At 70.6% G+C, this 54,833-nt stretch carries 56 protein-coding genes and 1 pseudogene (2 of these 57 cut by a window edge); 25 read left to right on the plus strand and 32 right to left on the minus strand.

Annotation, left to right across the window (positions count from 1 at the left end):
- The 9 genes in view from lepA to nagZ are tightly spaced (at most 29 nt apart) and all read left to right on the plus strand, a layout consistent with a single transcriptional unit that may run on beyond the window.
- A protein-coding gene (gene lepA, locus KAK07_RS01040) for a translation elongation factor 4 (RefSeq protein ID WP_210858494.1) crosses the window boundary here: on the plus strand, positions 1–502 show its final stretch. 1,307 nt of this gene lie to the left of the window's left edge; 502 of the gene's 1,809 nt are visible here — the last part of the coding sequence; its start codon lies beyond the left edge, outside the window; the stop codon is at positions 500–502.
- A 20-nt stretch (positions 503–522) separates the two neighbouring features.
- On the plus strand, positions 523–1,491 hold the full coding sequence (lepB, locus tag KAK07_RS01045) for a signal peptidase I (protein ID WP_210858496.1): 969 nt from the start codon (positions 523–525) through the stop codon (positions 1,489–1,491).
- Between the two features lie 23 nt (positions 1,492–1,514).
- Positions 1,515–1,880 (plus strand): DUF4845 domain-containing protein, encoded by a 366-nt coding sequence (locus KAK07_RS01050; RefSeq protein WP_210858498.1) that lies wholly within the window; start codon positions 1,515–1,517, stop codon positions 1,878–1,880.
- A 29-nt stretch (positions 1,881–1,909) separates the two neighbouring features.
- Positions 1,910–2,590: a ribonuclease III gene (rnc, locus tag KAK07_RS01055; protein ID WP_210851924.1), complete on the plus strand. Its 681-nt coding sequence runs from the start codon at positions 1,910–1,912 to the stop codon at positions 2,588–2,590.
- A gap of 5 nt (positions 2,591–2,595) precedes the next feature.
- Positions 2,596–3,501: a GTPase Era gene (gene era / locus KAK07_RS01060; protein WP_210851925.1), complete on the plus strand. Its 906-nt coding sequence runs from the start codon at positions 2,596–2,598 to the stop codon at positions 3,499–3,501.
- Positions 3,498–4,301, plus strand: a complete 804-nt coding sequence (recO, locus tag KAK07_RS01065) for a DNA repair protein RecO (RefSeq protein WP_210858500.1) — start codon at positions 3,498–3,500, stop codon at positions 4,299–4,301. The genes era and recO overlap by 4 nt, the downstream gene beginning before the upstream one ends.
- Positions 4,298–5,086 (plus strand): pyridoxine 5'-phosphate synthase, encoded by a 789-nt coding sequence (locus KAK07_RS01070; RefSeq protein WP_210858502.1) that lies wholly within the window; start codon positions 4,298–4,300, stop codon positions 5,084–5,086. Before recO ends, KAK07_RS01070 begins: the two co-directional genes overlap by 4 nt.
- A 7-nt stretch (positions 5,087–5,093) precedes the next feature.
- Positions 5,094–5,501: a holo-ACP synthase gene (gene acpS / locus KAK07_RS01075; protein ID WP_210858503.1), complete on the plus strand. Its 408-nt coding sequence runs from the start codon at positions 5,094–5,096 to the stop codon at positions 5,499–5,501.
- Entirely contained in the window at positions 5,498–6,562 is a 1,065-nt protein-coding gene (gene nagZ / locus KAK07_RS01080; RefSeq protein ID WP_210858504.1) for a beta-N-acetylhexosaminidase, read from the plus strand. Before acpS ends, nagZ begins: the two co-directional genes overlap by 4 nt.
- A gap of 75 nt (positions 6,563–6,637) precedes the next feature.
- Here nagZ and KAK07_RS01085 read toward each other — a convergent pair whose 3' ends face one another.
- Complete coding sequence (locus KAK07_RS01085; RefSeq protein WP_210858505.1) at positions 6,638–9,532, minus strand: Rne/Rng family ribonuclease; 2,895 nt, start codon at positions 9,530–9,532, stop codon at positions 6,638–6,640.
- A gap of 697 nt (positions 9,533–10,229) precedes the next feature.
- Between KAK07_RS01085 and KAK07_RS01090 the strand changes: the two genes are divergently transcribed.
- The 4 genes from KAK07_RS01090 to KAK07_RS01105 are packed head-to-tail and all read left to right on the plus strand — an operon-like array spanning position 10,230 to position 13,274.
- Complete coding sequence (locus tag KAK07_RS01090; protein ID WP_210858506.1) at positions 10,230–11,180, plus strand: RluA family pseudouridine synthase; 951 nt, start codon at positions 10,230–10,232, stop codon at positions 11,178–11,180.
- Positions 11,177–11,842 (plus strand): HAD family hydrolase, encoded by a 666-nt coding sequence (locus tag KAK07_RS01095; protein WP_210851932.1) that lies wholly within the window; start codon positions 11,177–11,179, stop codon positions 11,840–11,842. The genes KAK07_RS01090 and KAK07_RS01095 overlap by 4 nt, the downstream gene beginning before the upstream one ends.
- Positions 11,839–12,246, plus strand: a complete 408-nt coding sequence (locus tag KAK07_RS01100; RefSeq protein ID WP_210858507.1) for a Rieske (2Fe-2S) protein — start codon at positions 11,839–11,841, stop codon at positions 12,244–12,246. The genes KAK07_RS01095 and KAK07_RS01100 overlap by 4 nt, the downstream gene beginning before the upstream one ends.
- Positions 12,243–13,274 (plus strand): S49 family peptidase, encoded by a 1,032-nt coding sequence (locus KAK07_RS01105; RefSeq protein WP_210858509.1) that lies wholly within the window; start codon positions 12,243–12,245, stop codon positions 13,272–13,274. The genes KAK07_RS01100 and KAK07_RS01105 overlap by 4 nt, the downstream gene beginning before the upstream one ends.
- A gap of 10 nt (positions 13,275–13,284) precedes the next feature.
- On the opposite strand, the gene KAK07_RS01110 is transcribed toward KAK07_RS01105, so the two are convergent.
- Positions 13,285–13,578, minus strand: coding sequence for a c-type cytochrome (locus KAK07_RS01110; protein ID WP_210858511.1), 294 nt, complete (start codon positions 13,576–13,578; stop codon positions 13,285–13,287).
- A 224-nt stretch (positions 13,579–13,802) separates the two neighbouring features.
- Between KAK07_RS01110 and KAK07_RS01115 the strand changes: the two genes are divergently transcribed.
- The gene (locus KAK07_RS01115; protein WP_210858513.1) at positions 13,803–14,204 is read left to right on the plus strand and encodes a YkvA family protein; all 402 of its coding nucleotides are present in this window, start codon (positions 13,803–13,805) and stop codon (positions 14,202–14,204) included.
- Between the two features lie 6 nt (positions 14,205–14,210).
- On the opposite strand, the gene rocF is transcribed toward KAK07_RS01115, so the two are convergent.
- On the minus strand, positions 14,211–15,125 hold the full coding sequence (gene rocF / locus KAK07_RS01120) for an arginase (protein WP_210858515.1): 915 nt from the start codon (positions 15,123–15,125) through the stop codon (positions 14,211–14,213).
- Positions 15,126–15,236: 111 nt separating this feature from the next.
- Between rocF and KAK07_RS01125 the strand changes: the two genes are divergently transcribed.
- Positions 15,237–15,857 carry a nucleotide-binding protein gene (locus KAK07_RS01125; RefSeq protein WP_210851938.1) on the plus strand — a complete coding sequence of 207 codons (621 nt, stop codon included), beginning with the start codon at positions 15,237–15,239 and terminating at the stop codon, positions 15,855–15,857.
- Positions 15,858–15,905: 48 nt separating this feature from the next.
- On the plus strand, positions 15,906–16,643 hold the full coding sequence (locus KAK07_RS01130) for a response regulator (RefSeq protein WP_210858517.1): 738 nt from the start codon (positions 15,906–15,908) through the stop codon (positions 16,641–16,643).
- Positions 16,644–16,672: 29 nt separating this feature from the next.
- Here KAK07_RS01130 and KAK07_RS01135 read toward each other — a convergent pair whose 3' ends face one another.
- Together KAK07_RS01135 and KAK07_RS01140 are read right to left on the minus strand one after the other, a co-directional pair.
- Positions 16,673–17,524 carry a segregation and condensation protein A gene (locus tag KAK07_RS01135; protein ID WP_210852238.1) on the minus strand — a complete coding sequence of 284 codons (852 nt, stop codon included), beginning with the start codon at positions 17,522–17,524 and terminating at the stop codon, positions 16,673–16,675.
- A 31-nt stretch (positions 17,525–17,555) separates the two neighbouring features.
- Positions 17,556–17,759: a DUF3460 family protein gene (locus KAK07_RS01140; RefSeq protein ID WP_210851940.1), complete on the minus strand. Its 204-nt coding sequence runs from the start codon at positions 17,757–17,759 to the stop codon at positions 17,556–17,558.
- Between the two features lie 93 nt (positions 17,760–17,852).
- Between KAK07_RS01140 and KAK07_RS01145 the strand changes: the two genes are divergently transcribed.
- On the plus strand, positions 17,853–18,824 hold the full coding sequence (locus tag KAK07_RS01145; protein ID WP_210858524.1) for a CYTH domain-containing protein: 972 nt from the start codon (positions 17,853–17,855) through the stop codon (positions 18,822–18,824).
- A gap of 103 nt (positions 18,825–18,927) precedes the next feature.
- Here the strand turns inward: KAK07_RS01145 and KAK07_RS01150 are convergent, their stop codons facing one another.
- On the minus strand, positions 18,928–20,589 hold the full coding sequence (locus tag KAK07_RS01150) for a SulP family inorganic anion transporter (protein ID WP_210858526.1): 1,662 nt from the start codon (positions 20,587–20,589) through the stop codon (positions 18,928–18,930).
- A gap of 318 nt (positions 20,590–20,907) precedes the next feature.
- Between KAK07_RS01150 and KAK07_RS25660 the strand changes: the two genes are divergently transcribed.
- Entirely contained in the window at positions 20,908–22,455 is a 1,548-nt protein-coding gene (locus KAK07_RS25660) for a methyl-accepting chemotaxis protein (RefSeq protein WP_310738471.1), read from the plus strand.
- A 63-nt stretch (positions 22,456–22,518) separates the two neighbouring features.
- Here KAK07_RS25660 and metG read toward each other — a convergent pair whose 3' ends face one another.
- The gene (gene metG / locus KAK07_RS01160) at positions 22,519–24,564 is read right to left on the minus strand and encodes a methionine--tRNA ligase (RefSeq protein WP_210858534.1); all 2,046 of its coding nucleotides are present in this window, start codon (positions 24,562–24,564) and stop codon (positions 22,519–22,521) included.
- Between the two features lie 147 nt (positions 24,565–24,711).
- On the opposite strand from metG, the gene KAK07_RS01165 reads away from it, so the two are divergent.
- Together KAK07_RS01165 and KAK07_RS01170 are read left to right on the plus strand one after the other, a co-directional pair.
- Positions 24,712–25,104 carry a YciI family protein gene (locus KAK07_RS01165; RefSeq protein ID WP_210858536.1) on the plus strand — a complete coding sequence of 131 codons (393 nt, stop codon included), beginning with the start codon at positions 24,712–24,714 and terminating at the stop codon, positions 25,102–25,104.
- Between the two features lie 46 nt (positions 25,105–25,150).
- Complete coding sequence (locus tag KAK07_RS01170; protein WP_210858538.1) at positions 25,151–25,549, plus strand: hypothetical protein; 399 nt, start codon at positions 25,151–25,153, stop codon at positions 25,547–25,549.
- 1 nt (position 25,550) lies between these two features.
- On the opposite strand, the gene KAK07_RS01175 is transcribed toward KAK07_RS01170, so the two are convergent.
- The gene (locus KAK07_RS01175; protein WP_210858540.1) at positions 25,551–26,582 is read right to left on the minus strand and encodes a histone deacetylase family protein; all 1,032 of its coding nucleotides are present in this window, start codon (positions 26,580–26,582) and stop codon (positions 25,551–25,553) included.
- Positions 26,583–26,649: 67 nt separating this feature from the next.
- Positions 26,650–27,135: a RidA family protein gene (locus tag KAK07_RS01180; protein WP_210858543.1), complete on the minus strand. Its 486-nt coding sequence runs from the start codon at positions 27,133–27,135 to the stop codon at positions 26,650–26,652.
- A 47-nt stretch (positions 27,136–27,182) separates the two neighbouring features.
- On the opposite strand from KAK07_RS01180, the gene KAK07_RS01185 reads away from it, so the two are divergent.
- Positions 27,183–27,704, plus strand: coding sequence for a GyrI-like domain-containing protein (locus KAK07_RS01185; protein WP_210858545.1), 522 nt, complete (start codon positions 27,183–27,185; stop codon positions 27,702–27,704).
- 48 nt (positions 27,705–27,752) lie between these two features.
- Here the strand turns inward: KAK07_RS01185 and KAK07_RS01190 are convergent, their stop codons facing one another.
- The 9 genes and pseudogenes from KAK07_RS01190 to KAK07_RS01230 all read right to left on the minus strand — a co-directional run bounded on the left by KAK07_RS01190 (position 27,753) and on the right by KAK07_RS01230 (position 38,695).
- Positions 27,753–28,298 carry a chemotaxis protein CheW gene (locus KAK07_RS01190; protein WP_210851951.1) on the minus strand — a complete coding sequence of 182 codons (546 nt, stop codon included), beginning with the start codon at positions 28,296–28,298 and terminating at the stop codon, positions 27,753–27,755.
- A gap of 76 nt (positions 28,299–28,374) precedes the next feature.
- Positions 28,375–30,093, minus strand: coding sequence for a methyl-accepting chemotaxis protein (locus KAK07_RS25665; RefSeq protein ID WP_210858547.1), 1,719 nt, complete (start codon positions 30,091–30,093; stop codon positions 28,375–28,377).
- A gap of 58 nt (positions 30,094–30,151) precedes the next feature.
- Positions 30,152–30,604 (minus strand): cache domain-containing protein, encoded by a 453-nt coding sequence (locus tag KAK07_RS01200; protein WP_210851953.1) that lies wholly within the window; start codon positions 30,602–30,604, stop codon positions 30,152–30,154.
- A gap of 37 nt (positions 30,605–30,641) precedes the next feature.
- Complete coding sequence (locus KAK07_RS01205; protein ID WP_210851954.1) at positions 30,642–32,231, minus strand: methyl-accepting chemotaxis protein; 1,590 nt, start codon at positions 32,229–32,231, stop codon at positions 30,642–30,644.
- 13 nt (positions 32,232–32,244) lie between these two features.
- Positions 32,245–33,981 carry a methyl-accepting chemotaxis protein gene (locus KAK07_RS01210; protein ID WP_210858549.1) on the minus strand — a complete coding sequence of 579 codons (1,737 nt, stop codon included), beginning with the start codon at positions 33,979–33,981 and terminating at the stop codon, positions 32,245–32,247.
- A gap of 10 nt (positions 33,982–33,991) precedes the next feature.
- Positions 33,992–35,539 (minus strand): methyl-accepting chemotaxis protein, encoded by a 1,548-nt coding sequence (locus KAK07_RS25670; protein ID WP_210858551.1) that lies wholly within the window; start codon positions 35,537–35,539, stop codon positions 33,992–33,994.
- 76 nt (positions 35,540–35,615) lie between these two features.
- A pseudogene (locus KAK07_RS01220) lies at positions 35,616–37,769 on the minus strand (chemotaxis protein CheA).
- 52 nt (positions 37,770–37,821) lie between these two features.
- On the minus strand, positions 37,822–38,184 hold the full coding sequence (locus tag KAK07_RS01225) for a response regulator (protein ID WP_210800928.1): 363 nt from the start codon (positions 38,182–38,184) through the stop codon (positions 37,822–37,824).
- A 43-nt stretch (positions 38,185–38,227) separates the two neighbouring features.
- Positions 38,228–38,695, minus strand: a complete 468-nt coding sequence (locus tag KAK07_RS01230) for a hypothetical protein (RefSeq protein ID WP_210858554.1) — start codon at positions 38,693–38,695, stop codon at positions 38,228–38,230.
- Between the two features lie 185 nt (positions 38,696–38,880).
- Between KAK07_RS01230 and KAK07_RS01235 the strand changes: the two genes are divergently transcribed.
- Both KAK07_RS01235 and KAK07_RS01240 read left to right on the plus strand, forming a co-directional pair.
- The gene (locus tag KAK07_RS01235) at positions 38,881–40,047 is read left to right on the plus strand and encodes a hybrid sensor histidine kinase/response regulator (RefSeq protein WP_210858556.1); all 1,167 of its coding nucleotides are present in this window, start codon (positions 38,881–38,883) and stop codon (positions 40,045–40,047) included.
- Positions 40,044–40,679 (plus strand): response regulator, encoded by a 636-nt coding sequence (locus tag KAK07_RS01240; protein WP_210851959.1) that lies wholly within the window; start codon positions 40,044–40,046, stop codon positions 40,677–40,679. The genes KAK07_RS01235 and KAK07_RS01240 overlap by 4 nt, the downstream gene beginning before the upstream one ends.
- A 171-nt stretch (positions 40,680–40,850) precedes the next feature.
- On the opposite strand, the gene KAK07_RS01245 is transcribed toward KAK07_RS01240, so the two are convergent.
- From KAK07_RS01245 to flhD, 9 genes are all read right to left on the minus strand, one after another.
- Entirely contained in the window at positions 40,851–41,573 is a 723-nt protein-coding gene (locus tag KAK07_RS01245; protein WP_210858558.1) for a class I SAM-dependent methyltransferase, read from the minus strand.
- A 61-nt stretch (positions 41,574–41,634) separates the two neighbouring features.
- Positions 41,635–42,204 (minus strand): protein phosphatase CheZ, encoded by a 570-nt coding sequence (locus KAK07_RS01250; protein WP_210858560.1) that lies wholly within the window; start codon positions 42,202–42,204, stop codon positions 41,635–41,637.
- Between the two features lie 52 nt (positions 42,205–42,256).
- The gene (locus KAK07_RS01255; protein ID WP_210851962.1) at positions 42,257–42,628 is read right to left on the minus strand and encodes a hypothetical protein; all 372 of its coding nucleotides are present in this window, start codon (positions 42,626–42,628) and stop codon (positions 42,257–42,259) included.
- 7 nt (positions 42,629–42,635) lie between these two features.
- On the minus strand, positions 42,636–43,268 hold the full coding sequence (locus KAK07_RS01260) for a protein phosphatase CheZ (protein WP_210851963.1): 633 nt from the start codon (positions 43,266–43,268) through the stop codon (positions 42,636–42,638).
- A 28-nt stretch (positions 43,269–43,296) separates the two neighbouring features.
- Complete coding sequence (cheY, locus tag KAK07_RS01265; RefSeq protein ID WP_210851964.1) at positions 43,297–43,695, minus strand: chemotaxis response regulator CheY; 399 nt, start codon at positions 43,693–43,695, stop codon at positions 43,297–43,299.
- A gap of 31 nt (positions 43,696–43,726) precedes the next feature.
- A complete protein-coding gene (motB, locus tag KAK07_RS01270; RefSeq protein ID WP_210851965.1) occupies positions 43,727–44,662 on the minus strand; it encodes a flagellar motor protein MotB in 936 nt (311 codons plus the stop codon).
- A 10-nt stretch (positions 44,663–44,672) separates the two neighbouring features.
- Positions 44,673–45,530, minus strand: a complete 858-nt coding sequence (gene motA, locus KAK07_RS01275; RefSeq protein ID WP_210851966.1) for a flagellar motor stator protein MotA — start codon at positions 45,528–45,530, stop codon at positions 44,673–44,675.
- Between the two features lie 318 nt (positions 45,531–45,848).
- Positions 45,849–46,421, minus strand: a complete 573-nt coding sequence (gene flhC, locus KAK07_RS01280) for a flagellar transcriptional regulator FlhC (protein ID WP_210851967.1) — start codon at positions 46,419–46,421, stop codon at positions 45,849–45,851.
- A gap of 79 nt (positions 46,422–46,500) precedes the next feature.
- On the minus strand, positions 46,501–46,824 hold the full coding sequence (flhD, locus tag KAK07_RS01285; protein WP_210851968.1) for a flagellar transcriptional regulator FlhD: 324 nt from the start codon (positions 46,822–46,824) through the stop codon (positions 46,501–46,503).
- Between the two features lie 346 nt (positions 46,825–47,170).
- On the opposite strand from flhD, the gene KAK07_RS01290 reads away from it, so the two are divergent.
- Both KAK07_RS01290 and KAK07_RS01295 read left to right on the plus strand, forming a co-directional pair.
- Complete coding sequence (locus tag KAK07_RS01290; protein ID WP_210851969.1) at positions 47,171–47,956, plus strand: glycosyltransferase family 2 protein; 786 nt, start codon at positions 47,171–47,173, stop codon at positions 47,954–47,956.
- Positions 47,943–48,833, plus strand: a complete 891-nt coding sequence (locus KAK07_RS01295) for a DUF707 domain-containing protein (protein ID WP_210851970.1) — start codon at positions 47,943–47,945, stop codon at positions 48,831–48,833. Before KAK07_RS01290 ends, KAK07_RS01295 begins: the two co-directional genes overlap by 14 nt.
- Positions 48,834–48,915: 82 nt before the next feature.
- Here the strand turns inward: KAK07_RS01295 and KAK07_RS01300 are convergent, their stop codons facing one another.
- The 5 genes from KAK07_RS01300 to KAK07_RS01320 all read right to left on the minus strand — a co-directional run.
- Entirely contained in the window at positions 48,916–49,605 is a 690-nt protein-coding gene (locus KAK07_RS01300; protein WP_210851971.1) for a class I SAM-dependent methyltransferase, read from the minus strand.
- Between the two features lie 19 nt (positions 49,606–49,624).
- A complete protein-coding gene (locus KAK07_RS01305; RefSeq protein ID WP_210858562.1) occupies positions 49,625–52,030 on the minus strand; it encodes a sulfotransferase in 2,406 nt (801 codons plus the stop codon).
- A 19-nt stretch (positions 52,031–52,049) separates the two neighbouring features.
- Positions 52,050–52,934, minus strand: a complete 885-nt coding sequence (locus tag KAK07_RS01310; RefSeq protein WP_210858564.1) for a hypothetical protein — start codon at positions 52,932–52,934, stop codon at positions 52,050–52,052.
- Between the two features lie 58 nt (positions 52,935–52,992).
- Positions 52,993–53,757, minus strand: a complete 765-nt coding sequence (locus tag KAK07_RS01315; RefSeq protein ID WP_210851974.1) for a glycosyltransferase — start codon at positions 53,755–53,757, stop codon at positions 52,993–52,995.
- Positions 53,758–53,857: 100 nt separating this feature from the next.
- On the minus strand, positions 53,858–54,833 hold the 3' portion of the coding sequence (locus KAK07_RS01320) for an O-linked N-acetylglucosamine transferase, SPINDLY family protein (RefSeq protein WP_210858566.1). 935 nt of this gene lie beyond the right edge of the window; only the last 976 of its 1,911 coding nucleotides appear in the window; its start codon lies off the right edge, out of view; its stop codon occupies positions 53,858–53,860.

Here is a 54,833-nt window from a genome sequence, read left to right on the forward strand (position 1 = left end):
CAACATGGCCTACCACGGCAAGCAGGTCATGCTGACCTATGAGCTGCCGCTGGCCGAGATCGTGCTGGACTTCTTCGACAAGCTCAAGTCGGCCAGCCGCGGCTACGCCAGCATGGACTACGAGTTCAAGGAGTACCGCTCGGCCGACGTGGTCAAGGTGGACATCCTGATCAACGGCGACAAGGTCGACCCGCTGGCCATGATCGTCCACCGCAGCCAGAGCCAGTACCGCGGCCGCGCCGTGGCGGCCAAGATGCGTGAGCAGATCCCGCGCCAGATGTACGACGTGGCCATCCAGGCCGCCATCGGCGCCAACATCATCGCCCGCGAGAACATCAAGGCCCTGCGCAAGAACGTGCTGGCAAAATGCTACGGCGGTGACATCACCCGCAAGCGCAAGCTCCTCGAGAAGCAGAAGGCCGGCAAGAAACGGATGAAGCAGATCGGCTCGGTCGAGGTGCCCCAGGAAGCCTTTCTCGCGATCCTCCAGGTGGACGACTGACCACCCCGACACTGCCCTTCATGAGCCAACTCACCGCTGCGCTGTTTGCCCTGCTGGCCGCCTACCTGGCGGGCTGGTACCTCGATGCCTGGCACGGCAACTTCGCCCTGCTGCTGTTCGTGCTGACCGCGGTCACCTTCGTCTACTGGCTGGCCGAGCGGCTGCGCTTCAAGCCCGCGCGTGAAGCCGCGGTGCAGCAACTCGAGAGCCAGGACAGCGCCCGACGGGCCGAGCTGGCCCGGCTGGGCATCGACAAGGTCGACGGCAACCTCGACGAGGCCCGCGCCAAGCTGCTGGCCCAGCCCTGGTGGCTGGACTGGACCGCCGGGCTGTTCCCGGTGATCCTGGTGGTCTTCGTGCTGCGCTCGTTCCTTTTCGAGCCCTTCAAGATCCCGTCGGGCTCGATGATTCCCACGCTGGTGGTGGGCGACCTGATCCTGGTGAACAAGTTCCACTACGGCGTGCGACTGCCGGTGATCAACAAGAAGATCATCGCCAACCACGAGCCGCAGCGCGGCGACGTGATGGTCTTCCGCTACCCGGTGGACACGCGCATCGACTTCATCAAGCGTGTGGTGGGCGTTCCCGGCGACGAGGTCTCCTACCTGAACGCCGAGCTGCGGATCAACGGCCAGCTGGTGCCCAGCGCCGCGCAGCCCGACGCCTACGACGACGAATCGATGCGCTACATGGCGCGCTTCAGCGAAAAGCTGGGCGACGTCGAGCACCGCATCCAGCGCTTCAAGCAGGTGCTGCCCTTCAACCCGATGCAGGTGCGCGACTTCCCAGGCAAGGACCAGTGCCGCTACAGTGCCGAGGGCTTCGTCTGCAAGGTGCCGCCGGGCCACTACTTCATGATGGGCGACAACCGGGACAACTCCGAGGATTCGCGCTACTGGGGCTTCGTGCCCGACGAGAACATCGTCGGCCGTGCCTTCTTCGTCTGGATGAACTTCTCCAGCCTGGGGCGCATCGGCGCCTTCCGCTGAGCTCACTGCAGGAGCACGACACGATGCGACATTCCCGCCGTTGTGGACAACTGGGCATGGGCCTGTTCGGGATGCTGTTCCTGGCGATCCTGATCGCCTTCATCGGCCTGGTGGCGGTGCGCGTGCTGCCGACGATCAACGAATACCTGACGATCGAAAAGGCGGTGAAGAAGGTGCTCGACGAGAACCCGGGCTCGGTGCCGGCGATCCGCACCGCCTTTGACCGCCAGAAGGACATCGAGTACTCGATCTCCTCGATCTCGGGCTCTGACCTCGAGGTCAGCCAGCAGGGCGACAAGACCACCGTCAGCTACGCCTACGAGCGCGAGGTGCCGGTGATCGAGCCGGTCTTCCTGCTGATCAAGTACAAGGGCAGCCACACGAAGTGAGCGGCCCCACCCGCCCGCGCGAACCCGGCATGGACACGCCCCTCGAGCTGCTGCAGCAACGGCTGGACTACCGGTTCAGGGACCCCGCACTGCTGCAGCGGGCGCTGACCCACCGCAGCTTCGGCAGCGGCCACAACGAGCGCCTGGAATTCCTGGGCGACGCGGTGCTGAACCTCACCGTCTCGCACCTGCTGTTCGAGCGCTTTGGCGAATCGGCCGAGGGCGACCTCACCCGCGTGCGCGCCCACCTGGTGCGCGAGGACAGCCTGCACCGCGCCGCGCTGCAGCTGGGCCTGCCGCAGGTGCTGCGCCTGTCCGAGGGCGAGGCCCGTGGCGGCGGCGCCCAGCGCCCCTCGATCCTGGCCGATGCCGCCGAAGCGGTGATCGGTGCGGTCTACCTGGATGGCGGCTTCGACGCCGCCCGCGCCCTGGTGGCGGCGCTGTTCGGCGAGCTGATCCTGGGCACCAGCGTCGACGCCTGGCGCAAGGACGCCAAGACCGAATTGCAGGAATGGCTGCAGGCCCGCCGCCATCCCGTGCCCGAATACCACATCACCGCCACCCGCGGCCAGGCCCATGCCCAGATCTTCGAGGTCGAGTGCCGGGTGCCGGCGCTGGGCCGGCATGCGGTGGGCGAGGGCCGCTCGCGCCGCGCTGCCGAGCAGGAAGCGGCGCGCCAGATGCTCGAGCTGCTGCTCGCCCAAGGCTGAAGTCCATGTCCGACCACCCTGATCCCGCGCAGCGCTGCGGTCTGATCGCCATCATCGGCCGACCCAATGTGGGCAAGTCCACGCTGATGAATGCGCTGGTCGGCCAGAAGATCAGCATCACCTCCAAGAAGGCCCAGACCACGCGCCACCGCATCACCGGTGTGCGCACCGTGGGCGCGGCGCAGTTCGTCTTCGTCGACACGCCCGGCTTCCAGATGAAGCACGCCACGGCGCTGAACCGCACGCTCAACCGCACCGTGCAGTCCACCCTGGCCGATGTCGATGTGGTGCTGTTCCTGGTCGAGGCCGGGCGCTTTGGCATGGACGACGCCAAGGTGCTGTCGCTGGTGCCCGAGGGCAAGCCCTGCGTGCTGCTGGCCAACAAGCTCGACGAGGTCAAGCGCCGCGCCGACCTGCTGCCCTGGCTCAAGAGCATGCAGGAGCGCCACGCGTTTGCCGAGTTCGTGCCGATGTCGGCGCAGAAGAAGGCCGATGTCGACCGCCTCTTCGGCATCCTCGAGCCCTACCTGCCCGAGCAGGACTGGTACTACGACGAGGACATGCTGACCGACCGCAGCGAGAAGTTCCTCGCCAGCGAGATCATCCGCGAGAAGCTCTTTCGTCTGACCGGCGACGAGCTGCCCTACACCTCCACCGTGGTCATCGACCAGTGGCTGGAGGAAGAGGGCGGGGCCAAGCGCCGCATCGGCGCGAGCATCATCGTCGAGCGCGACGCCCACAAGGGCATGATCATCGGCGCCGGCGGCGAGCGGCTCAAGCGCATCGGCTCGGAGGCGCGCCAGGAGATGGAGCACCTGATGGAGGCCCATGTCTTCCTGGAGCTGTGGGTCAAGGTGCGCTCAGGCTGGGCCGACAGCGAGGAACACCTGCGCTCCTACGGCTACGAATGAAGCCGCGCTCGGCGCCCACGCCGGCCTTCGTGCTGCACCGCTACGACTGGAGCGAAACCAGCCTGATCCTGGACCTGTTCACGCGCGAGCGCGGCCGGGTCACCGTGGCCGCCAAGGGGGCCAAGCGGCCGTATTCGCAGCTGCGGCCGGTGCTGCTGCCCTTCCAGCGCCTGATGGCGCTGCTGAGCCAGCCCAAGGGCGAGGAGCCGGTCGACATCTTCACGCTGCGCAGCGCCGAGTGGGCGGGTGGCGCGCCGATGCTGCAGGGCGCGGCGCTGTTCAGCGGTTTCTACCTCAATGAGCTGCTGATCAAGCTGCTGCCGCGGGGCGACGCCCACCTGGTGCTCTTCGACGCCTATGCCCACACCTTGCCCGCGCTGTCGCTGGCCGACCCCACGCTGACCCCGGCCGCGCTGCGCGCCTTCGAGGTGGTGCTGCTGCGCGAGCTGGGCCTGCTGCCGCAGCTCGACCGCACCGGCACGCGCGACCAGCAGCTCGACGAGGCGGCGCTGTACATGCTGCGGCCCGAGCTGGGCGTGCTGCCCTACGCCCATGGCGACGCACCGATCCGCGGCGCCACGCTGCTGGCGATGCAGCAGGCGCTGGACCAGGGCGATCTGCCCGCGCTGCAGGCCGCGGCGGCCGAGGCCTTGCCAGCCCTCAAGCTGACCCTGCGCCAGTGGCTGCACTACCATCTGGGCTCGGCCCGGCTGCGCACCCGCGAGGTGATGCTGGCCTCCCAACAACTCGTGGAGCGGCCCGACGCACCGGCCGCCGCCCCCGAAGACTCCGTGCCATGAACCCTCTTGTCGCCCCGGATGCCGGCACCGCGCTGTCGGTCAACCTGAACAAGGTCGCGCTGCTGCGCAACACCCGCCACCTGGGCATCCCCAGCGTGCTGCGCGCGGCCGAGCTGGTCCTGCAGGCCGGTGCCGACGGCATCACCGTCCACCCGCGGCCCGACGAGCGCCACATCCGCGGCAGCGATGTGCATGAGCTGGCCGCGCTGCTGCGCCGCGACTGGCCGCACATCGAATACAACATCGAGGGCAACCCGCTGCACAACCTGATGGATTTCATCCGCAGCGTGCGCCCGCACCAGGCCACCTTCGTGCCCGACAGCGTCGGCCAGTTCACCTCCGACCACGGCTGGAATCTGCCGGCCGATGCCGACACCCTGCGCCCGCTGATCGACGAGTGCCATGCGCTGGGCGTGCGTGTCAGCCTCTTCATGGACCCGCTGCCCGAGGCCATGGCCCATGCCCGCGCGGTGGGTGCGGACCGGGTGGAGCTCTACACCGAAAGCTACGCCAGCGCCTGCGGCACGCCGCAGGAGGCCGCGGTGCGCGCGCAGTTCGCGGCCGCCGCGCAGGCGGCGCTGGCCGTCGGTCTGGGCGTCAATGCCGGCCACGACCTGAACCGCGACAACCTGGGCGCCTTCCTGCGCGAGGTGCCTGGCGTGCAGGAGGTCTCGATCGGCCATGCGCTGATCGCCGATGCGCTGGAGCTGGGCTATGGCGCCACCATCCGCGACTACCAGCGGGTGATCCGCGAGGCCCATGCGCCAGGGGCCCACGGGCGCTGAGCGGGCCATGGCGGTCTACGGCATCGGCACCGACATCTGCGACCTGCGCCGCATCGCCCGCGTGCTGGAACGCAAGGGCGACCGCTTCGCCCAGAAGACGCTGGGCCCCACCGAGTGGCTGGTGTTCCAGCATCGCCGCGCGCGCGAGGCCTCGCGCGGGCTGGCCTACCTGGGCAGCCGCTTCTCGGCCAAGGAATCCTTCTCCAAGGCGATCGGCCTGGGCATGCGCATGCCGATGACCTGGCGCGCCTGCGAGATCCTCAACCACCCCAGCGGCCAGCCCTTCATTCGCCTGCATGGCGAGCTGGCCCACTGGTTCGCCGAGCGCCAACTGCAGGCGCATGTCACCCTCAGCGACGAGAGCGACTACACGGTCAGCTTCGTCGTCGTCGACACCCTTGCCGTCACGCCATGAGCCTTCACGCCCCCGTCATCCTCGACATCGCCGGTCCCGAGCTGAGTGCCGCCGACCGCCGACGCCTGGCCCACCCGATGACCGGGGGCATGATCCTGTTCGGTCGTCACTGGACGAACCGCGCCCAGCTGACGCGGCTGGTGGCCGAGTGCAAGGCCATCCGGCCCGACCTGCTGGTCTGCGTGGACCATGAAGGCGGCCGCGTGCAGCGCTTTCGCACCGACGGCTTCACCCACCTGCCGCCGATGCGCCACTTCGGCCAGTGGTGGATGCGCGACCCGATGGCCGCCACCGATGCGGCGACCGCGGCCGGCTATGTGCTGGCCAGCGAGCTGCGCGCCTGCGGCGTGGACTTCAGCTTCACGCCGGTGCTGGACCTGGACCATGGCGGGAGCAGCGTGATCGGCGACCGCGCCTTCCACCGCGACGCGCGGGTGGTCACGATGCTGGCCAAGAGCCTGGCGCTGGGCCTGGCCCAGGCCGGCATGGCGCACTGCGGCAAGCACTTTCCCGGCCATGGTTTCGTGGCCGCCGACAGCCATCTGGCGGTGCCGTTGGACAAGCGCTCGCGCAAGGCCATCCTCACGGACGACGCCCAGCCCTACGCCTGGATGAGCAGCTCGCTCACCGCGGTGATGCCGGCGCATGTGGTCTATCCCCGGGTGGACAAGCGGCCAGCCGGTTTCTCCAGCGTCTGGCTGCAGGACATCCTGCGCGGCCAGCTGGGTTTCACCGGCGCCGTCTTTAGCGATGACCTCAGCATGGAGGGCGCGCGTTTCATCGAGGGCCGGGCGGTCAGCGCCACCGACGCCGCGCTGGCGGCGCTGGAGGCCGGTTGCGACCTGGTGCTGCTGTGCAACCAGTCGGCGGTGGACGGCGGTCGGCCTCTGGACGAACTGCTCGACGGCCTGGGCGAAGCCCTGGCGCGCGGCCGCTGGGCCGCCAACCCGCACAGCGAGCGCCGACGCGTGGCCCTGCTGCCGCAGACCGATCCGCTGCCCTGGGACGAGCTGATGCACCACGCGCCCTACCTGCGTGCGCTGGAGCGCCTGGGCAGCTGAGGCGCTGCTCGGCACGCCCCGCAAGCACAAGGGCCACCCGAGGGTGGCCCTTGTTCATGGCGGCGCTGCCGTCCGTCAGGCGGTGGTCTGCGCCTCGCGGTCGAAGGGCAGGGACACCTGCGACAAGTCCTTGCGGGTCTCGACCAGGATCAGCGGGCCCTCGTCGACCACCACCAGCGGCGGCCGCTCGCGCGGCACGTGCACCGGGCGCGGCTCGGCGGCGATGGCCGCCTGCACCGCGGCGACCTTGTCGGCGTCGGAGTTCACCCAGGCCAGGCCGGCGGCCTCGGCCACGCGCTGCAGCTCGTCCATCGCCAGCACGTAGGGCTCGACACGGGCGGGCTGGACCACGCTGGGCGCGGCCGGCGGGGTGGCGTCGGCCAGCGGGGCCGGGGTCGGCAGCTCGCGGCTGTCGGCAGACACCGGCTCGGCGCTGGGGGCGTCGGCGGACTCGGTGGCGTCAGCGTCACGGCGTTCGCCACCGCGGCTGCCACGGCGACGGCGGCTGCCGTCACGGCTGTCGCCCGCTTCGGCGCTGCGGTCGGCCGGGGTCTCGGTGGCGACGGTCTCGGTGGCGTCAGCGGCCGTCTCGGCCGGAGCATCACCGGCCTCGGGCTCCGACGTGGCCTCGTTGCCCTCGTCGCGGGCGTCGTCACGGCTGCCGTCCTCGCGGCCACGGCCACCACGGCGGCGGCGGCGGCGGCGACCTTCACCGCTGTCGCCGGCGCCGGCGTCGGCCGGCGCATCGCCGACGGCGGCCGTCGCCTCCGTGCCCACCAGCGCCTGGGCCTCGGTGGCCTCGGTCGGGGCGGTCACCTCACGCGGCGGACGCGGTGTGCGGCGCGGGCTGCCGGTCTCGGCCAGCGGCTGGGTGCTTTCGAACTCCTCGGTGCGGGCCGGGGCCGGCGTGCGGCGGCCGCTGTCGCGGCTGCCTTCACGGCCGCCATCGCGGTTGCCATCGCGGCCAGCGTCGCGTTGGCCATCCCGTTGAGCATCCCGCGGACCACGGTCACCGCGCGGTGCGTTGTCCTTGCCACCGCTGCTGCTGCGCTGGCTGTCACGGCCACCGCGCGGCGCGTCCTTGCCGCCACGGCCGCTGTCGCGCGAGCCACGGCTGCCACGGCTGCTGCTGCCGCGCTCACCCGAGCGTTCGCCGCTGCGGGCCGTCGCATCGGCAGCCGGTGCCGGCGCGGGTGCTGCCGGGGCAGCCGCGGGCGCGGGGGCATCGCCACCAAAGAGCTTCTTGAGCCAGCCGAAGAAGCCACCGCTGGCCGGCGCCGGCGCGGGGGCCGGCGCCGGGGCGGCCACCGGCGGGGCCACGGCGGCCACCGGTTCGGGGGTGGGGGCGGGCGGCGGCGCGATCGGGGCCGGCTGGTCGGGCAGCACGCCCTTGATCACCGGCTCCTGCTTGGCCTTGGCCTTCTCGCGGCGGGAGATCGCGACCTCCTCGTCCGGCTCCTCGATCATCGTGTAGCTGGCCTGCAGGTTCTCCAGGCGCGGGTCGTCGTGGCGCAGGCGCTCGAGCTTGTAGTTCGGCGTCTCGAGGTGCTTGTTGGGCACCAGCAGCACGGTGGTGCGCTGCTTCAGCTCGATCTTGGTGATTTCGGTGCGCTTCTCGTTGAGCAGGAAGGACGTGACCTCCACCGGCACCTGCACGTGCACGGCGGCGGTGTTCTCCTTCATCGCCTCTTCCTGGATGATGCGCAGGATCTGCAGCGCGGACGACTCGGTGTCGCGGATGTGGCCGGTGCCGTTGCAGCGCGGGCAGGTGATGTGGCTGCCTTCGCTCAAGGCCGGGCGCAGGCGCTGGCGGCTGAGTTCGAGCAGGCCGAACTTGGAGATCGAGCTGAACTGCACGCGGGCGCGGTCCTGGCGCAGCGCGTCGCGCAGGCGCTGTTCCACGTCACGGCGGTTCTTGCTCTCCTCCATGTCGATGAAGTCGACGACGATCAGGCCGCCCAGGTCGCGCAGGCGGCACTGGCGGGCGATTTCATCGGCCGCTTCCAGGTTGGTGCGGGTGGCGGTCTCCTCGATGTCGCCGCCCCGGGTGGCGCGCGCAGAGTTGACGTCCACGGCCACCAGCGCTTCGGTGTGGTCGATGACGATGGCGCCGCCCGAGGGCAGGTTCACCGTGCGGCTGAAGGCCGTCTCGATCTGGTGCTCGATCTGGAAGCGGCTGAACAGCGGGGCGTCGTCGCGGTAGCGCTTCACGCGATGCGCGGACTCCGGCATCACGTGGTTCATGAACTGCTGGGCCTGATCGTAGATGTCGTCGGTGTCGATCAGGATCTCGCCGATGTCGGCCGAGAAGTAGTCGCGGATCGCGCGGATGACCAGCGAGCTCTCCTGGTAGATCAGGAAGGCGCCCTTGCCCGCCTTGGAGGCGCCGTCGATGGCGTCCCAGAGCTTGAGCATGTAGTTCAGGTCCCACTGCAGCTCGGCGGCCGAGCGGCCGATGCCGGCGGTGCGGGCGATCAGGCTCATGCCCTTGGGGTAGTCGAGCTGGTCGAGGTTCTCCTTCAGCTCCTCGCGCTGCTCGCCCTCGATGCGGCGGCTGACACCACCGCCGCGCGGGTTGTTGGGCATCAGCACCAGGTAGCGGCCGGCCAGGCTGACGAAGGTGGTCAGCGCCGCGCCCTTGTTGCCGCGCTCTTCCTTCTCGACCTGGACCAGCAGTTCCTGGCCATTGGAGATGACGTCCTGGATGCGCGCGTCGCGGACGCTGGCGCCTTCCTTGAAGTACTGCTTGGAGATTTCCTTGAAGGGCAGGAAGCCGTGGCGGTCTTCGCCGTAGTCGACAAAGCAGGCTTCCAGGCTGGGCTCGACGCGGGTGACGACGGCCTTGTAGATGTTGCCCTTGCGCTGCTCGCGCCCTTCGATCTCGGTTTCAAAGTCGAGCAGCTTCTGGCCGTCGACGATCGCCAGGCGCCGCTCTTCCGGCTGCGTGGCGTTGATCAGCATGCGTTTCATGTGCACTCCTTCCCGCGCCACCGGCCCGATTCAACGGGCATCAGCGGCGCGCACTGCGCGCGAGGCAGCGCCGGGTGCCGCTGGCGGCGCCCGGTCAAGCCTCCATCGATGCACGAGGAACGCCGACGCGCCGTGGGAAGGAATCGCCCTGGACCGTGGTGGGTGCCGTGCCGCCGGGTAGGCGGCCGGCCGTCACGGCGTTGGCGCGTGCAAGTGTGTCTGACGCCGCCGCCGGTGCAGCCGCGCCGATCCGGCCACCGCGCCGCCGGGCCGCGCCGGCAAGGTGCCGGGGCCGTGGATCGGCGTTGCGAGGGAGGTGTCTGGCGACATGCGTTGGGGGGCGCCGGAGCGCGCTTGCCGGGTCCGTGATCCCTGAGGCGTGAACGCCGCAGGGGCCGCGTGCCCGTGAAAACCTTGTTGGACTTCCCTGCCGTCTTCAGGAGGGCAGGGCGGCACGTCCGATGTTTCTCTGCCGCCTGATTGGCACCGGCCGAGGGTCGCTTCGGGACGCTCATTCCGGCACGCGCTCAGGCGTTGCATCACCTGTTGGGCACACCCCAAGGATGTGCCCCACCACGATAAGCCCGCTCATGCCCGGGTAAACTCTGATAAATCAAGCACTTACGGCTCAATCGTGGTTTCGACCATTATAAAGGGGAAAACCCCGGCTGCGGCCACGTCCGATCCGGCCCCGGCGGTGCGCCTGGTGACCGTCGATGACGGCTCCGACGGCCAGCGCCTGGACAACTTCCTGCTGCGCGAACTCAAGGGTGTGCCCAAGACGCACGTCTACCGCATCATCCGCGCCGGCGAGGTGCGGGTGAACAAGGGCCGCGCCGCCGCCGACACCCGGCTGCAGTTGGGCGACGTGGTGCGCGTGCCCCCGGTGCGCCTGCCGGCGCGCAGCGCCGAGCCGGACGCTGCCCCGCCGCGCGAATTCCCGCTGCTGTTCGAGGACGACGCGCTGCTGGTGGTCGACAAGCCCGCCGGCACCGCGGTGCATGGCGGCAGCGGCGTCAGCTTCGGGGTCATCGAGCAGTTGCGCCGTGCGCGGCCGCAGGCGAAGTTCCTGGAACTGGTGCATCGGCTGGACCGCGAGACCTCGGGCGCGCTGCTGCTGGCCAAGAAGCGCAGTGCGCTGACCGCGCTGCAGGACCAGTTCCGCCAGCGCGAGACCGGCAAGACCTATGCCGCGCTGGTGGTGGGCACCTGGCCGGCCAGCAAGAAGGTCATCGACGTCGCGCTGCACAAGTTCCTGACGCCCGAGGGCGAGCGCCGCGTGCGCCCGGTGCCGGCCGAGCACCCCGAGGCGATGCGCTCGATCTCGCTGGTCAAGGTGGTGCGCGCCTTTCGCGGCTTCACGCTGCTGGACGTGACGATCAAGACCGGCCGCACGCACCAGATCCGGGTGCACCTGGCCAGCCAGGGCCACCCGATCGCCGGTGACGACAAGTACGGCGACTTCGCCCTCAACAAGGCCCTGGCCGCGGGCCGCCAGGTGCCGGGCCTGAAGTTCGAGCGCATGTTCCTGCACGCCCGCCGCCTGTCCTTCGACCACCCGGCCAGCGGCCAGCGCATCACCCTGGAGGCACCGCTGCCACCTGAATGCGCGACACTGCTGGACGCACTGCCCCCGCCCGCCGAATGACCGACAGACCCCGCCAGTTTGACCTGATCGCCTTCGACTGGGACGGCACGCTGTTCGATTCCACCGCGCTGATCGTGCGGGCGATCCAGCAGGCCTGCCGCGACATCGGCGTGGCCGTGCCCGACGACGAGCGCGCCTCGTACGTGATCGGCCTGGGCCTGCGCGATGCGCTGATGCACGCCGTGCCGGGCCTGCCTGAGGCCCGCTACCCTGAACTGGGCCAGCGCTACCGCCACCACTACTTCGCGGCCCAGCACCAGATCAGCCTGTTCGCCGGCACGCTGGAGATGCTGCATGCGCTGCGCCAGCGCCACCACTGGCTGGCGGTGGCCACCGGCAAGACCCGCCAGGGCCTGAACGAGGCGCTGGCCCACACCGAGCTGAAGGGTCTGTTCGACGCCAGCCGCACCGCCGACGAGACCCACTCCAAGCCCCATCCGCGCATGCTCGAGGAGCTGATGGCCGAGTTCGGCGTGGCGCCCGAGCGCACGCTGATGATCGGCGACACCACCCACGATCTGCAGATGGCGGCCAATGCCGGCACGGCCTCGGTGGGCGTGAGCTTCGGCGCCCACGACCACGCCGCCTTCGAGCCCCTGGGCCCGCGTTTCGTCGCGCACAGCACGCGCGAACTGCACGATTGGCTGCTGGCCCACGCATGAACAGCCCGGAGCGCATCGCCCTGTGCCCGGCCGACGCGCTGGTCGAGCGCGGCCGCGGCCATGTCTTCGGCGTGCGCCTGTGGGGCCAGCCGGCGCGCGCCTTCGCGCTGCGCTTCGATGGCCGCATCGTGGCCTACGTCAACCGCTGTGCCCATGTGCCGGCGGAGCTGGACTGGCAACCGGGCGAGTTCCTGGACCTGGAGCGGCGCTGGATCGTCTGCTCGATCCATGGCGCGGTCTATGAACCGTCCAGCGGCCACTGCGTGGCCGGGCCCTGTGTCGGCAAACGCCTGATTCCGCTGCGCGTCGACGAGGTCGAGGCGCAGGTGTATTGGTATCCTTCCCGCGACGTCGAGCCCGTGACGCTTGACGTGCCCACGCCCTCCACCGCGCCCCCGCCATGAACCCCTCCGACGATCTCAACCCCTTCTCGTCCGCCCCGCCGCCGCCCGCGCCGAGCGAGCCCGCGCCCGCCAGCGGGCCGACGAGCGTGCCGGTGCAGCCGCTGGCGCTGGAGCCGCTGCTGCGCGAATTCAAGGACGACCTGCTGCGCGAGCGCCGTTCGGCCCGCCGCTGGAACGTGGGGCTGCGCCTGGGCTGGCTGGCGCTGATCGTGTTCCTGGTGTGGAGCGTCTTCAGTGCCCAGCCAGGCGCCAAGAGCCACCCCAACGCCGGACCGCACACCGCGCTGGTGGAGGTGCGCGGCGAGATCGCGGTGGGCGCCGAGGCCAATGCCGAGAACCTGGTCGGCGCGATCAAGTCGGCGATGGAGGACAGCGGCTCCGAGGCGGTGGTGCTGCGCATCAACTCGCCCGGTGGCAGCCCGGTGCAGGCCGGTATCGTCAACGACGAGATCCGCCGCCTCAAGGCCCTGCACAAGAAGAAGGTCTACGCGGTGGTCGAGGAAATGTGCGCCTCGGGCGCCTACTACATCGCCGCGGCAGCCGACGAGATCTACGTCGACAAGGCCAGCCTGGTGGGCTCGATCGGCGTGCTGATGGACGGCTTCGGCTTCACCGGCCTGATGGACAAGCTGGGGGTCGAGCGCCGGCTGCTGACCGCCGGCGAGAACAAGGGCATGCTCGACCCGTTCTCGCCCCAGAACGACAAGCAGACCGCCTATGCCAAGGCCATGATCGGCCAGATCCACGAGCAGTTCATCCAGGTGGTGCGCGAAGGCCGCGGCGACCGCCTGAAGGAAACGCCCGAGACCTTCTCGGGCCTGTTCTGGAACGGCGAGGAGGCGGTCAAGCTGGGCCTGGCCGATGCCTACGGCAACCTCGACTTCGTGGCCCGCGAGGTGGTCAAGGCCGAACACGTGATCGACTACACCCCGCAGGAGAACGTGGCCGAGCGCCTGGCCAAGCAGTTCGGCGCCTCGATCGGCCAGGGCGCCGTGAAGGCGCTGCGTCAGCTGGCGCCGATCCGCTGACGCCCGCGGCTCAGCGCGCGGAGGCCAGCAGGTGGTCCAGCGCTGCGCCGACTTCCTCGTCCGTCAGCTTGGGGTTGCCGGCCTTGGGCGGCATCGCGCCCTTGCCCTTCAGGGCCGAGGCCAGCAGGGCGTCACGCCCGGCTTCCAGGCGCGGCGCCCAGGCGGCCTTGTCGCCGAACTTGGGCGCGTTCGCCAGACCGGGCACGTGGCACATTGCGCAGTTCTGGTTGTAGACCGTGGCACCGTCGGCGGCCGCGGCCAGCAGCGGTGCGCACAGCGCCAGGGTCAGCAGGGTCTTCGTCATCGGGGTCTCCTCGGTGGGTGTCGAATGCGGTGCCGCTTGGCGCAAGCCGTGTGCCAGGCGGGGAGCCTGACCGCGTAACCGTTTCCGCGTGCGCCAACCGGCAGCGGCCACAGGGTTCACCCGGGGATCTGACCCGCGGGGCGTGCCAGTGCGGCGCGGCCGCGCCAGATCGGGACAGCGTCCCCGCGGCCGCGCCGCGGCCCGTGATCGGTTCCAATAGGGGCATGAGCCGACCCCGCAGCTGGCTGCGCCGCTTCCAGGCGGCCCGCCTGGCCACCTACCTGATCGCCCTGTGGAAACTGGCGCGCCACCCGCGCACGCCGCGCCTGGCCCGCTGGGTGGCGCTGGCCGTGCTGGCCTACGCCGTCAGCCCGATCGACCTGATCCCCGACTTCATCCCGGTGCTGGGCCAGCTGGACGACCTGGTGCTGATCCCGGCCGGCGTGGCCCTGGTCGTGCGGCTGACGCCCAGCGAGGTCTGGCAGGACTGCCTGCGCGCCGCCGAGACCCAGGCCGAGGTCCTGCCCAGGCTGCGCGGCGGCATCTTCCTGATCGTCGCGGTGTGGCTGCTGCTGCTGATGCTCTTCGTCTGGTGGCTGGGTCGCACCGTCTGGACGGGCGCCTGAGCCGCCTCAGGCGCGCATCAGCGTGCTCTTGCCGAACAGGCTCTCGATCAGGTCCACCGCCAGCTCGGCGGTCTTGTTGCGCAGGTCCAGCGCCGGGTTCAGCTCGACCACGTCCAGGCTGCCCAGGCGGCCGGTGTCGGCGATCATCTCCATGCACAACTGCGCCTCCCGGTAGGTCGGGCCGCCGGGCACGGTGGTGCCCACACCGGGCGCGATCTCGGGGTCGAGGAAGTCGACGTCGAAGCTGACATGCAGGTGGGTGTTGGCGTCCAGCGTGGCCAGCGCCAGCTCCATCGTGTGGCGCATGCCCATCTCGTCGATGTAGCGCATGTCGAACACCTCCAGGCCCGCCTGGTGGACGAACTTCTTCTCCCCCGGGTCGACGCTGCGGATGCCGATCTGGCGGATCCACTTCGGGTTGATCGCCGGCACCTGGCCGCCGATCTCGATCAGCTCGCGCGGGCCGTGGCCGCACAGGCAGGCCACCGGCATGCCGTGGATGTTGCCGCTGGGCGTGAGCTCGTTGGTGTTGAAGTCGGCATGGGCGTCCAGCCACAGCACGCGCAGCTTCTTGCCGGCCTCGCGGCAGTGCCGCGCCACTGCGCTGATCGAACCCAGGCCCAGGCAATGGTCACCGCCCAGCAGGATGGGCAGACGGCCCAGCGCCAGTTCGGCATGCACCGCCTCGTGCACCAGGCGGTTCCAGGCCACCACCTCGGGCAGATGGCGGTAGCCATCGACCGGCGGCTGCCAGGGGTTGGCCGGCCCGGACAGGTTGCCGCGGTCGACCACGTCCACGCCATGGCTTTCCAGGATGGCGCCGATGTTGGCCACCCGCAGGGCCTCGGGGCCCATGCTGGCGCCACGCGCGCCGGCACCGATGTCGGTCGGTGCGCCGATCAGGGAGACAAGAGGGTGCATGGGGCCGCATTGTGCGCGCGCCTGCGCCGCCGATCCTTCGGTCGTTCCCCCTGCTGACCGAACATTCCTTGGGCTACCATGGCCCGGTCGACACCAAGACGGAGGCGCGCGATGCCCGTGATCGCCGTGGCCAACCCCAAGGGCGGGGTGGGCAAGAGCACCTTGGCCACCAACCTGGCCGGCTGGCTGGCCCGCCAGGGCCATGCCGTGATGCTGGGCGACCTGGACCGACAGCAGTCGTCCTGCCAGTGGCGTGCGCTGCGCCCGCCGCAGCTGCCGCCGATCGCCGGCTGGGAGCTGCGCGAGGGCGGCCTGGTGCGGCCGCCCAAGGGCACCACGCACGCGGTCATCGACACCCCGGCGGGGCTGCACGGCAAGAAGCTCGACGCGCTGCTGCGCATCGTCGACCGCCTGCTGGTGCCGCTGCAGCCCAGCCTGTTCGACATCCAGGCCACGCACGCCTTCATGCAGTCACTGCGCGAGCACCCGCGCGCCGAGCGCATCGACGTGGCGCTGGTGGGCATGCGCGTCAAGGACCACACGATCGCCCGCGAACGGCTGGAGGAGTTCGCCGCGACGCTGCAGGCGCCGATGGTGGCGATGCTGCGCGACACCCAGAACTACGTGCACCTCGCCGCCCACGGCCTGACGCTGTGGGACGTGGCGCCGGGCCGGGTCGAGCGCGACCTGGCGCAGTGGGCGCCGCTGACCGACTGGCTGTCCCGTCAATAGGGGGCCGCACGTCAGGGCCACGTGGGTTGCTGCGGCTAGCATCGGGGCATGGTCCATGCTGCTCGCCTCGCCAAAGTCCTGCTGGTCGACGATCATCCGCTGATCCTGTCCGCGCTGAAGGCCATGATCGAGCAGATGCAGCCCGGCGTCCAGGTCACCGCCCTGCCCAGTGCCGCCGCGCTGCGCGATGCCTTGCAGACCGACAGCGAGCAGGACCTGGTGCTGCTGGACCTGCAACTGGGTGACGCCCAGGGCTTTGACCTGCTCAGCACGCTGCGCAGCGGCTACCCGCAGCTGCCAGTGGTGGTGATCTCGGCCTCGGACCGCGCGGTCGATGTGCTGGCCGCGATCGACCTGGGCGCGATGGGCTACCTGCCCAAGCGCATGAGCACCGAGGCGCTGGCCGATGCGCTCAAGCTGGTCATGGAGGGCGGCATCTTCGTGCCGCCGCTGCCGCTGGCCGACCTGATGGCGGTGTCCGGGCCGGGTTCGGTGTCGGCGCCCGATGCGGTCTATGCCGGCAAGCTGTCGGTCGACGACCTGGGCATCACGCCGCGCCAGACCGACGTGCTGCACCTGCTGCTGCAGGGCCTGCCCAACAAGGACATCGCGCGCCGCCTGGGCCTGTCGGTCGAGACGGTCAAGGACCATGTGCAGGCGGTGCTGCGCTCGCTGGGCGTGTCCTCGCGCACCCAGGCGGTGCTGGCGGTCTCGCGCATGGGGGCCTCGAAGCGCCGGCTGCGCATCGGCGAGCCGCCGCCGGGCGAGGGCGAAGCGGGCGAGTGAGGCCGGCCCCGTCGCGCGCTCGGTGTGGATCAGTGCGGCGTGTAGCTCAGCCGCACATAGATCGGCGCGAAGGCCTCGGCCTGGGTCAGCTCCAGCAGGCGCTCGCGCGCCAGCTCCAGCATGGCGATGAAGGTGACCACCATCACCGCCGGTCCGCGGGTCACGTCGAACAGGTCGCGGAACTCCACGAAGCGCTCGCCCTGCAGGCGGCGCAGCACCACGCTCATGTACTCGCGCACGCTGAGCTGCTCGCGGGTGATCTTGTGGTGCTGGTGCAGCTTGGCGCGCTTCATGATGTCGGCCCAGGCGGCGCGGATGTCGTCGGCGTCCACCTCGGGAAAGCGCGGCGTGATCGCCTGCTCGATCGTCACCTGGGCGCGCAGCACATCGCGGCCCAGCTGGGGCAGGGCGTCCAGGCGCGCGGCGGCCAGCTTCATCTGCTCGTACTCCAGCAGCCGGCGCACCAGCTCGGCGCGCGGGTCTTCCACCTCCTGGCCGTCCTCGCTCTTCTTGGGCGGCAGCAGCATCCGCGACTTGATCTCGATGAGCATCGCCGCCATCAGCAGGTAGTCGGCCGCCAGCTCCAGGTTGTGGCGGCGGATCTGCTCGACGTAGGCCAGGTACTGGCGCGTGACATCCGCCATCGGGATGTCGAGGATGTTGAAGTTCTGCTTGCGGATCAGGTAGAGCAGCAGGTCCAGCGGGCCCTCGAAGGCCTCGAGGAAGACCTCCAGCGCATCGGGCGGGATGTAGAGGTCGGTGGGCAGCGCGAACAGCGGCTCGCCGTACAGGCGCGCCACGGCGATGCCGTCCACCACCTGCGGGGTGTCGGCCTCGGGCGCGGGCGGCGCGGGGGGCAGGACGTCGTCGTTCACGCGCAGCGGGGCCGGGCCGGTGTCAGCCCGGCGGGGCTCACTTCTTCTGCGCGAAGTAGACGTAGGCGGTCTGCGGCACCTTGGCGGCGCGGTAGGCCGCGGCAGCGTCGGCGTCCTGCGGGCGGTCCCACAGCAGCGATCGGCCGGCCTGCTGCTCGGATTCGAGCGTCGGCTTCTTCGCCTTCAGCTCATTGATGAACTGGGTGGCGTCGGACTGGTAGGGCTTCCAGAAGAGCGGCATGGCGTGGGGGGGTGGTTCGGCGAAACCCCTGATTTTAGGCCAGGGGCTGACACCGGGCCTTCAGGCCGTCCGCCGCACGCGGACAATCGCCCGATGACCGAGACCGAGCTGAAGTTCCAGATCCCCGTCGCCGCGCTGCCGGCCCTGCGCGAGGACCTGCTGGCCCGCGGCGCCACGCCGCAGCCGCTGCGCGCGCTCTACCTGGACACGCCCGACGGCCGGCTGTCGGCCGCCCGGGCCGCGCTGCGCCTGCGCCTGGAGGGCGACAGCGGCTGGGTGCAGACCGCCAAGGCCCTGGGCGCCAATGTCATGACCCGCCTGGAGCACGACGCCCCCATCGGACCGGCGCCGCAGCCGCCGGCCGTGGACCTGGCGCGCCACGCCGGCACGCCGGTGGCCGCAGCGCTGCAGGCCGCGCTGCAGGACGCCGTCGCCCCGCTGGCCGTGGTCTTCGAGACCGACGTGCAACGCCTGCGGCTGGACTGGCCGACCCCCTCGGGCGCCTGGGTCGAACTGGCGCTGGATGAGGGAACGGTGCGGGCCTCGGGCCGCACGCAGCCGCTGGCCGAGATCGAGTTCGAGCTGCGCAGTGGCGAGCCGGCGGCGCTGTTGCACCTGGCGGCCGAGGCGGTGGGCCGCCACGGGCTGTGGCTGGACACCCGCAGCAAGGCCGAGCGCGGCCACCTGCTGGCGCGCGACCTGCCCGCCACGCCGCCGCGCGCCGTGGCGCGACCGGCCGCCAGCCTGCCCGCGCGCGCCGCCGTGGCGGGCCTGCTGGACGGGGTGCTGGCCAGCGCCAGCGTGCTGGCCGACCCGGACATGCCCGCCGAGGCCGCTGCCCCGCACCTGAGCGCCTGGCTGCGCGGCCTGGCCGAGCTGCTGCAGGTGCTGGGTCGTGCAGCGGCCGACGAAGCCCCACCCGACCCGGCCTGGGCCGAGACCCTGGTGGCCCTGCTGGCGCCGCTGGACACCCAGCCGATGGTGGGCGCCGCCGCCCGGGTGGCCCGCGGCGAGCGCTACAACCGGCTGGTGCTGGCGCTGCTGGGCTGGTCGCAGCCGCTCTGAACCCCTGGCGGCGGCCCTGGGCCGCGCAGGCGGGCGGTCTCGGCCGACCGGCGTGCATCCATCGACCCGAGGACCTGGACGGCCCTGGCCGCGGCGCGCTGAGTCAGAGGGCCTCGACGCCCGGGATGATGGCCTCGGCGCCCAGCTCGGCGGCAAAGCCCGAGCGCTGGATCAGCCCCAGCGGCTGCGGGTTCACACTGGCCAGCACCAGGGCGATGCCTCGCCGTTTCAGCGCGGTGTGCAGTTGCTCCAGCGCGTCCAGGCCCGAGGTGTCCATCGACACCAGGCGGTGCATCTCCAGCACCACGGTGCGGGTGCCCTCGGGCACCTGCTCGGGCAGCGCCTCGATCTTGCCCACGGCGCCGAAGAACAGCGAGCCGAACAGCTCGAACACCTCGTTGCCCGGCGGCAGGCCCTCGCGCGGCACATGGGTCACGCTGAACAGCGTGCCCATGCGGTAGATGAAGAAGCCACAGGCGGCCAGCAGGCCCATCTCCACCGCCACCGTCAGGTCGAACACCACGGTCAGCACGAAGGTGCCCACCAGCACCGTGCGGTAGGGCAGCAGGAACTGGCGCAGCCGCGCGAACTCGCGCCACTCGCCCATGTTCCAGGCCACGAACAGCAGAATGCCGGCCAGCGCCGCCAGCGGCACGTGCTGGGCCAGCGGCGCCGCCACCAGCACGATCACCAGCAGCGTCAGCGCATGCAGCATGCCAGCCACCGGCGTGCGGCCGCCGGCACGCACATTGGTGACCGTGCGGGCGATCGTGCCGGTGGCCGGGATGCCGCCGAAGAAGGGCGTGACGAAGTTCGCCACGCCCTGGGCCATCAGCTCCTGGTTGGGGTCGTGGCGCGGGATCTCGGCCATGTTGTCGGCCACGCGCGCGCACAGCAGCGACTCGATCGCGCCCAGCAGCGCGATGGTGATGGTCGGGATCACCAGCTGCTTGGCCGTGGCCCAGGTGAACTCGGGCAGCTCGAAGGCGGGCAGCGACTGCGGGATGCCGCCGAACTTGCTGCCGATGGTCTCCACCGGCAGCGACAGCAGTTGCGCCACCGCCGTGGCGCCGGCCAGCGCGATCACCGTGCCCGGCACCTGGGCGGCATGGCGGCGGAACTTGTCGCGCCAGGTGAGCGGTCCGACCGGCATGGTGTAGCTCTTGGGCCAGACCACCACCAGCACCAGGCAGGCCAGGCCGATCGCCACGGCCCAGGGGTTGACGCTGTCCAGGTGGCGCGCCAGCGTGGCGATCTGCGAGAAGAAGTCCCCCGGCATCTTGGCCACCTGCAGGCCCAGCAGGTCCTTCAGCTGGCTCAGCCCGATCAGCACCGCGATGCCGTTGGTGAAGCCGATGACGATGGACACCGGGATGTAGCGCACCAGCGCGCCCAGCTTCAGCCAGCCCATCAGGAACAGCAGCAGGCCGGCCAGCGAGGTGGCGATCAGCAGATTGGCCAGCCCGTAGCGCTCGACGATGCCGTAGACGATGACGATGAAGGCGCCGGCCGGGCCGCCGATCTGCACGTTTGAGCCGCCCAGCGCCGAGATCAGGAAGCCGGCGATGATGGCGGTGAACAGGCCGGCTTCAGGCTTGACACCGGAGGCGATGGCGAAAGCCATGGCCAGCGGCAGGGCGACGATGCCAACCGTCAGGCCGGCGCCGAGATCGGCCAGGAAACGCCCGCGGTCGTAGCCCTGCAGGGCACTCAGCAGGCGGGGGCGGAACGGCTGAAGCCGGTCACGCGAGAGGAAAGACAGCATGGGGACTCCGGTGGATGAGGGGCAGGTGGCTGAGCTGCCCGCGCCGGAGGCCCGCAGTGGTGCACCCGGGCGATGAAGCGGCGCCGGCGCGTCGGCCAGCCGACGCGCGGTGCTTCACAGATGACCACGGGTTTCATGGGGGGATTGTCGCGCGTCGCGGCCCTGGCCGGCAATGCGGGCCGGCGGCGGGGTGATGGCGCTGCGTTTGCGGGGTTTCGGCCCGCCTGTTAAGGCGACTGCCCTGACACCGTCCCGGGTATGGTCAGCGGACCGTGCGGCCCGCCTCGTCGCGGCCGCTTCCTTGATCTGGAGACACGCTTGAGAACCTTCTCTTCGCTGGGTGTGATCGCCCGCCTGACGCTGGCCTTTGGTGTGCTGCTGGCGGTGCTCGCTGCCAATGCCGGCCTGAACCTGTGGCAGCAGTCGCAGACCACCGCGATGATGGCCGAACTGGCCGCGCAGTCCGACAAGCTGCGCCTGGTCGACCGCTGGGCCGCCCTGTCCGAGTCCACCTCGGTGCGCATCATGGCGGTCAACAAATCGGGCGATGAGGCCATCTCGGCCCTGTTCGGTCCGGAGATCGGCCCCAAGGTGAAGGAGGTCGGTGAGCTGTTCCGCCAGATCAAGGGCCTGGCGACCCGGCCGGAGGAGCTGGTCTGGTTCGAGCAGATGACGCCCAAGCGCGAGGCGCTGCTGCAATCGCTGAAGGACATGGCCGAGTACCGGAAGGTCGGCGACATGCCTGCCGCCAGCACCATGTTCGACACCGCCTTCATGCCGGCGCAGAAGGCCTACAACGAACACATCCAGGGCTTTGTGCGGATGCAGCGCGACTACCTGGAGCGCGAAGCCGCCGAGACCGCCGCTCGCGGCCGCCAGCAGGCCCTGCTGGCGCTGGGCGTGGTGTCGGTGCTGGCGCTGGGGGGTGTGGTGGTGGCGCTTGGCGCACTGGGGCACATCCGCCGCTCGCTGGGCGAGGCGGTGGCGGTCGCGCAATCGGTGGCCGCCGGGGACCTCAGCCGCCCGGTGCAGGTGCGTGGACAGGACGAATTCGCCACGCTGATGCGGGCGATGGCCGAGATGACCGACTCGCTCAAGCGCATCGTCCACCAGGTGCGTCAGGGCACCGACGGCATCGCCACCGCGTCGGCGGAGATGGCGCAGGGCAACAACGACCTCTCGCAGCGCACCGAGCAGCAGGCCGGCAATGTGCAGGCAGCGGCCTCGGCGATGGACCAGATCACCGTGTCGGTGCGGCAGAACGCCGAGCATGCGCGCCAGGCCAACGCCCTGGCCCAGGCCGCCAGCGAGGTGGCCCAGCGCGGCGGCGAGGCCGTGGCCCGGGTGGTCGACACCATGGGCCAGATCAACACCGCCTCGCGCCGGATCGAGGAGATCATCGGCGTGATCGACGGCATCTCGTTCCAGACCAACATCCTGGCGCTCAATGCCGCGGTCGAGGCGGCACGCGCCGGCGAGCAGGGCCGCGGCTTCGCGGTGGTGGCGGGTGAGGTGCGCAGCCTGGCGCAGCGTTCGGCCGGCGCGGCCAAGGAGATCAAGGACCTGATCGCCGACTCCACCGACAAGGTGCGTGTGGGCAGCGAGCAGGTCGAGGGCGCGGGACGCACGATGGACGAGATCGTCGCCTCGGTGCAGCGGGTCAGCACGCTGGTGTCAGAGATCACCCACGCCACCGCCGAGCAGGGCAGCGGCATCGCCAGCGTCGGCCAGTCGGTCAGCGAGATCGACCGGATGACCCAGCAGAACGCCGCGCTGGTGGAGCAGGCCGCTGCGGCGGCGGAATCCATGCGCCGCCAGGCCCAGGACCTGGAGCAGGCGGTGGCGGTGTTCCGCGTCGGCCGCTGACGGGCCGCGCGGCATGAAAAAGGGCGCCCCAGGGGCGCCCTTGTCGTTGGCGGCGGCGCCCCTTCAGCGCACCCGCATGCCCGGCTGCGCGCCGGGGAAGGGCTCGAGCACGAAGATGCCCGGGTGGGCCTTCTCGTCGGCATGGCTGGCGGCCAGCACCATGCCTTCGCTCACGCCGAACTTCATCTTGCGCGGCGCCAGGTTGGCCACCATCACGGTGAGCTTGCCCACCAGGTCCTCGGGCCGGTAGGCGCTCTTGATGCCGCTGAACACGTTGCGGGTGCGCCCCTCGCCCACGTCCAGCGTCAGACGCAGCAGCTTGTCGCTGCCCTCCACAGGCTCGGCGTTGACGATCCTGGCGATGCGCAGATCGACCTTGGTGAAGTCGTCGATCTTGATCTCGGGCGCCAGTTCCTCGCCGCCCGGGACCACCTTGGGCGCCGGCGGCGGGGCCAGCAGTTCGTCCAGCAGCTTGGCGTCCACCCGCTGCATCAGGTGCTTGTACTCGCCGATGACATGGCCGCCCAGTGAGCGCGCGGCGTCGGCAAAGCTGAAGGGCTCGACCTTCAGGAAGGCCTCGACCTGGGCCACCAGCACCGGCAGCACCGGCTTGAGGTAGATGCTCAGCAGGCGGAAGGCCTCGATGCAGGTGCTGCAGACATCGTGCAGCGCGGCGTCGGCGCCGTCCTTCCTGGCCAGCTCCCAGGGCTTGTGGGTGTCGACGTACTCGTTGACCTTGTCGGCCAGCGCCATGATCTCGCGCAGCGCCTTGCCGAACTCGCGCTCTTCGTACAGGGCCTCCACCGCGCTGCGGTGCGCGCGCAGGGTATCCAGCAGGGTGCGACCTTCGACGCCCAGGTCGGCGCTCAGGCGACCGCCGAAGCGCTTGCTGAGGAAACCCGCGGCGCGACTGGCGATGTTGATGTACTTGCCCACCAGGTCGGAATTGACGCGGGCGATGAAGTCATCGGGGTTGAAGTCGATGTCCTCGACCCGGGCGTTGAGCTTGGCGGCGATGTAGTAGCGCAGCCACTCGGGGTGCATGCCCAGCTCCAGGTACTTCAGCGGGCTGATGCCGGTGCCGCGGCTTTTGCTCATCTTCTCGCCGCCGTTGACGGTGATGAAGCCGTGCACATTGACCTTGTCGGGCGTCTTGCGGCCGCTGAAGTGCAGCATCGCCGGCCAGAACAGGGTGTGGAAGTAGGTGATGTCCTTGCCGATGAAATGCACCTGCTCCACCGCCGGGTCGCGGAAGAAGGCGTCGTAGTCCAGGCCCTTCTTGCCGAAGTAGTTCTTCAGCGAGGCCAGGTAGCCGATCGGCGCGTCCAGCCAGACATAGAAGTACTTGCCCGGCGCATCCGGGATCTCGATGCCGAAGTAGGGCGCGTCGCGGCTGATGTCCCAGTCGCCCAGGCCGCCCTGGCCCTGCTCGTCCTTGGCGAACCACTCCTTGATCTTGTTGAGCACCTCGGGTTGCAGGCGGCCCGGCTCATGGGTCCACTGCTCCAGAAAGCTCACGCAGCGCGGGTCGGACAGGCGGAAGAAGTAGTGGTCCGAGGTCTTGAGCACCGGCGTCGCGCCCGATAGTGCCGAGTACGGGTTCTTCAGCTCGGTGGGCGCGTAGACCGCGCCGCAGACCTCGCAGCTGTCGCCGTACTGGTCCTTGGCGCCGCACTTGGGGCACTCGCCCTTGATGAAGCGGTCGGGCAGGAACATGCCCTTGTCGGGGTCGAAGAACTGCTCGATCGTCTTCACGTCGATCAGGCCGTTGTCGCGCAGGCCGCGGTAGATGTCCTGCGCCAGCTGGTGGTTCTCGGGCCCGTCGGTCGAGTGCCAGTTGTCGAAGCTGATGTGAAAACCGTTGAGGTACTGCGGCCGGCCGGCAGCCACCTCGGCGACGAACTGCTGCGGCGTCTTGCCGGCCTTCTCGGCGGCGATCATGATCGGCGCGCCATGGGCATCGTCGGCGCCGACGAAGTGCACCTCGTGGCCCTTCATGCGCTGCGCCCGCACCCAGATGTCGGCCTGGATGTACTCCATCATGTGCCCGATGTGGAACGGGGCGTTGGCGTAGGGCAGGGCGGTGGTGACGAAGAGCTTGCGGGTCATGGTGCGGCCAGGGGCACCGGGCTCCACGCGGGCCGGCGGCCCGCCTGCAGGGCCCGGCGCCGCAGGAAACCGCTGATTTTACGGCGCGCAGGGGATGGACAGGGTCATCACCGCGCGGCACCCTGGCGGCCAGGAAGGACCACCGCCATGAGCACCCGCCGAACCAGCCTGCGCGCCGCCGCCGGCCTGTTGTCCGCCGCCGCCCTGTCCCCGGCCGAGGCCCAGACCGCGCCGCCCGCGCGCGACCAGCGCTGGGTGGTCGTGCACCGCCCGGGGCCGGCCTGGCAGCCCGGGGTCAGCCTGTTCGAGCAACCGGGCCTGGACACCCACATTGCCCACTACCGCCGCTGGCAACAGGAGGGCAAGCTGGCCCTGGGCGGCCCGTTCATGGACGGGTCGGCCGGCGGCATGATGATCGCGGCGGCCGGCGTGCCCGAGGCCGAGGTGCGCGCGCACGCCCAGTCTGACCCGGCGGTGCAGTCGGGGCTGCTGACGGCCGAGCTGCGGCCCTGGCTGATCGGCATGCGCGGCACGGTTTGAGCCGCGGCAAGCCGCGCGGCGGGCCGGTCGGGCACGATCACCGGCGATGCACCTGCTGATCGACACCCTGGCCCTGTGCCTGCTGCTGGCCTCGGCCGAGACCTTGCACGGCATCGCCCGCACGCTGTGGGTGGCGCCGCGCCTGGGCAAGCAGCGCGCCCAGCGCTGGAGCGTCCTGAGTGGGTCGCTGCTGGCCTTCGCGTTGTGCTGGTGGCGGGTGCCTGGTTTCGGTCTGCAGGGTGCCGCGCCGCACCTGGTGCTGGGCGCGGTGCTGGCGCTGTTCATGGCGGCCTTCGACCTGGCCTTGCTGCGCTGGGTGATGCGCCGGTCCTGGCGCGTGGCGCTGCAGGATCTGGATCCGCGCCACGGCAACCTGCTGCTGCTGGGGCTGGGCGCGCTGTTCACAACGCCGTGGCTGACCTCGGTCCTGCGGGGTGGGGCCTGATTCAGCCGCCCTCGAAGCCCTGCAGCACGCTCACCACGTTGTCGCCGATCTCGGCCACCGCGTAACCGCCTTCCAGCACGAACACCGTGGGCAGGCCCAGCGCGGTCAGGCGCGTGCCCAGGCGGGTGAACTCGGGGCCGCGCAGGTGGAAACGCGAGATCGGGTCGCCCTCGAACGTGTCCACGCCCAGTGAGACCACCAGCGCCTGGGCGCCATGGGCGGTGATGCGGCGGCAGGCCGCTTCCAGCGCCTCGAACCAGCGCGTGTTGTCGCTGCCGGCGGGCAGCGGGTAGTTGGCGTTGAAGCCCAGGCCGGCGCCCGCGCCGGTCTCGTCGGCGTGGCCCAGGTAGAACGGGTACTCGGTGCGCGGGTCGCCGTGGATGCTCTGGAACAGCACGTCCGACCGGTCGTAGAAGATCTGCTGCGTGCCGTTGCCATGGTGGTAGTCCACGTCCAGCAGCGCCACCCGGGCGGCGCCGCCATCGACAAAGGCCTGCGCCGCGATGGCGGCATGGTTCAGGAAGCAGTAGCCGCCGTAGAAGTCGGTGCCGGCATGGTGGCCGGGCGGCCGGGCCAGCGAGAACGCAGCGCGGGCGCCCTGCGCCACCGCGGCCTGGGCCGTCAGCGCGCAGTGGGCACCGGCCAGCGCCGCCGTCCAGGTGCCGGCGGTGATCGGGCTGCCGCTGTCGAAGGAGTACAGGCCCAGTTGGGCCACCAGGTTGTCAGGCTCGATGTCGTCGCGAAAGCCGCGCGTCGGCCACACGGCCGGCAGCAGGTCGCGCGTGCCGCCCTGTGCGGCCCAGGCGTCCCACACCCTTGCCAGGAAGGCCAGGTAGCGCGGCGCGTGGATGCGCTCGATCGGCGCCAGGCCGTGGTCGTCGGGCGCACGCACCTCGCCCAGCCCGGCGCGCTGGAAGGCCTGCAGCACGAAATCGGCGCGCTCGGGCTTTTCAAAGCAGGGCACCAGCTCGCCACGGTAGATTTCGTGGGTGCCGGCATGGCCACGGTGCAGGGGGGAGTGGACGCAGAGCATGCCGTGGATTCTGCCCTCGCGCCGACCATGAGCCCGCCGGGGTGGCCGGCTGTGCGGCCGATCGGGTTCAGTCCAAAGGCGCCACCAGCGCCGCCTGCAGCTCCAACTCCACCGTCGCGTTCTTCGGCAGCGAGGCCACCCCGATGGTCGTGCGGGCGTGACGGCCGGCCTGGCCCAGCACCGCCACCAACAGCTCCGAGGCGGCGTCGGCCACCTCTGAGTGCTGGCTGAAGCCTGGCCCGGCCTGCACGTAGACGCCCACCCGCAGCAGTTGCGCCACAGCGTCGAGGCTGCCCAGCTGCTGGCGCAGCAGCGCCAGCGCGCGCAGTGCGCCGATGCAGGCGGCGCGGCGGGCCTCGTCCAGCCCGACTGCCTCTGCCGGACCGGTGACCACCACCTGCTGGCCGATGCGCGGCACCTGGCCGCTCACGTGGGCGATGCCGGCATGCAGCAGCAGGGGCTGGTAGTTGCCGCCCACCAGCAGGGGGGCATCGGGGTCCAGACCCAGGGCGCGGGCCCGGTCCAGCAGACATTGGTCGCGGTCGGAGGGCATGGCCCGATTCTCGCCGTGGCTAGGGCGAGAATGTCGGGCACTTCACCATGAACGGCCCTCGATTCATCCGTTTCGCCGAGCTGCCCGCCGGCCTGGCCGCCCTCACCGCCACGGCACGCGGCATGGAGGAGGGCCGCTTCAGCCGTGCCTCGGCCGAGGCTTTTGGCGAGCTGGCCCGCGCGACCCGGCTGGCGGGCCGGATCCAGGAGGTGCGCAGCTGCATCAGCATCAGCCCCGATACGCCCGCCGGGCCGGACGACGCCGACTGCCGCTTCGTGGCGGGCTACCTCTTCGGCCATGACCTGCGCACCGGGCAGGGCGCTGGCGAGCGCCCTGCGGTGACGATGCACGGCTCGCTGGCCTGGTTGCCGCTGGCCAGCGGCCGATACGCGGTGTTCGGCCACCAGGGGCCGCAAGACACGCTGGCCCAGGCCTGGCGCGAGGTCTTCGACACGGCCTTGCCCGCCATGGGCCTGCAGGCCAGGGCGGCGCCGCTGGACCTGATGGTCGATGACCGCCGTGACACGCCGGCCCAGGCGCTGCGCACCGAGATCTGGGTGCCGGTCTGAAACGACGCGGGCCGCCCGAAGGCGGCCCGTGGCAGGGTGACGAAGGCCTCAGGCGGCCGCGTCGCTGATCAGACCCATGTCGGCCGAGGACATCAGGGCCTGGATGTCCATCAGGATCAGCATGCGCTCGCCGACGTTGGCGATGCCGGTGATGTAGGACATGTCGACCTGGGCATTCATCATCGGCGCCGGCTTGATGGCGTCGCCGCCCAGCTCCAGCACGTCCGACACCGCATCCACCACCGCCCCCACCACGCGGCCGCGGATGTTCAGCACGATCACCACGGTGAAGGCATTGAACTCGGCGCTGGGGCAGTTGAGCTTCACCCGCAGGTCGATGATCGGCACGATCACGCCGCGCAGGTTGACCACGCCCTTGATGAACTCGGGCGCATTGGCGATGCGGGTGGGCTGCTCGTAGCTGCGGATTTCCTGCACCCGCAGGATGTCGATGCCGTACTCCTCGCCGCCCAGGCGGAAGGTCAGGAACTCGCCGTGGGCAGTGGCGGCGGCGGTGGCGCCGCGGGCGTCGGCCTGGCCGCTGCGGGCGGCTTCGTGGCGGGCCACGTGGCGGGCTTCGGTGATCATGTCCATGGCGAGGTCCTTGGAGGGCGGTTCAGGGGTTCAGAAGGGTTCATCGGCCGTTGGCGGGCAGACTTGAGCGGCGGTGTCAGAAGGTTTCCCAGTCGCCGTCGCCGCCGGCGCCGGCCAGGGCGGGGACGGGCATCGCCGACGGGCGGGCGGCCGCCATCGGGGTGGCCGGGGCGGGCGCCGCCTTCGGCGCCGGCCGCGGCACGGGCCGTGACGGCGCCTGCGCCGGCGCGCTGGCGGCCAAGGTGAGCGGCGTGGCCACATGCCCCGGCAGGCGGAAGCTGCCCACCAGGTTGGCCAGGCCATTGGCCTGGGTGCGCATGCTGTCGGCAGCGGCCGCGCTTTGCTCCACCAGCGCCGCGTTCTGCTGGGTCATCTGGTCGAGCTGGCCGACGGCCAGGCTGATCTGGCCGATGCCGTCGCGCTGCTCGCCGCTGTGGGCGGTGATCTCGGCAATGATGTCGGTGACGCGCTGCGAGGAGCCGACGATCTCGGTCATCGTGGTGCCGGCCTCCTGGACCAGGCGCGAGCCGCTCTCGACCTTCTCCACCGAGGCCGCGATCAGCGCCTTGATCTCGCGCGCGGCGTCGGCCGAGCGGCCGGCCAGGCTGCGCACCTCGCCGGCCACCACCGCAAAGCCACGGCCCTGCTCACCGGCACGCGCGGCTTCCACCGCGGCGTTGAGCGCCAGGATGTTGGTCTGGAAGGCGATGCCGTCGATCACGCCGATGATGTCGGCGATCTTGCGCGAGGCCTGGTGGATCTCGTCCATCGTGCTGACCACCTGGGCCACCACCTCGCCACCGCGCTGGGCCACCGAGCTGGCCGAGCTGGCGAGCTGGTTGGCCTGGGCGGCGGCGTCGGTGCCCTGGCGCACCGACTCGGTGAGCTGGGTCATCGACGACGCGGTCTGCTGCAGCTGGCTGGCGGCGGTTTCCGTGCGCTGCGACAGGTCCTGGTTGCCGGTGGCGATCTCGCTGCTGACGCTGGCGATGCTGTCGGCCGCCTGGCGCACCTGCTGCATCGACGACTGCAGGCGCTCGACCATGCGCGCCAGGCTGCGCTGCAGTGCGCCGATCTCGTCCTGGCGGTCGGTGTCCACGCGCACCGTCAGGTCGCCTTCGGCGACCGACTCGGCGGCGTGCGAGGCGCGCGACAACGCGCGGGCCACGCTGACCAGCAGCCGGGCGCCCACGCCCACGGCCGCACCGGTCAGCAGCAGCGTGGCCACCAGCAGGGCGATGGTGATGCGGTCGTTGGCGGCCAGGTCTGCCGCCTGCTCGGTCCGGCTGGTGGCCAGGATGGCCTTCTGCATCTCGACCAGCTGCGCCGCCAGCTCCTTGTAGGCCGCGTCGGCGCCTTGCATGGCCGCGATGCCGGTGTTGGGGTCGACCGAGGCCAGGTCCAGGGCCTGCGTGGCCTGCTTGGCATAGGTGGCCAGGGCCGTCTGCACCTTGGGCACGGTGACCGGGGAGTCGCCCAGGTCGGACGGGTCAATCGTCTGCGACAGGCTGTCGTCGATCGCCTTGCTGCCGTTGGCAATGCCCTCCATCAGGGACTTGAGCCCGGCCTCGTCGATCGAGCCGATGATGCTGATGCCGCGGTACGCCGAGGAATGCAGCTGGCCCAGACGGGCCTGGGCATCGGCCAGCGCGCGGACTTCGCCCAGGCTGGTTTCATGGTTGCGGGCGGCCTTGGCCGCCTGCAGGTGGCTGCCCACGCCCACCGCGGCGGCGCCAGCCAGGGCCACCAGGGCGGTGACCAGGGCGGGGGCCAGCAGCTTGGTGCCGAGTTTCATCGCGTTCTCCAGAGTCGAATCAGGCGGACCGTGTCAGCCCACGGGCCCCGGGCCGGCATCACTTGTAGATGCCGCCGCAGACGATGGTCTCGTCCAGCCGTTCGCAGTACATGGCCTTGGGTTCGATCTTCTTGGTCTCGGGGTTGGTGAACTTGTAGTCCTGCCAGAAGCTGGGCTTGGCCTTGGCCAGCTCGACGCGCTCGCGCACGAAAGCCTTGCCGTCCACGTCCTTCAGGTCGATCAGGTTCTTGCCCACCATCTTCTCGTTGGCGCCGTGGGCATGGACCATGCCGTCCATGCCGTAGACCACCAGGTAGAGGTCCTGGTGGCGGAACTGGCCGGTCTTGCTGGTGATCTCGGCGTAGCCCTTGTCCTTGCCGTTGGCCTTGATGAAGGCCAGGCCCTTCTTGACCATGGCGGTGGCATCGGCCTCGGTGGCGCCGCCTTCGGCGGCATGGGCGCCGATCAGCGCGATCGGCAGGAGCAGGGTGGCGGCGAGGAAGCGCTTCATGGCGTGTCTCCAGGGGGATGCGGACAGGGCCGCGGGGTCAGAAGGATTCCCAGTCATCACTCGGCCCGGCGCCGGGCGCGTTGGATGGGCGGGCGGGGGCGGGTAGGGGTGCCGGCGGCACAGACTGCGCACGGCTTTGCGCCTGTGCGATCACCTCGCGCGCGGCGCGGGCGTGCGATGCCTCGGTGGCGGCAGCGGGCGCCAGGCGGGGACGATCGTCCAGGTGGAAGGAATTGGCCGCCTGGTTCAGGCGGGCGGCCTGCTGCTGCAGGCTGTCGGCGGCAGCCGCGCTCTGCTCGACCAGCGCGGCGTTCTGCTGGGTCATCTGGTCGAGTTCCTGCACGGAGGCATGCAGCTCGAGGATGCCGCTGCTCTGCTGTTCGGCATCGACAGTGATCTCGCGCACGCGCTGCGACACATGGGTCACCGCGGCCGCCAGCTCGCCGATGCGCTCGCCGGTCTCGCGCACCTGCTGGGTGCCGCTGTCGACTTTCTCGCCGGAGCTGAGGATCAGGCTGCGGATCTCGCGCGCCGCCTCGGCCGATCGTCCGGCCAGGGTGCGCACCTCGGAGGCCACGACCGCGAAGCCGCGGCCCTGCTCGCCGGCGCGTGCGGCTTCCACCGCGGCGTTCAGCGCCAGGATGTTGGTCTGGAAGGCGATGCCGTCGATCACGCCGATGATGTCGCTGATGCGCCGGCTCGACTGGTTGATCTCTTCCATCGTCGACATCAGCTGCTGCATCGACGCACCGCCGCGTTCGGCGGCGTCCGAGGCGTCGCGGGCCAGGCGGTCGGCGTCGCTGGCGGCAGCGCTGCTGTGGTGCATGGTCTCGCTCAGGCGCTGCATGCCCGACGCGGTGCGCTGCAGGTAGCCGGCGGCGCGCTCGGTGCGCTGCGACAGGTCGAGGTTGCCGCTGGCGACCTCGCGGCTGGCGGTGTGGATGCTTTCCGCGCTGTCCTGCATCTGGCCGACGGTGCGGCGCAGGCCGTCGCGCATGGCGACCACCGAGCGCATCACGTCGCCGATCTCGTCGGGGCGGGTGGTGTCGAGCTGCACGCGCAGGTCCCCCTCGCCGATCTGGCGGGCGGCCCGGGCCAGTTCGGCCAGCGGACGGCAGATGGCGCGCACCAGCAGCGTCGAGGCCACGGCCAGCGCGGCGGCCACCAGCACCGAGACACCGGCCACCAGCCAGACGGTGCGCATGCGTTCCTGGCTGGTGCGCACGTGCAGGGCCTCGGCCAGTTGTTCTTCCAGGGTCACCAGGTCGGTCAGCGCCGCGCGGTAGGGCGTCAGGCCGGCCAGGTCCGCGGGCAGTGTGGCCAGGCGGGCCAGGGTGCGGCGTTCGTCCTCACTGGTGGCCAGCGGGCTCAGGCGCTGGCGCAGGGCTTCGATGCGGGCGGGCTGTTCCGCGGCCGGCGCACCGGCCGACAGACGGGCCTCCAGGGCCGAGACCTCGCCCTGCCACTGGTGGGCCAGGGTCAGGCGGGTCTGCTGGTCACGCGAGGCTTGTCCGGCAGCCTCGATCAGGCTGCGGGTGCGCACGGCGGCGATGACACTCATCACCACGAGCATCACGATCAACACCAGGGTCGGCGTCCACAGCCGGGTCGAGAGTTTGAGCGTCATGGGTCGGCGGCGTTCAGAACGTGGTCCAGTCGTCGTCACCGGCGGTGGCGGTGGCAGTGGCGACGGGGACGGGGGCGGTCGGTGCCGGGGCCACGGCGGGCGATGCGCGACGAACGACCGCGGGCGTGACCGCGACGGCCGCGGCGGGCTTCGGGGCCGGCGGCGCTGCGTCCACGGGGGCGGCGTGGCGCGGGGCTGGCGCCGCATCGCCCAGGCGGAAGGTGGCCACCAGCGTGTTCAGGCTCTCGGCCTGCTGGCGCAGGCTGGCCGCGGCGGCGGCACCCTGCTCGACCAGCGCGGCGTTCTGCTGCGTCATCAGGTCCAGACTGCCGATGGCCTCGCTGACGTGGCCGATGCCGCTGCTCTGCTCCTGGCTGCTGGCGGCGATCTCCTGCACGATCTGGGTGACGCGCTGGACCGAGCCGACGATCTCGTCGATGGTCTGGCCGGTCTCACGCACCAGGGACGAACCGCTCTCGACACGCTCGGTCGAGCGGCCGATCAGCTGCTTGATCTGGCGCGCCGCGTCGGCACTGCGCTGGGCCAGCGTGCGCACTTCGCCGGCCACCACCGCGAAGCCGCGGCCCTGCTCGCCGGCCCGTGCTGCCTCGACGGCGGCATTGAGCGCCAGGATGTTGGTCTGGAAGGCGATGCCGTCGATCACGCTGGTGATGTCGGCGATCTGCCGGCTGGCCTGGGCGATCTCGTCCATGGTCTGCACCACCCGCCCCATGGCCTCACCGCCACGGCGGGCCACCTCGCTGGCCGAGCTGGCCAGTTCGCTGGCCTGGCGGGCCGACTCGCTGCCCGACTGCACGATGTGGGTGAGTTGCTGCATGTGCGAAGCGGTCTGCTGCAGGTCGCCCGCCGCCCGCTCGGTGCGCTGGGACAGGTCGAGGTTGCCGCTCGCCACTTCGGCGCTGGCAACGCGGATGTTGTCGGCGCTGTCGCGCACCTGGGAGACGATGGCGCGCAGCGCCTCCTGCATCGATGACAAGGTCTGCATGAAGCGGGTGACCTCGTCGGACCCCCGGCTGTCCAGGCGCCGGGTCAGGTCGCCATCGGACACCGCGGCAGCGGCGGCGGTGGCGTGGCCGAGCGGATCGGTGATCGACCGGGTGGTGGCCCACATCAGGCCGATGAAGCCGGCCAGCAGCAGCAGCACGGCGACCAGGCGCAGCATCGACAGGCGTTGCGCGGTGGTCATGGCCTCGGCCTCCTGGGCCTCCAGCGCGGTCTTTTCCGCCTGCGACCAGGCTTGCACCGCCTGCCGGGCCTGCTCCAGCGACTGGGCGGCCCGCTGCGCATAGGCGTAGCCGGCCGCCGAATCCATCTTGGCATCCACCACCTGCTGCAGCACGTCGCGGACTTCCTTGGTGTAGACCTCCAACCCTTCGCGGGCCGGTGCCAGCAGCGCCGCCCGTTCGCCCTGTGCCAGCTTGGCCAGCGCGGCGCGTGCGGTCTCGACGGCCTTGGCCCAGGCTGCCTGGGTCTCGCCAGCCTCGACGGCGTTGTTGCCGGCCAGCAGGACACCCTGCTCCAGCCGCTGGATATGCTCCAGCGCCAGGCGGATGCCGGCGTCGCCGGCGGTGAATTCGGCCTGGCGCTGCAGCAGGGCTGCGCCATGGTCCTGCTGCTGTCGCAGCGACCAGGCGGCCCACAGACCCAGCACGATGATGGCCACGGCCAGCAGCACGATGCTGCCCAGCAGACGCTGGCGAATGCTCAGGCGACGCAGCAACTCCTGCATGTCAATCCTTTCAGGCGGGCAGACGGAAGGAGCCCACCACCTCGGCCAGCGTGCTGGCCTGACCCCGCAGGTGTTCGGCGGCGGCGGTGCTCTGCTCGACCAGGGCGGCGTTCTGCTGGGTCACGCGGTCCAGGTCGGTGACGGCGGCGTTGACCTGGCCGATGCCACGGCTCTGCTCGGCGGCGGCGTGGGAGATCTCGCCGATGATGTCGTTGACGCGCTGGACCGAGGCGACGATGTCCTGCATCGTGGTGCCGGCCTCGCCCACCAGGCGCGTGCCGTTCTCGACCTGTTCGACGCTGGCGCCGATCAGGCGCTTGATCTCGCGCGCCGCGTCGGCGCTGCGCTGCGCCAGGCTGCGCACCTCACCGGCCACCACCGCGAAGCCGCGGCCCGATTCACCGGCGCGGGCGGCTTCCACCGCGGCGTTGAGCGCCAGGATGTTGGTCTGGAAGGCAATGCCGTCGATCACGCCGATGATGTCGGCGATGCGGTGCGAGGCGGCATTGATCTCGTTCATCGTCTGCACCACCTGGGCGACGACCTCGCCGCCGTGGCTGGCCACGCCGGTGGCAGCCTGTGCCAGGCCGCTGGCCTGCTGGGCGTTGTCGGCGCTGTGGCGCACGCTGCCGGTCAGCTCTTCCATCGAGCTGGCGGTCTGCTGCAGGCTGCTCGCCGCCTGTTCGGTGCGCTGGTTCAGATCGGCGTTGCCCGAGGCCACCTCGCCCGAGCCCATGCGGATGCTCTCGCTGGCTTCGCGGACGCGGCCGACGATGCGGCCCAGGCCGCCCTGCATCTGGTCCAGGGCGCGCAGCAGGTCGGCCAGTTCGTCGTGGCCGCGGGCGTCGATGCGGCGGGTCAGATCGCCGTCGGCGATGGCCAGGGCCACCTCGCGGGCCTGCACCATCGGCCGGGTGATCGAGGCCGAGTTGGCCAGCGTCAGCGGCACCACGACGAACACCGCCATCGCCAGCACGGCCAGGAAGGCGAGCGTGGTGCGCTGCATCTGTGCGTCGAAGGCGGCACGCGTCTCCTCGACCTCGGACTGCAGGATCGCATCGATCTTGGCCAGATCGGCATCGACCGATTCGATGTGCTGCTTGCCACGGGCGAACATCTTGTCAGCGGCACGGGCGTTGTCGTAGGCACCGTCCTGGATGCGCACCAGCAGCGACTCACCGAACTTGACGTAGGCATCCAGTTCCGCCAGCGCATGACGGGCCAGCGGGTTGTCCTCGTCTTCCTCGCCTTCGAGCATGGCATTGAGGAACTGGCGCAGCGAGGCCGCTTCCTTCTGCCACTTCTCGCGGTGCGCCAGAACGGCCACACCGTCCTCGTAGTCGATCAGCATGTTGCGCTCATGCAGCCGCATCTCGCCCAGGTGGGTGTGCATCGCCGAGGCGTTGTTGATCTCGGCGACCGAGTGGTGCATGAACTCCTCGCTCAGCGAGGACAGGTGCCGGCCGCCCACCAGCGCGGCCACGCCGACCAGGGCGAACAGACCGAGGACGACACCGATCGCGCCAAGCATGCGCAGGCGGATGGAGAATCGCCGCATCAGGGGCATCAGGGCGTTGAACAAGACAGACTCCAGGTAATGCGTGAGGAGCGCGGGAGGAAGCGGCGGGCGGTGCTCAGTGGCGCGAGCGGCGCACCAGGGCGCCGACGTCCAGGATCAGCGCCACGCGGCCGTCGCCCATGATGGTGGCGCCCGACACGTCGTTGACCTTGCGGTAGTTGGCTTCCAGGTTCTTGACCACCACCTGCTGCTGGCCGAGCAGTTCGTCCACCAGCAGGGCGACGCGGCCGCCTTCGGCCTCGACCACCACCATGATGTTGGAGACGTTGTCGAACTCGAAGCGCGGCACATCGAAGACCCGCTCCAGGTCGATCACCGGCATGAACTCGTCGCGCACTTCGACCACGCGGCCGGTGCCGCCGATGGTCTTGATCATTGACTTGTCGACCTGGAAGGACTCGACCACCGAGGACAGCGGCAGGATGTAGACCTCCTCGCCGACACCGATGCTCATGCCGTCCATGATGGCCAGCGTCAGCGGCAGGCGCACCCGCACGCTCATGCCGTAGCCCTCGGCCGAGTCGATCTCGACCGAGCCGCCCAGCGCGGTGATGTTCTTCTTCACCACGTCCATGCCGACACCGCGGCCGGAGACGTCGGTGACCACCTCGGCGGTGGAGAAGCCCGGCGCGAAGATCAGGCCGTAGACCTCCTGGTCGCTCAGGCTGTCGGGCGCGTCGATGCCGCGCTCGCGGGCCTTGGCCAGCAGCTTGGCGCGCGACAGGCCCTTGCCGTCGTCACGCACCTCGATGACGATCGAGCCGCCCTGGTGCGAGGCGACCAGGGTGACGGTGCCGTGTTCGGGCTTGCCCTTGGCCAGGCGTTCGGCCGGCAGCTCGATGCCGTGGTCGCAGCTGTTGCGCACCAGGTGGGTCAGCGGGTCGGTGATCTTCTCGACCAGGCCCTTGTCCAGCTCGGTGGCTTCGCCCTGGGTGACCAGCTCGACCTTCTTGCCCAGCTTGCTGGCCAGGTCGCGCAGCATGCGCGGGAAGCGGTTGAAGACCATCGACATCGGAATCATCCGGATCGACATCACTGCTTCCTGCAGGTCGCGGGTGTTGCGCTCCAGGTCGGTCAGGCCCGACAGCAGCTGCTGGCTGAGCTGCTGGTCGCTGTCGCGGCTGTTCTGGGCCAGCATGGCCTGGGTGATGACCAGCTCGCCCACCAGGTTGATCAGCTGGTCGACCTTTTCCACCGACACGCGCAGCGTGGACGAATCCAGACCCTGGCCGGCGTTCTTGGCCTCGGCCTTCGGCGCGGCGGGCTTCGGTGCGACCGGCGCGGCCACGGCGGCGGCCGGTGCTGCCGGGCTGGGCGTGGCGGCGGCAGGCGCCGGGGCGCTGGCGCCCGGCGAGCCCGGTGCATCATCGAAGAAACCATAGCCCGGATCGACCGCCGGTGCGGCGGCCTCGACGGGCGCGCCGGGGTTGCCGTCGTGGAAGCCGTAGCCGGGACCCAGGGGCTGCAGCTGCATGCGCTCGCGCGCCACATGGAAGGTGAAGAGGTCGAGCAGGTCGTCGTCGCTGCTCGCCGTGGTGATCTTGAAGCGGCGCATGCCGTCGGCGTCGCGGCCGGCGTCCAGCGGCTCGATGCTGCCCAGGTCGGTGATCTCCTTGAACAGCTCGGCCAGGTTGTCGGCCTGTGCGGGATCGTCCAGCGGGCCGACGGTCAGCTCCAGCGTGCGCACCGTGCTGCCCGAGGCAGCGGGCGGCGCCACCGGGGCCGCCGGGGCGGCGACAGGGACCACCGCCACCGGCGCGGGCGCGGCGGCGGCAGGCGCGCCGCCATCGGCCAGCGCGCGGATGTGGGCGACCAGGTCGCGGGTGTCCAGGGCCTCGCCGGCGCCTCCGGCCTGGTGGCGGGCGAGCAGGCTCTTGAGCGCGTCGCCGGCCTGCAGCAGCACGTCGACCATGGCCGTGGTGGGCGTCAGCTCGTGGCGGCGCAGCTTGTCCAGCAGCGTCTCCATCTGGTGGGTCAGCTCGGCCACGTCGTTGAAGCCGAAGGTGGCGGCGCCGCCCTTGACCGAGTGCGCGCAGCGGAAGATCGCGTTGAGTTCCTCGTCGTCGGCGGCGGTGACGTCGAGCTCGAGCAGCTTCTGCTCCATCAGCTCGAGGTTCTCGCCGGCTTCCTAGAAGAAGACCTGGTAGAACTGGCTCAGGTCGATGCCGGCGCCGGTCTGTCCGGATTCGTGGTGCATGGTGTCGGCCATGGGAGGCTCCTGGTCGTTGTCGTGGCGGGCCGTGCAGGTCCGTTGGCGCAGGTCAGCGGATGACCTTGCCGATCACCTCGATCAGCTTCGCGGGGTCGAAGGGCTTGACCAGCCAGCCGGTGGCGCCCGCGGCGCGACCGGCCTGCTTCATCTGGTCGCTGGACTCGGTGGTCAGGATCAGGATCGGCGTGCCCTTGAACTTCGGGTTCTCGCGCAGCTTCTTCACCAGGCTGATGCCGTCCATGCGGGGCATGTTCTGGTCGGTCAGGACCAGGTTGAAGTCGCGCTGGTTGGCTTTTTCCCAGGCGTCCTGGCCGTCCACCGCCTCAACGACGTTGAAACCGGCGTTCTTCAGCGTGAACGACACCATCTGGCGCATCGAGGGAGAGTCGTCAACGGCAAGGATCGAGTGCATGGCAGTTCTCCAGAAATCTTTCGGTGCAGGCGGGATGGGTGGGTCAGAAGAGTTCGATGGACCCGGCGTCCATCTCGTCCTGGGTCACGGGATTCGGTCGGCCTGGGCCTTCCTCGACGATGGTTTCCCCTTCGGGGTCCTCGCCCATCGCCTCGGCGGCGATGCGGTCCGCGCAGTTGCGCAGACGTCGGTGGGTGTGGGCAATCAGCTGCGTGGCCATGTCGTGGAACTGCAGCGCGGTGATCGCACCGGCGAGTTCGGTCATGGCCTGGTTCAGTGCGCCGTCGTCGTCGCCACCCTCGGCCAGGATGGCCAGGTCGCGCAGCACGTGCTTGATGCGGTCGGTGGCACCGTAGAAGTGCCCCGACAGCGTCTCGCTGGCGTCGTCGAGCAGACGTTGCAGGCGCTCCAGGTCATTGCTGGCCACCATCAGGTGGTCCTGCAGGTCCGCGGCCATCAGCAGCGGAAAGGCAGCGCCGGGGTCCGGTGGCGGAGTCTCGTTGAGTTGCATCGGCGTTCCACGCGAGTCGTGCATGGGTGGGAGGCCCCCGAGGTGGCGGTCGCCATCCGGGGAGTTGTCATGGATTCTTCGGCAGCACCCGGCCCGGCGTTGCGTCGATGACCCCGGCATTCCGGCCGCATTTCGCGCGACAGGGGGGCTCAACCCGGCGGCCCAGGCTGGGCCATACTTGCGGTATGCAGGCCCTAGCCGTTCGATCACCCCTGCGCGTGCTGCACCTGGAGGATTCCGACCTGGACCATGCGCTGGCCATGGCCCAGCTGCAGCGTGCCGGGCTGACGGTGCTGGCCACCCGGGTGGAGGACGAAGCTGCCTTCCGCGCGGCCCTGTCCGATTCCTGGGACATCGTGCTGTCCGACTACAACCTGCCGGGGTTCAGCGGCATCCGCGCGCTCGAGATCGTCCGAGAGATGGCCGAGCCGCCGCCCTTCATCCTGGTGTCTGGCGAGATCGGCGAAGACGTCGCGGTGGCGGCCATGCGCAACGGCGCCAGCGACTACCTGCTCAAGCAGAACCTGGCCCGCCTGGCGCCGGCGGTGGAGCACGCGATCGACGCCCACGCCAGCGAGCGCGCCCGGCGTGCGGCCGACCAGGCGCTGGCGGCCTCGCGCGAGCGGGTGTCCGAGCTGGCCCAGCACCTGCAGACCACGGTCGAGCAGGAGCGCGCGGCGATCGCCCGGGAAATCCATGACGACGTCGGTGGTTCCTTGACCGCCCTCAAGTTCGATCTGGCCTGGCTGGGCCGCCACATTGGCGAGAACACGCCCGAGGTGCGCCAGCGCCTGGAGACAGCCACCGAAACGCTGACCCACGCACTGGAGGCCAGCAAGCGCATCATGCACAACCTGCGCCCGGCCATCCTGGAGCAGGGCCTGGTGGCTGCGCTGCAATGGATGGCCACGCGCTTCGAGCGCCGCACCGGCATCGCGTGCAGCTTCCGCGCCAGCCAGGACCTGCCGCCGCTGCCGGCCGGCGTACCGCTGGTGGCCTACCGCACGGCCCAGGAGGCGCTGACCAACATCAGCAAGCATGCCCAGGCCACGCGGGTGGCGATCGACCTGACCCTGGCCGGCGGCGTGCTGTCGCTGGAGGTGGCCGACAACGGCCGCGGCCTGTCGCCCGAGGACCTGGCCAAGACGCGCAGCTTCGGCATCCGCGGTCTGCGCGAACGCTCGGGCACGGTGGGCGGCTGGGTCGATCTGTCCAGCGGCGCCGGCGGCACCACGCTGATCCTGTCGATCCCGCTCGACGGCCGGGCCACGGCCGACGAGGAACCGGGGGCGCCGGATCCGGGACTGTTTGGCGAGGTGGGACACGACCCGTCCGCCTGGGGGGAGCCATGACCCGCGTCATCATCTGCGACGACCACGCGCTGATCCGGCGCGGCATCCGCGACACCCTGTCGGATGCGCCCGACATCGAGGTCATCGGCGAGGCCGGCGACTATGGCGAGCTGCGCGCGCTGATGCGCCAGGAACGCTGCGACGTGCTGGTGCTGGACATCAACATGCCCGGCCGCAGTGGCCTGGACGTGCTGCACGTGCTGAAGGACGAGGGCTCGCCGATCAAGGTGCTGGTGGTCAGCATGTACCCCGAGGACCAGTACGCGATCCGGGCGCTCAAGGCCGGCGCCTTCGGCTATGTCAACAAGGGCGGCGACCCGGCGCAGCTGGTGCAGGCGGTGCGCACCGTGGCGCAGGGCCGCAAGTACGTCACGCCCGAGATCGCCCAGATGCTGGTCGAGAGCCTGACCGCCCCCGAGGTGGCCAATGCCCACGAGAAGCTCTCCGACCGCGAGCTGCAGACGCTGGTGATGATCGCCAGCGGCAAGCGCCTGGCCGACATCGCCAACGAGCTGATGCTCAGCCCCAAGACCGTCAGCGTCTACCGCGCCCGGGTGCTGGAGAAGCTGGGCCTGTCGAACAACTCCGAGTTGACCGTCTACGCCATCCGCAATGGCCTGGTCGGGGAATGAGGTCACCCGGCGCGGGGGTACCCGCGCCACCCTCCGAGAGGGTGCGCGGCCGCTTGGGGGCGAGCCAGGACGCCAGGGCGTCCTGCGGACGGCCTGGCGCCTGCCGAGCCGTCCGAGCTCTGCGAGGCCGTGGGGAGGGCCCGGCGCTGGCCGCGCGGGCCGGCCCGATCCTCAATGGAAAGGCGCGCGGTAGATCCACACCGGCTTGCCCGGCACGGTCTCCAGGCGCGCCGCGGGCGTCCAGCCCACCGCCTCGAACTCCAGGCTGACCAGCCATGCGCCCGCGCGCAACTCGGCCTGGGCCTTGGCCATCGCCCGCGGCATGCTCTCGGGCCGCTGGAACAGGTAGACCATGTCCAGGCCCGACCAGTCGGCGCGCCAGATGTCGCCGCGCCGCACCCGGGCGAAGCGGCAGCGCAGCCGGCACAGCAGGGCCAGCGGCCAGCTCCACTCCAGGCCTTCCAGCCGGGCACCGGGGTACTCGGCGCGCAGCGCCAGCAGGCCGTCGCCCAGACCGCAGCCGGCGTCCATCACCCGGGCACCCGGGGGCAGGGGGGCCGCGGCCGCCAGGCCGCGCAGGGCGGCGGTGGGCGTGGGAAACAGCGGCGCATCGCGCCAGGCGTTCAACGGGTAGAGCAGGGCCAGCAGGGCCAGCGGCAGCAGCCAGGCCAGCGGTGGGATGGCGACCTGGCCGGCGGCCAGCACCGACAGCGGAAAGCCGGCAAACAGGATCAGCCGGCGCATGCCGGTGGCGCCGCGCCAGGCCAGCAGGGCCGACAGCCCCAGCGCCAGACCGAAGCCGACCACCGGCAGTCCCGCCGCACCCAGGGCGAGGAACAGCGCCCAGGCCGCAGCCCAGGTCAGCAGCGCGGGAAGCGGCCAGACGAGTGTCATCGGGCCGATTGTGACGACGCCCGCACAGGGCGGGCGCCGGGAAAAGCGGGCGAGGCCGGGCTCAGAAACCCAGCGAGGCCAGCAGGTCGTCGACGTCGTCCTGCTGCAGCGCGCGGTCGGGTACCTGCACGCCGGCCAGTTCCTCGGTGGCGCCGCTCATCGCACAGACCGGGTCCGGCAGGTCACCGTCAGCCAGCACGTGCTTGAGTTCATCCTCGACGCGGAACAGGATCCGCATCACCTTGCCGATCACCTGTCCCGACAGGTCCTGGAAATCCTGCGCCAGCATCACGTCGGTCAGCACCCGGTTCTGGTCGTCGGCGAAGGCGGCAGCGCTGGCGGCATAGTCGGCGCACAGCTTCATCATCACGCGCGAGCGGGCGGTGTCGATCTCGGGCGACTCGGCCAGGCGGCGCATCGCCTCGGCGATCTCCAGGCCGCGGCGGCGGACCTCGTCGCAGGCGGGCTTGGCCTCGTCGATCAGGGCCAGCACGCGGTTGGCCGCCTGCTCGGTCATCTTGCCCACGTACTCCAGGCGCTCGCAGGCGTCGGGCACCTCGCGGACGGCCTGGCGCAGCTCGGGCTTGACCCAGGTACCCGGGGCGGTGTGATGGGAGGGATCGGGCAGCATGGGAGTGCCTTCTCGGTGGTGTTTTGTCGGGGGCGGTGGCGGTTCGGCGGGCTCAGTCCGGGCGCAGGAAAGGCATCGGCGACTGTCGCCGTGCGCCGTTCTTGCGGCTGCGGTGCACGGCTTCCAGACCGTCTCGACCGCCGTTGAGCAGGCCGTTGACCAGACCCTGCACGTCATCGACGCCCAGGCCGGCCACCGCCGGGTGGTAGCGCTGGATCGCGGCGGCCAGGCTGGCCCGCGGCACACCCTGGTGGGTCGCGCAGATCAGCAGCACCGCCTCGAACAGGTCGGGCACCTCCTGGCAGATCCATTGGATCCGTCGCAGGCACTCGACGGGCCTTCCGGCCTGGCGGGGCAGCAACCAGTGCGGCGCCTCGTCGGCGGGCAGCGCGGTCTCGTCGGCGGCGTGCGCCTCGGTGATCACGGCAGCCTCAGAAGCCCAGGCTGGCCAGCAGGTCGTCGACCTCGCCCTGGTTGGCCACCACGTCGGCGCGGCCTTCCGGCGCCACGACCGGGCCCTGCAGCACGGCCGGGTCGACCTTGTCGCGCTGCTCGGGCGGCACCACCTGCAGCAGCAGCTTGACGAGGCTGTCTTCCAGGTCGTTGGCCAGGGTCACGACCTTGGCCACCACCTGGCCGGTGAGGTCATGGAAGTCCTGGGCCAGCATGATGTCGGTCAGGTGGCCGTCGATGCGGCTGGTGCTGTCCTCGACATCCTTGACGAAGTTCATCACCCGGCCCGAGGCGACCGCGCGCACCGGGTCCCTGACCAGCGCCTCGGCCAGCTCGCGCGTGGCCTGGCTGATGTGGTGGTGGTCGGCCTTGGCCTGGTCCACCGAATTCAGCACCTTGTTGGCCGCGTCGGCGGTCTTGTTGGCGATGTAGTTCAGGCGGCTGCGCGCATCGGGCAGGCCGTCGGCGGCGACCTGCAGCTTGGGCATCACGCCCAGCTGCTGCATCGTGTCGTGCAGCAGCCGGGTGATCGAGCCCAGCTGCTGGAACACCTCGGGCGATACCGTCAGTGGCTCGGTGGGGGCCAGCGTGGTCAGATCTTCCATCTTCATGGGACGCTCCCGGGCGTGGAGGAAGGGGTCAGGCCGGCGTGGCCAGCTTCTGCAGGATCTTCTGGACCTTCTCTTCCAGCGTCGCCTTGGTGAAGGGCTTGACGATGTAGCCGGCCGCGCCGCTTTGCGCTGCCAGGACGATGTCCTCCTTGCGCGCCTCGGCGGTGACCATCAGCACCGGCAGCTGCTTCAGGCTGTCGTCGGCCTTGATGGCCTTGAGCAGCTCGAAGCCGTTCATGTTGGGCATGTTGATGTCGCTGACGACGAAGTCGAAGCGGGCGTTCTTCAGCATGTTGAGCGCCACCTGGCCGTCCTCGGCCTCCTCGACGTTGTTGCAGCCCATCTCCTTGAGCAGGCCGCGCACGATGCGGCGCATCGTCGAGAAGTCGTCGACGACAAGGAACTTCAGATCACTGGGATGGCTCATGGCGGTCCTCGGTACGGGGGGAATGAGGCGTTTATCGGTCGCTGGCGGCCGGGCTTGAGCCCGGGGTGTCCTCGGCGGGCGGGGGATCGGCCTGGACCTCGGGCTTGAAGACCCGGTCCTCGGCCTCGCGGTTCATGACGATGATGCTGATGCGCCGGTTGGTGGGCGCATTGGGGTTGTCCTTGTCGAACAGCTGGCTGCTGGCCAGGCCCTGGACGCGCAGCACGCGCCGCTCCTCCAGACCGCCCAGGATCAGTTCGCGCCGGCTGGCGTTGGCGCGGTCGGCGGAGAGCTCCCAGTTGCTGTAGCCCCGCTCGCCGCCTGAAAAGGGCTGGGCGTCGGTGTGGCCTTCCAGGGTCAGCAGGTTGGGCACCTCGCCCAGCAGCTCGCCGATGGCGCGCAGCAGTTCACGCATGTAGGGCTTGACCACCGCCGAGCCGGAATCGAACATCGGCCGGTTCTGGTCGTCGACGATCTGGATGCGCAGGCCGTCGCGGGTCATGTCCAGCCGCACCTGCGAGGAAATGGCCTTGAACTTCTCGCTGCCGGCCATGCGCTGCTCGATGGTGTTCTTCAGCTCTTCCAGGCGCTGGGCCTCGGCGCGGATCTGCTCGGCCTTCAGCGCCTGCAGGTTGAAGGTGCGCTTGGGCGCCTCCACCGCGCCGCGCTTGACCTGGCCGCCGCTGCGGGTGATGTCCTCGCCGCCGCCCTTGATCACGCTGGATGAATCGCCCGAGCCGCTGCCGCCGCCCAGGGCCACCTTCAGCGGCGACTGGAAGTAGTCCTGCAGACCCTTCTTGTCGCCCTCGGTGGTCGAGCCCAGCAGCCACATCAGCAGGAAGAAGGCCATCATCGCCGTCACGAAGTCGGCATAGGCGATCTTCCAGGCGCCACCGTGGGCACCGTGGCCGCCCTTCTTGACCTTCTTGACGATGATCGGTTGAAGCTTCTTCGCGTCGCCAGCCATGGCGAACCCCTTACTTTTTCTTCACGTGGCCTTCGAGCTCGGAGAAGCTCGGGCGCTCGGTGGAGTAGAGGACCTTGCGGCCGAATTCGATCGCCACCTGCGGCGCATAGCCCTGCATCGAGGCCAGCAGCGTGGTCTTGATGCACTGCAGCTCCTTGCCGTCCTCGTCGATCTTCTGCTCGAGCAGGCCGGCCAGCGGCTCGGCAAAGCCGTAGGCCAGCAGGATGCCCAGGAAGGTGCCGACCAGCGCCGAGCCGATCATGCCGCCCAGCACCGCCGGCGGCTGGCCGACCGAGCCCATGGTGTTGACCACGCCCAGCACCGCAGCCACGATACCGAAGGCGGGCAGCGCGCCGGCCAGCCGGGCGATCGCCGCGGCGGCGGCGTGCGCCTCGTGGTGGTGGGTCTCGAGCTCGGTGTCCATCAGGCTCTCGATCTCATGGGCGTTGAGGTTGCCCGAGACCATCATCCGCAGGTAGTCGGTGATGAACTCCACCGCATGGTGGTCGTTGCCCACCACCGGGTACTTCTGGAACAGCGCCGAGCTGTGCGGGTCTTCCACATCCTTCTCGATCGACATCAGGCCCTCCTTGCGGGCCTTCTGCAGGATGTCGTAGAGCAGCGCCAGCAGCTCCATCGCGCGGGCCTTGGAGTACTTGCTGCCCTTGAAGCAGGCGCCCAGGCCCTTGGCCGTGGCCTTCAGCACCTTGGGCTGGTTGTTGGCCACGAAGGCGCCCAGCGCGCCGCCGAAGATGGTGAGCATCTCGAAGGGCAGCGCATGCAGGATCACGCCGATGTTGCCCCCGTGCGCGATGTACACGCCGAAGATGCAACCGATGGCGACCAGCCAACCGACGATGACAAACATGGTGATTCCGTTCCCGCAGGCGACGTGCTGGCCACACCGGACATCGGGCGGCCTCTGGGGCTCATATCGGTGTGATCTTGGCGGGCCTTGAGCCAGGCAAGGGGCCGATAAGCCCTGCGGTGGCGGGCCTGTTCATGCTGGACAAGAAAAAAGGCGGGCGCCTGTGGGGCGGCCCGCCTGAAAAGCACAGGGGTTGTGCTAGGAGGAGACAAGCATGAACGGAATACGGTTCAGTGATGAGAGCGTTGTCGGCGCCACAAGTTCCGGCCTTGAGCGGCGGCTTGTGCGCTTTGACACGGTCCCGGCACCTTCAAGGGGTCATTCGCAGGTGGCCGCCTGGCGCGCCACGGCGCTGGGCAGTTGCAGCGAGCCGGCCTGGCGGCCCTTGCCGGCACGGGCGGGCGGATTGCACAGGCCGCACACATAGTGCTTGGCGATCTCGTGCGGGTGGGTCACGTAGTGGCCGCCGCACTTGGTGCACTTGGTCATCGTCAGCATGCCGTTGTCGACGAACTTGACCAGGCGCCAGGCGCGGGTGATGGTCAGCTGGGGCTCCAGTCCCTGGGACTGGGTCTGCTCCAGGTAGAGCTGGTAGGCCTTGATGATCGTGTCGATCTCTTCCAGCTCCGAGGTCTTGTTCAGGTACTCGTGGATGTTCAGGAAGAGGCTGGCATGGATGTTGGGCTGCCAGGTCATGAACCAGTCGGTGGAGAAGGGCAACTGGCCCTTGGAGGGGCTGCGGCCCGAGACTTCCTTGTACAGGCGCAGCAGGCGCTCGTAGGACAGGTCGGTCTCGGACTCCAGCACCTGCAGGCGCGCGCCCAGGTTGATCAGCGTCACCGCGCGTTCGATCTGGCGGGCTTCGGTGAGGATGCTCTTGGTGCGGGCCATGGTGCTTCTCCGTCCTGGGGTGTCTGGTTCAGTGGGTGTTCAAGGTCTGCCGGGCCAGCGCCGGGCCCGGCGACTCAGTTCATGCAGCTTCCTGGTGGCGGCCGGCCATCAGGATCGAGGCGTGCAGGCGCTGGACGCTGTCGTTGGCGGCCGACTTGCCGTGGCTGGTCAGCAGGCTCCAGACCAGGTCGTCGTCCATGCGGAAGCGGCACAGCAGGGTGTTGCCGGTGGCGATCTTCATCATCTGGGCCGGGGTCAGCGTGACCAGCAGGTTGGCGGTGTCTTCGGAGATGCCCAGGCGGAACAGGGCCTGCTCGCGGTCGGCGCGGATCAAGCTCTGGGCCAGCATCAGGTACGACAGGTTGGCTTCGCGGATCTCGGCGAGGATTTGCTGGGTGTCCATGGTGTTGCTCCTGTGTGCGGTGGAAGGGATTCGTGTCGGCGTGGAATGAACTGTAAGGACCGAAACAGGCTGGAAACATCGGTTCACTTCCAGCCCTTGAGTCCGGGTTTTTCTGTCAGCCGTGTCAGGCAAATTCCTACAAGCCGTGTCATCCATCCGCGGATCGGCCCGGCGGCGGGCGATCCGAGAGCGGCCCGGGGGGGGGGCGTGGCGCGTGGCGTGCGAGCCGGTCACCGGCCCAGAAACGGCCGCTCGGCGCCCTGTTGTTCGGCCGATCTGCCCGGCGTGGGCGCGCCACCATGGGCGTCTCGGGCCGTCCGGTCCGCATTCGTCAGGAGACGCCGCGTTGAAAGTCGCCGTCATCACCCCGTACTACAAGGAATCCCGGGCCTGGCTGACCCGCTGCCTCGACAGCGTGGCGGCGCAGACCCATGCCTGCACCCACATCGTCGTCGCCGACGGGCACCCGCAGGACTGGATCGACCAGCGAGAGGTGCGCCACCTGCGCCTGGACCGCGCCCATGCCGACTATGGCGACACCCCGCGCGCGCTGGGCGGCCTGATGGCGGCCAACGAGGGCTTCGATGCGGTGTGCTTCCTGGATGCCGACAACTGGTACGGCCCGCGCCATGTCGAGTCCTGCATCGCGCTGGCGCAGCGCGGCGACTTCGACTACCTGACCACCAAGCGCCACATGGTGCGTGACGACGGCAGCATCCTGCCGCTGCGCATCCGTGAGGACTGTGACGGCTCGCACGTCGACACCAACTGCTACTTCCTGATGCGCGGCGCCTTCCACACCCTGGCGCGCTGGACGCTGATGCCGCAGCCGATGCATGTCTTCGGCGACCGTGTCTACCTGGCGTCGCTGCTCGACGAGGGCCTGCGCACCGCCTGCACCGAGCAGCGCACCGTGCACTACCTGTGCACCTGGGCGCACCTGTTCCGCGCGGTGGGCGAAACCCCGCCCGACTACGCCAAGGAGCCGCGTCCGGTGGAGGACCTGCCGCGCTGGTACGCGGCCCTGTCGCCGCGCGAGCGCCAGCTGACCCAGCGCCTGTCCGGCATGCCGCCGCCGGGCCCGCGCGCCGTTCCCCAAGCCTCACCGGAGAAGGCCCATGTCCAAGCGTAACCTCGTGATCGTGCGTGCCGGCGACAAGTCGCTGCATGGGGACTGGCTGCGGCCCCTGGGGGCCGAGCGCTCCTGGGACCTGGTGGTGAGCTACTTCGGCGACGATCCCCAGATGCACCGGCGCCCCGACGTGGTCCGCATCGACGGCAAGGGGCCGAAGTGGAAGGGCCTGCACCAGGTGCTGGTCTCCGGCGCGCTGGACTGGTCGGCCTACGATCGCATCTGGCTGCCCGACGATGATCTGGCCTGCACGCCGCAGGCCATCGACCGGCTCTTCCTGCTGGCCGAGTATTTCGAGCTGCAGCTGGCCCAGCCTTCGCTGTCGCACGACAGCTACATCAGCCATGCGGGCACGGTGCACAACCCGCGCTTCCTGATGCGGCGCACCAACTTCGTCGAGGTGATGGCGCCGGTGCTGACGCGTGAGCTGCTGCAGCGCGTGCTGCCCACGCTGATCGAGAACGAGAGCGGCTGGGGCCTGGACTACCTGTGGGCGATGTATGTGGACCGCCCCCGCGAGGACATCGGCGTCATCGACGCGATCCAGATCCGCCACACCCGGCCGGTGGGCGGGCCCAACTACGAGCGCCTGCGCGCCGAGGGCAAGTCGCCGCACCAGGAACTGGCGCGCCTGCGCAAGAAGTACGAGCTGACCGACATCGCCCATGTCTGCTGGTCGGCGATCGCCGCCGACGGCACCGAGATGAGCATGGACGAGGTCGACCAGGCGCTGCCGCTGCTGCAGGCGGTGCTGGCTGGCCAGCGGCCGTGGCTGAAGGCCGAGTTGCAGGAGGAGGGCGGCGTCATCGCCGGTCACCTGCGGCACTGCCCGGCGCTGCGCCTGGCGGCCGAGAGCAGCCGGCAGATGGCGGCCTGAGATCGGCGCGCCGGCCCCACGGCATCAGGGCCATCCTCGGATGGCCCTGCGTCTTTATTGGTGAGGGGGGCGTGCGGGCCGATCAGGCCGCGGCGCGGACCGGCTGCGGCGGCGCCTTGTTCAGCGACAGGTCGCGGTACTGGCCGGTGGTGTCGGTGAACGAAAAGCCGCGCTGCGGCGCGATCTGGATCATGTACTGGTTCATCGGCAGCGCCACGAAGGGCAGACCGATCGCCTCGGCAAAGTAGATCGCGAACGGGCAGACCAGCGTGGGCTCGAAGCGCAGGTCGTGCTGCCACGGGTTGTTGCACAGATCATCGCCGCCGATCACGCCGCCCGCCTTCATCTTGGGCAGCAGGCGCAGCAGGTCGATCGTGATGCCGCGCAGCGTGTGGTCGCCGTCCACATAGGCGAAGTCCAGCGACTGGTCGGGGATCTGGTCGATCACCTCCAGCGTGCGTCCGCGCAGCACGGTGATCCGCTCGCGCGCGAAGGCCGTCTTGGCCATGGCCTCGGCGTAGACCGCCTCGAAGGCCTCGGGCGCCACGTTGAACGGCTTGTTCCAGTCCGGCAGGCGGGCCCAGGGGTCGACCATGTAGTAGCGCGCGATGTCGGGGCGCTGGGCCAGGATCTGCGCGGCGAAGTCGCCCTTCCACACGCCGATCTCGGCCATCTGGCCGGCGGGCATGGTCTGCATGGCGCGCAGCCACAGGCCGGTGCGGCTGGGTTCCTGGACCAGGGGCCGCAGGAAGTCGGGGGCGGTGATGTCCATCGTGGTGTTCTCCTCGGTGTCAGCCGACGCAGGCGGGCGCCGGCGACGCCGCGGCGCGGCCGTGGAAGGCCACCGTCCGGTCCGGCCAGCGAGCCAGGTATTGGTCGATCAGGGCGCAGGCCTGGGCGCGCTGGCCGGCAAAGCTCAGCTCGGCCAGCGCATCCAGCAGCTGGTGCAGGGCCTGGTTCTCGCTGTCCACGACCAGCTCGGCCTGGGTGCGGTTGAGCTGGCGCTCGGCGAAGTCGCGCCGCAGCCGGGCGCCCACCCGGGACTCCAGCTGCTGCAGGCGCTGCTCGTCGAACAGGTCGTCATAGCGCAGGAACAGCACGTCGACGCCCGCGCGGTAGGCCTGCACCATGCGCCGGTAGGACTGGCGCCACACGGCCAGCGCGTCGTGCAGGCTGATGCGGAAATCCAGCAGGTAGGTGGCCACCTGGCATTCGCGCAGGATGCTGGCCGCGCTGACCGCCGGCGGGCGGTGGATCGACAGCACCAGCGCATCCGGCAGCTGTTCCAGCCAGGCCGGCAGCGTGATCGACATGCGAGGATCCTTCAGGCACAGCGGGCGGTCGCGCACGGCGTCGGCGATCTGGCGGCGGTGCTGGTCGTTCCAGGTGGCCGGCATGCCATCGTCGAAGCGGGCCAGCCACAGCTGGTGCGGCTCGAAGCCCTGCAGCAGGTGGCGGGTGGCGTCGGCGCCGTGCCGGGCCATGGCCGAGTGGACCTGGATGGACTCGTTGAGGTCGTTGATGTGCGCCGCCTCGAAGAAGCCCTTGGGGTTCGATACCTGCGGCTTGTACAGGTCGCGCGCATGGTGGTGGGTCTCGGGGCTGAACATGCCGGCCAGGCAGCTGGTGCCGCTGCGGCCGGAGCCGACGATCAGCACCGATCGCACCGGCGGCGGGGCCGCGGGCGCTGCCGCCGCTGCGGCCGGGGCTTCGGTCTGTGCCGGCGCCGGCAGCTGCACGCCCAGGGCCTGCAGCGGATGCCACAGCAGGGCGGCCGGCGGATCGGTCCAATCCGTGTCCTGCGCGTCCATGGCCAGCAGGGCGTCCCGGATCGCGGCGTCGCGCTCGGCCCGCGCCGGGTCGGCCGGCGACAGCACCAGGGCGGCGCGGCGGATGTCGCGGTAGCTGGCCAGCGCGCGCAGGCTCAGCGTGCGCAGCAGGTTCGGTCGCCAGCCGGCGGCTGCCCAGGTGTCCAGCTCGCGGGCCAGCGCGCCGGCGGCGCGCGGCGTGGCCGGCCAGTAGGCGATGCCCCCAACCAGGCCGGGCGCCGCCGCGGCGGCGATCTCGTCGGTGAAGCCGCTGTCGGTCTCGGGCGCCAGCAGCAGGTCCACGGCCTCGTCGGCCTGGTCGGGCTGCGGCACATGCTGGTGCAGGTCGGGACAGGCCAGGGCCAGGCCGTCGCGCCAGAGCGGCGGGCCGATGACGATGGCCCGGCGGGCGTCGGTGGCGCCGACCAGGTCGCGCAAGGGGGCCAGGTCCAGGCGCTGGCCCTCGGCCTCGGTCCGGGTGGGAGCCGGGGGATCGGGCCAGCCCAGCCCGGCGCTCAGGCGCGCCACGGCGTCCGAGCGCAGGCAGCGGGCGTGGCGGATCAGCGGCGGGTCGCCGGGCAGCGGGTCGGCCTGGCAGGGCGCGTCGGCGCCTTCGCCGGCGGTGGCCAGCGCGATCACGTCGGCGGTCTCCAGCGCCTGCCCGGTGACCAGGCGGTCCAGCCAGCGGCGCCAGCCGAACTGCGCCCGCGGCAACGCATGGGCGCCACTGCGCGCCCGATGGACCTGCCAGGCATGCAGGATGCTGGCCGCCACCTGGCCGCGATGGCGCGCCGGATAGCAGGCCAGCGTGGCCGAGGTGCACTGGTACAGCGGCAGCGGCTGCTCGTCGAGCACCGGCGTCTGGCCGGGGCCGCCCAGCCCCAGGCGGGCGTCGTCTTCGCTGCGGCGGCGCAGCACGGCCGGTGCCGGTGGCGACAGGGGCTGGCTGAGCCGCATCGGCAGCTCGGCCGGGTGGCTCGGGCCGCCGTCCCGGGCGGCGCGCGCGGCGTCGGGCACATGGCCGTGGCGCTCCAGCACCGCACCGGCGCCGGGGGGCAGTGCGGCCAGCTCGGCCTCCATCGAGGCGCGGTCGGTGCAGCGGATGAACTGGTCCAGCGTCAGCAGGAAGACCAGCTCCGGATTGAAGGTGGGCGCCACCATCCGGTAGGTGCGCGTGCACTGCTCGGCGTCGGACTGGCCCAGCGCCGGTGCGTCGACGATCAGCAGGGGCAGGCCTTCGGCGCGCAGCGCCTCGAGGACCTCGCGGGTGCCGTCGAACGAGCCCTGGTCGATGACGACCAGCAGGTCGGTCAGCGGGGCGTGGTGGCGGACCCAGGCCTCGGCGATGTCGGCATCGTTGCGGGCAATGGCAAGCAGGGCGGTGTTCATCATGGGATGCAGGTCAGGGTCACACCGCCGACGGGGCGCGGCGGTGGTCGATGATGGGCGAGCGGCGCAGCGTGGGTGCGCTGCCGCGCTGGTCCGGGGCGCGCAGGTCCAGCGCGGCCGGCGGCGGCGCCAGGCTGCGCGTGAAGTGCTGCAGGAAGACCTCGCCGATCGGCAGCGGCTCGGCCACGGCGCAGGCATAGCCGGCGGCCAGCAGGCCCAGGAAGGTCTCGCGGCTGTCGTCGAACAGGGCGACGCGCTGGCCGCGCAGGCCCAGGCCGCCCCAGCTCAGCGCTGCCTCGTGCTGCGGGCCGTCCTCAGCCAGGACGGCGGGCCAGTCGGGCTCGGCGAATTCCTCGTCGGCCGGGGCGCTGGTGCGCAGGGCCTGGACCGCGTCCAGCACCGCGGCACCGGCCTGCGGCACGTCCTGGCAGGCCGGCAGCAGCCGCGCCAGCGCGTTGCGCGAGGGCATGGCCTGCATCAGCGGCAGCAGGCGGCGCAGCGCCGCCGTGCCGAAGGCCAGCACCGCGCTGTCGAGGCGGCTGGTGTGGCGGTAGACGAAGCAGGGGTTGTGCAGCGTGGTGGCGTCGGCGAAGTGGCTGTTCCAGGCCAGCCCGGGCTGGCACAGCGACAGGCCGTGCTGGCGCATCAGCCGCAGGCATTCGGCCACGGCCACGGCCTGGATCTCGATGTCGTCGTCCCAGGCCATGACCTGGGGCGCGTCCTGCCACAGCGCCGCATGGGCCGCCAGGAAGGCGACGCGCTCGGCCCAGGGCCGGTCGGCGGACAGCGGCCGGTCCATGCGCACGATGCGCCAGGCGGGCGCACCGGCGGGGGCGTCGCCGATCGGCTCGCGCCCTTGCGGGCCCAGCAGGATGACGGCAGGCGCCGTGCTTGAGGTGCTCACTGGACTACCCTCCGCACTGCGTGCTCCGGGATTCGCGCTTGGGAGCGGCCCGGCGCGCTCATGCGACCTCCTGAGGCTGGTTGAAGCGCACGCGGCTGGCGGCGAGGCGGTCGACGATCTGCCGGTCGCGCTCGTCCAGCGCGTGCCACCAGCGCGTGGTGTCGGCCAGGTCGATCGTGGACTTGGCGTAGTCGGGCACCGGCTCGCCCACCGCGCGGAACACGAAGGCCCAGGTGCACAGGTAGTTCACCGTCACCCGCGGGTTGCGGGCGCTGCGCAGGCCCTGGGCGCGCAGGCTGCCGGCGTAGATGCGGTCGCCCACCACCGACAGCGGCTTGGGCATCACGCCCCACTGCCCGAGCGTGTGGAAGCTGCCGGGCAGCAGGAAGAAGCAGTTGGTGTCGATGTGGCTGCCGTCGCGGTCGTCCTGGGTCAGGAAGGGCAGCACGCTGCCGTCGTCGCGTGTCAGGCGGCGGCTGGCCACCACATAGTCCAGCTCCTGCGGCGACTGCGCGGCCACGGCCAGGCAGCTCGACACATGGTCGGGCTCCAGCCAGTTGTCGGCATCGACAAAGGCAATCGCGTCAAAGCCCTCGCTGGCGGCCAGGATCCCGCCGATCGATCGCGGCGTGTTGCCGAAGTCGCCATGCGCACATCCCAGGCGCAGGTGGCGCACCGGCTGAGCGTCGATCCAGTCCTGCGGGTGGCCGTCGGAGACGACGAAGTGCGTGACCGGCAGGTCCTGCGCGGCGACCGAGCGCAGACAGCGCTCGAGCATGGTCCTCGGCTCCTTGTAGTACGGAGTCACGATGGCGGTCTTCATCCGGTTCTCCTCGCGGCGCAATGCCGCCATGGTGCAGGCGGACCGGGCGGCACGAAGCCCGGAAGTAGCGCCGGATCCCGGCGTCTTTCCGGGGTGGGGCTCAGACCGCCGGCTGCGCTGCCAGCGGCGCCGGGGGCAGCCCGGCCAGGGCGCGCTCGGCCATGCGCTCCAGCAGCGCTTCCCAGTCGCGCACGAAACGGTCGGTGTCGAACAGCGGCAGCGACAGGCGGCGCGTTTCCAGGTGCTGCTTCAGCGCGGCCAGCTCGGCGGGCGACTGCGCCAGCGCCGTGGCCTGGCGGACATAGGCGTCTTCGTCGGCGCAGGCCAGTTGCGGCAGCGCGCAGGCATGGACCAGGCTGGCGGCCACGCGCGAGGCGAAGGTGGGCCCCGGCACGGTCAGCACCGGCACGCCGGCCCACAAGGCTTCGCTGGCGGTGGTGTGGGCGTTGCAGGGCCAGGTGTCCAGGAACAGATCGGCGGCGCGCAGCCGGGCGATGTGCTCGGCCAGGCCCAGCTTGGGCGCCCAGAACACCCGCTCGGCGGGCACGCCGCGCTGGCCCAGCTCGCGCGTCAGCACCTCGCGCGCGTGCGGATCCCAGGCCAGCATCCACAGCACCGCGCGCGGCGCGCCGTGCAGGATGCGGGCCCACAGGTCCAGCATGTGCGGAGACATCTTGTAGGTCTGGTTGAAGCAGCACAGCACGGCTGCGTCCTCGGGCAGTCCCAGCTCGGCGCGCGAGGGCGCCGGCGGCAGCGCACGTTGGCGGTCGTTGGGCTGGTAGCTGTGCGGCAGCTGGGCGATCTGCTCGCTGTACTGCGGGGCATGGTCCAGCGGCGTGACCACCGGGTCGCCCACCATGTAGTCGATGAAGTCGGCGCCGGTGGTGGCCGGGTAGCCCAGCCAGGCCAGCTGCACCGGCGCCGGCCGGTAGGCCAGCAGCTCGAAGCGGCTGCCGCGGGTGTGGCCCTTGAGGTCGACCAGCAGGTCGATGCCGTCGTCGCGGATGCGCTGGGCGATCGCCCTGTGGCCCAGCAGCGAGACATCGACGAAGTGCTCGCAGGCGCTGCGCACCCGC

Origin of the sequence: Ideonella alba, from assembly GCF_018069875.1 — a bacterium.
In the GTDB taxonomy this organism is placed as follows: Bacteria; Pseudomonadota; Gammaproteobacteria; order Burkholderiales; family Burkholderiaceae_C; genus Ideonella; species Ideonella alba.

Bases quoted from the DNA above. Each gene is read 5' to 3' on its own strand.
- lepB (WP_210858496.1), top strand. From the start codon at position 523: ATGAGCCAACTCACCGCTGCGCTGTTTGCCCTGCTGGCCGCCTACCTG.
- KAK07_RS01050 (WP_210858498.1), top strand. From the start codon at position 1,515: ATGCGACATTCCCGCCGTTGTGGACAACTGGGCATGGGCCTGTTCGGG.
- rnc (WP_210851924.1), top strand. From the start codon at position 1,910: ATGGACACGCCCCTCGAGCTGCTGCAGCAACGGCTGGACTACCGGTTC.
- era (WP_210851925.1), top strand. From the start codon at position 2,596: ATGTCCGACCACCCTGATCCCGCGCAGCGCTGCGGTCTGATCGCCATC.
- recO (WP_210858500.1), top strand. From the start codon at position 3,498: ATGAAGCCGCGCTCGGCGCCCACGCCGGCCTTCGTGCTGCACCGCTAC.
- KAK07_RS01070 (WP_210858502.1), top strand. From the start codon at position 4,298: ATGAACCCTCTTGTCGCCCCGGATGCCGGCACCGCGCTGTCGGTCAAC.
- acpS (WP_210858503.1), top strand. From the start codon at position 5,094: ATGGCGGTCTACGGCATCGGCACCGACATCTGCGACCTGCGCCGCATC.
- nagZ (WP_210858504.1), top strand. From the start codon at position 5,498: ATGAGCCTTCACGCCCCCGTCATCCTCGACATCGCCGGTCCCGAGCTG.
- KAK07_RS01085 (WP_210858505.1), bottom strand. From the start codon at position 9,532: ATGAAACGCATGCTGATCAACGCCACGCAGCCGGAAGAGCGGCGCCTG.
- KAK07_RS01095 (WP_210851932.1), top strand. From the start codon at position 11,177: ATGACCGACAGACCCCGCCAGTTTGACCTGATCGCCTTCGACTGGGAC.
- KAK07_RS01100 (WP_210858507.1), top strand. From the start codon at position 11,839: ATGAACAGCCCGGAGCGCATCGCCCTGTGCCCGGCCGACGCGCTGGTC.
- KAK07_RS01105 (WP_210858509.1), top strand. From the start codon at position 12,243: ATGAACCCCTCCGACGATCTCAACCCCTTCTCGTCCGCCCCGCCGCCG.
- KAK07_RS01110 (WP_210858511.1), bottom strand. From the start codon at position 13,578: ATGACGAAGACCCTGCTGACCCTGGCGCTGTGCGCACCGCTGCTGGCC.
- KAK07_RS01115 (WP_210858513.1), top strand. From the start codon at position 13,803: ATGAGCCGACCCCGCAGCTGGCTGCGCCGCTTCCAGGCGGCCCGCCTG.
- rocF (WP_210858515.1), bottom strand. From the start codon at position 15,125: ATGCACCCTCTTGTCTCCCTGATCGGCGCACCGACCGACATCGGTGCC.
- KAK07_RS01125 (WP_210851938.1), top strand. From the start codon at position 15,237: ATGCCCGTGATCGCCGTGGCCAACCCCAAGGGCGGGGTGGGCAAGAGC.
- KAK07_RS01130 (WP_210858517.1), top strand. From the start codon at position 15,906: ATGGTCCATGCTGCTCGCCTCGCCAAAGTCCTGCTGGTCGACGATCAT.
- KAK07_RS01140 (WP_210851940.1), bottom strand. From the start codon at position 17,759: ATGCCGCTCTTCTGGAAGCCCTACCAGTCCGACGCCACCCAGTTCATC.
- KAK07_RS01145 (WP_210858524.1), top strand. From the start codon at position 17,853: ATGACCGAGACCGAGCTGAAGTTCCAGATCCCCGTCGCCGCGCTGCCG.
- KAK07_RS01150 (WP_210858526.1), bottom strand. From the start codon at position 20,589: ATGCTGTCTTTCCTCTCGCGTGACCGGCTTCAGCCGTTCCGCCCCCGC.
- metG (WP_210858534.1), bottom strand. From the start codon at position 24,564: ATGACCCGCAAGCTCTTCGTCACCACCGCCCTGCCCTACGCCAACGCC.
- KAK07_RS01165 (WP_210858536.1), top strand. From the start codon at position 24,712: ATGAGCACCCGCCGAACCAGCCTGCGCGCCGCCGCCGGCCTGTTGTCC.
- KAK07_RS01170 (WP_210858538.1), top strand. From the start codon at position 25,151: ATGCACCTGCTGATCGACACCCTGGCCCTGTGCCTGCTGCTGGCCTCG.
- KAK07_RS01175 (WP_210858540.1), bottom strand. From the start codon at position 26,582: ATGCTCTGCGTCCACTCCCCCCTGCACCGTGGCCATGCCGGCACCCAC.
- KAK07_RS01180 (WP_210858543.1), bottom strand. From the start codon at position 27,135: ATGCCCTCCGACCGCGACCAATGTCTGCTGGACCGGGCCCGCGCCCTG.
- KAK07_RS01185 (WP_210858545.1), top strand. From the start codon at position 27,183: ATGAACGGCCCTCGATTCATCCGTTTCGCCGAGCTGCCCGCCGGCCTG.
- KAK07_RS01190 (WP_210851951.1), bottom strand. From the start codon at position 28,298: ATGGACATGATCACCGAAGCCCGCCACGTGGCCCGCCACGAAGCCGCC.
- KAK07_RS25665 (WP_210858547.1), bottom strand. From the start codon at position 30,093: ATGAAACTCGGCACCAAGCTGCTGGCCCCCGCCCTGGTCACCGCCCTG.
- KAK07_RS01200 (WP_210851953.1), bottom strand. From the start codon at position 30,604: ATGAAGCGCTTCCTCGCCGCCACCCTGCTCCTGCCGATCGCGCTGATC.
- KAK07_RS01205 (WP_210851954.1), bottom strand. From the start codon at position 32,231: ATGACGCTCAAACTCTCGACCCGGCTGTGGACGCCGACCCTGGTGTTG.
- KAK07_RS01210 (WP_210858549.1), bottom strand. From the start codon at position 33,981: ATGCAGGAGTTGCTGCGTCGCCTGAGCATTCGCCAGCGTCTGCTGGGC.
- KAK07_RS25670 (WP_210858551.1), bottom strand. From the start codon at position 35,539: ATGCGGCGATTCTCCATCCGCCTGCGCATGCTTGGCGCGATCGGTGTC.
- KAK07_RS01225 (WP_210800928.1), bottom strand. From the start codon at position 38,184: ATGCACTCGATCCTTGCCGTTGACGACTCTCCCTCGATGCGCCAGATG.
- KAK07_RS01230 (WP_210858554.1), bottom strand. From the start codon at position 38,695: ATGCAACTCAACGAGACTCCGCCACCGGACCCCGGCGCTGCCTTTCCG.
- KAK07_RS01235 (WP_210858556.1), top strand. From the start codon at position 38,881: ATGCAGGCCCTAGCCGTTCGATCACCCCTGCGCGTGCTGCACCTGGAG.
- KAK07_RS01240 (WP_210851959.1), top strand. From the start codon at position 40,044: ATGACCCGCGTCATCATCTGCGACGACCACGCGCTGATCCGGCGCGGC.
- KAK07_RS01245 (WP_210858558.1), bottom strand. From the start codon at position 41,573: ATGACACTCGTCTGGCCGCTTCCCGCGCTGCTGACCTGGGCTGCGGCC.
- KAK07_RS01250 (WP_210858560.1), bottom strand. From the start codon at position 42,204: ATGCTGCCCGATCCCTCCCATCACACCGCCCCGGGTACCTGGGTCAAG.
- KAK07_RS01260 (WP_210851963.1), bottom strand. From the start codon at position 43,268: ATGAAGATGGAAGATCTGACCACGCTGGCCCCCACCGAGCCACTGACG.
- cheY (WP_210851964.1), bottom strand. From the start codon at position 43,695: ATGAGCCATCCCAGTGATCTGAAGTTCCTTGTCGTCGACGACTTCTCG.
- motB (WP_210851965.1), bottom strand. From the start codon at position 44,662: ATGGCTGGCGACGCGAAGAAGCTTCAACCGATCATCGTCAAGAAGGTC.
- motA (WP_210851966.1), bottom strand. From the start codon at position 45,530: ATGTTTGTCATCGTCGGTTGGCTGGTCGCCATCGGTTGCATCTTCGGC.
- flhC (WP_210851967.1), bottom strand. From the start codon at position 46,421: ATGGCCCGCACCAAGAGCATCCTCACCGAAGCCCGCCAGATCGAACGC.
- flhD (WP_210851968.1), bottom strand. From the start codon at position 46,824: ATGGACACCCAGCAAATCCTCGCCGAGATCCGCGAAGCCAACCTGTCG.
- KAK07_RS01295 (WP_210851970.1), top strand. From the start codon at position 47,943: ATGTCCAAGCGTAACCTCGTGATCGTGCGTGCCGGCGACAAGTCGCTG.
- KAK07_RS01300 (WP_210851971.1), bottom strand. From the start codon at position 49,605: ATGGACATCACCGCCCCCGACTTCCTGCGGCCCCTGGTCCAGGAACCC.
- KAK07_RS01305 (WP_210858562.1), bottom strand. From the start codon at position 52,030: ATGAACACCGCCCTGCTTGCCATTGCCCGCAACGATGCCGACATCGCC.
- KAK07_RS01315 (WP_210851974.1), bottom strand. From the start codon at position 53,757: ATGAAGACCGCCATCGTGACTCCGTACTACAAGGAGCCGAGGACCATG.